The sequence below is a fragment of the Haloarcula terrestris genome (genome assembly GCF_031624315.1).
GTDB classification, from domain to species: domain Archaea; phylum Halobacteriota; class Halobacteria; order Halobacteriales; family Haloarculaceae; genus Haloarcula; species Haloarcula terrestris.
The window spans coordinates 220,093-276,451 of the sequence record NZ_JAMQOM010000002.1; the positions used below are offsets into that span (position 1 = coordinate 220,093).

Here is a 56,359-nt window from a genome sequence, read left to right on the forward strand (position 1 = left end):
CGGCTCCGACCGCAGTTCTTCGGACCTATCCGCCTCGCCGTCGGGGGATGCGTGGTGCGACATTGGCCGTCAAACTTGGGTATGGTACTCGATAGCATATACTTTCTGCCTGTGGCAATACCCCGCGGACCGTCGGTGTTTTTATGCGGCATCTCGAAGCATGGCCAAGAATGAGTGACGGGACCCAGGGCACGCTGGGGGACTTCGAGCAAGGCGCGGAGGAGGACCGCCCGGTCGCCGACGAAGCGGCAGCCATCGCGGGCAACGGCGGCAGCGACGGCGGGACGAGCGTTGTCGACCTCGACGAGCGCCAGTTCCCGCCGGTCGAGGAAACCGTCGAGTTCGTCGTCACGCAGGTCGACTACACCATCGAGGGGCAGGGCGACGACGAGTTCCCGGTGGTCCACGTCTTCGGCCGCACCGACGACAACAAACCGATGCACGCGCGGGTCTTCGATTTCAAACCCTACTTCTACGCGCCGACCGACAGCGTCACCGACGACGAACTCCGCCAGTACGACAGTATCACCGACTGGGAGGAGGCCGACGAGGACGGCGAGCCCTACGAGTCGATCCGGGGAGAGCGCCTGACGAAGATATTCGGCCAGACGCCCCGCGACGTGGGCCAGATCCGTGACGACTTCGACCACTACGAGGCGGACATCCTCTTCCCGAACCGCCTGCTCATCGACAAGGACATCACGAGCGGCATTCGCGTCCCCGCCCGCAAACTCGACGACGACAGCCTGAAAGTCCACCACGAGGAGATAGCGCCGGTCGAGGCCCACGCCGACCCGCGGGTCAACACCTTCGACATCGAGGTCGACGACCGCCACGGCTTCCCCGAGGACGGCGAGGAGCCGATCATCTGTCTCACCTCCCACGACTCATACCGCGACGAGTACGTCGTCTGGCTGTACGAGTCCCCCGACGGCATTGACGGCCCCGAGGCGCTGGCCGGCTACGACCCAATCCGGGAGGACTTCGAGGCCGACGTGCGCGTCTTCGACAAGGAGGAGGCCATGCTGGAGGCCTTTGTCGACTACATCGTCGACACCGACCCGGACGTACTGACGGGCTGGAACTTCGACGACTTCGACGCGCCGTACTTCCTCGACCGCCTGGAGAAACTCCAGAGCTACACCCACGACTACGACCTTCAAATCGACCGCCTCTCGCGGGTCGACGAAGTCTGGCGCTCGGGCTGGGGCGGCCCGGACATCAAGGGCCGGGTCGTCTTCGACCTCCTCTATGCCTACAAGCGCACGCAGTTCACCGAACTCGAATCCTATCGACTCGACGCCGTCGGCGAACAGGAACTCGGCGTCGGCAAGGAACGGTACACCGGCGACATCGGCGACCTCTGGGAACAGGACCCCGAACAGTTACTGGAGTACAATCTCCGGGACGTGGAGTTGTGTGTCGAACTCGACCGCGAACAGGACATCATCGACTTCTGGGACGAGGTCCGCACCTTCGTCGGCTGCAAACTCGAAGACGCGACGACCCCCGGCGACGCCGTCGACATGTACGTCCTCCACAAACTTCACGGCGAGTTCGCGCTCCCCTCGAAGGGCCAACAGGAGAGCGAGGACTACGAGGGCGGCGCGGTGTTCGACCCCATCACGGGCGTCCGCGAGAACGTCACCGTACTGGACCTGAAATCGCTCTATCCGATGTGCATGGTGACGACCAACGCCAGCCCGGAGACGAAAGTCGACCCGGATACCTACGACGGCGACACCTACCGCGCGCCCAACGGCACCCACTTCCGGAAGGAACCGGACGGCGTCATCCGGGAGATGGTCGACGAACTCCTGTCAGAACGCGAAGAAAAGAAGGCCCAGCGAAACAGTTTCGACCCCGATAACCCGGAGTACGAGCGCTTTGACCGGCAGCAGGCAGCTGTCAAAGTAATTATGAACTGCTTTACGCCGGATACGGACGTGCTGACGCCGTCCGGTGTTCAGAACATCCGTGATCTCGACATCGGCGACGAGGTGTACTCGCTGGACCCCGAGACGATGGAGATGGAGATCAAGCCCGTTATCGAGACGCAGTCATATCCGGACTATCGCGGCGAACTCGTCGACATCGAGACGAGCAAGACGGACTTCCGGGTGACGCCGAACCACCGGATGCTCGTCCGGAAAAACGAGACGAACGGCATCACCGAAAACGAGTATCGCTTCGTCGAAGCCGGCGACCTCGACGACGCCACGAACTACGAACTCCCCCATGACTGGGACGGGCCGGACGGTGATCCGCTGGAGACGGTGGACCTGACCGAGTTCGTCGACGATTACGAGCTGTGGGTCCGGCCGTCGGTCCACGGCCACACGTTCGCCGCCGAAATCGGGCATTACCCGGATACGGTTCTGAAAAACGACATCGGCGAGGAAGGGTACGTCTTTGATCCCGAGGAATTCGAAGCCAACCGCGAGTATATCGAGTCGGTCGCCGAACGGACGTATATCCACGCCGAATCGGGTCGGAAGTGGATCCCGCGAACCTTCGACGGCGACGACTTCCTCGAACTGCTCGCGTGGTACATCACAGAAGGGAACGTCTACACGTCCGAGACGAAACAGTTCGGAGAGAAGACCCGGGGAGCATCGACCACGGTCAAAATCGCTCAGGAGGCCATCGCCGATGGCGGCGAGTCCGACCACGCAGCCATCGGTGACCTGCTCGACCGTCTGGGATTCGATTACTACGTCGACGACCGGAGTTACCAGTTCACGTCGGCGCTGCTGGGCGACCTGCTCCGGGACATCTGTGGCGGGGACAGTTTTGAGAAGCGAATTCCCGAGTTTGTCTTCGACCTGAGCCAGCAACAGAAGCGGCGGTTCCTCGACACACTCATTGCCGGTGATGGTGACCGACAAAAGAACTCCTGGCGGTACACCACCTCCAGTGCCCAACTCCGCGACGACGTGCTCCGACTCTGTGCGCACCTCGGACTGACTGCGAACTACAACCGTGACAGCGGTTCCTGGCGAATCTACGTCACGGAAGACAGCAAGAACACGCTTCGCATGCACCGCAGCGGGGCACGGAGCATGGCCGACGACGGCGTCTACTGTGTCACCGTCGCGGATAATCACACGCTCATGGCCGGCCGAAACGGAAAATTCCAGTTCGTCGGCCAGTCGTTATACGGCGTCCTTGGGTGGGACCGCTTCCGCCTCTACGACAAGGAGATGGGAGCCGCCGTTACCGCCACCGGCCGCGAGGTCATCGACTACACGGACGAGGTCGTCGCCGACGAGGGGTACGAGGTCGTTTACGGAGATACAGACTCTGTTATGCTGCAGTTGGGCGATATAACAGCTGCGGATGTCGAAACCGATGTCGAAGTCACGGACGAAATCCGGGAGAAGCACCCCACGATGGACGAGGCGGAACTCGAAACCCTCGCAGCGACCATTCAGAAAGGGTTCGAACTGGAGGAAACCATCAACGCGTCCTACGACGAATTCGCGATGGAGCGGCTCAACGCCCAGTTCCACCGGTTCGAAATCGAGTTCGAGAAGCTCTACCGGCGGTTCTTCCAGGCGGGCAAGAAGAAACGCTACGCGGGCAACATCGTCTGGAAAGAGGGCAAGCACGTCGACGACATCGACATCACGGGCTTCGAGTACCAGCGCTCGGACATCGCGCCCATCACCAAGCGGGTCCAGAAGGAAGTCATCGACCGCATCGTTCGCGGAGAGGACGCCGAATCGATCAAGCAGTACGTCAGCGACGTTATCGAGGACTATCAGGACGGCAACGTTGACTACGACGACGTGGGTATCCCCGGCGGCATCGGGAAGAAACTCGACAACTACGACACCGATACCGCGCAGGTGCGGGGCGCGAAGTACGCCAACCTCTTGCTGGGGACGAACTTCCAGAGCGGCTCGAAACCCAAGCGCCTGTATCTCGACCGGGTCCACTCCGATTTCTTCCAGCGCATTGAGGACGAGGAGGGACTGGACCCACAGCGGGACCCACTGTACGGGGAATTCCGTCGGGACCCCGACGTGATCTGCTTCGAGTACGCCGACCAGATCCCCGAGGAGTTCGAGATCGACTGGGACAAGATGCTGGATAAGACGCTGAAAGGCCCGATTGCCCGCATTCTGGAGGCGATGGACATCTCCTGGGAGGAGGTCAAATCCGGCCAGGAGCAGACCGGTCTGGGCAACTTCATGTAACCCACAGACGGCAGTTGTTTTTCGCTGAAAGAAATATTATTTCTATATACAGAATTAGAGTTCGCTTCGATGCGAAAGGTTCATGGGTGAAACGGACCTTCTTTCGGTTGACCTAAGAGATACCTATGGCGAAACTCGAAATCAACAATCTCCACGCAGCAGTCGCAGAAGAGGACGGTGAGACGATTCTCCGCGGTGTCGACCTCGAAGTCGAGTCCGGTGAGATCCACGCGCTGATGGGTCCCAACGGCTCGGGGAAGTCGACGACGGCGAAGATCATCGCCGGCCACCCCGCCTACGAAGTAACCGACGGGGAAGTACTCATCCACCTTGAAGAAGATGAGTTCGGCGACGAGCCGATCCCTGAAGACCTCCGCACCTGGGATCTGCTCGACCTCGAACCGAACGAGCGCGCCGCGCTCGGCATCTTCCTCGGCTTCCAGTACCCGGCCGAGATCGAGGGCGTCACGATGGTGAACTTCCTTCGAACCGCGCTCAACGCCAAGCTCGAAGAGCGCGAAGAGCTATTCGAGGACGACGACGAGGAAGAAGTCGAAGCCGAGGGCGGCGACACCAACGAGGACGCCGCCGGCTACGACACCTCCCCGATGGAGGGCAACGTCGAAGAGGGCGAGATCGGCGTCGCCGAGTTCCAGGAGATCCTCCAGGAGAAGATGGAGCAACTGGACATGGACGAGAAGTTCGCCTCCCGGTATCTCAACGCTGGCTTCTCGGGCGGCGAGAAGAAGCAAAACGAAGTCCTTCAGGCCGCGATCCTCGAGCCCTCGATCGCCGTGCTCGACGAGATCGACTCCGGGCTGGACATCGACCGCCTGCAGGACGTTTCTAACGGTATCAACGCGCTCCGTGACGAGCAGGGCGCGGGCATCCTCCAGATCACGCACTACCAGCGCATCCTCGACTACGTCGAACCCGACCACGTCCACGTGATGCTCGACGGCCAGATCGCCACCTCCGGTGGCGCTGAACTCGCCGAAAAGCTCGAAGACGAGGGCTACGACTGGGTCCGAGAGGAAGCCTACGAGGCCGCGTAACGCCCTTCCGTACACAGCGATAACATTACATACACTATGAGTTCAGATCAAGACCACCTCAAAGAGACCGACACGGAGAAGCGCTTCGAGTTCAAGAAGGAGGAGAAGTCCGCCTTCGAAGCCGAGAAGGGCCTGACGGAGGAGACCATTCGGGTCATCTCCGAAGACAAGGACGAGCCCGAATGGATGCTCGAACGGCGTCTTCGCGCCCTCGAACAGTACCAGGAAATGCCGATGCCGACCGGTTGGCCAGGCGCACCCGACCTCTCGGAGGTCGACGTTGACGAGATCGTTCCGTACATCCGCCCCGACATCGAGACGCGTGGCGGTGTCGACGACTGGAACGACCTCCCCGAGGAGATTCAGGACACCTTCGACAAACTGGGCATCCCGGAAGCCGAGAAGAACGCCCTCTCGGGCGTCGGTGCGCAGTACGAGTCCGAGATCGTCTACCAGAACATGCAGGAGCGCTGGGAGGATAAGGGTGTCATCTTCTGTGACATGGACAAGGCCGTCCAGGAACACGAAGACATCCTCAAAGAGTACTTCATGACCAAGGCCGTGCCGCCGAGCGACAACAAGTTCGCGGCGCTACACGGTGCCATCTGGTCCGGCGGGTCGTTCGTCTACGTCCCCGAGGACACCACGGTCGACATGCCGGTGCAGGCGTACTTCCGCATGAACTCCGACGGCATGGGCCAGTTCGAGCACACGCTCATCATCGCCGAGGAGAACTCCGAGGTCCACTACATCGAGGGCTGTTCCGCCCCGAAGTACTCCGAGTTCAACCTCCATTCGGGCGGCGTCGAAGTGTTCGTCAAGGAGAACGCCCACGTTCAGTACTCGACCGTCCAGAACTGGTCGAAGAACACGTACAACCTCAACACCAAGCGCGCCATCTGCGAGGCCGACGGCACGATGGAGTGGGTTTCCGGTAGCATGGGCTCGAAGGCCACGATGCTGTACCCCTCCACCGTTCTCAAAGGCCCTGGCGCGACGGACAACCACATCACCATCGCCTTCGCCGGCGAGGGTCAGGACATCGATACGGGCGCGAAGGTGTACCACAACGCCCCTGAGACGAAGTCCACTATCGAATCCAAGTCCATCAGCAAGGACGGCGGCCGCACGAACTACCGCGGTCTCGTCCACATCGCTGACGGTGCCGAGGACTCCTCGACCTCCGTCGAGTGTGACGCCTTGATGTTCGACAACGAGTCCACGTCGGACACGATGCCGTACATGGAGATCAAGGAGTCGAAAGTCGACGTGGCCCACGAGGCGACCGTCGGCAAGATCGGCGACGAGGATGTCTTCTACCTCCAGTCCCGCGGACTGGACGACGACGACGCAAAGCAGATGATCGTCGCCGGCTTCATCGAGCCGATCACGGAGGAACTGCCGATTGAGTACGCCGTTGAGCTGAACCGCCTCATTGAGCTGGAGATGGAGGGGTCGCTCGGATAACCATGAGCACGCAGGTACACGCCACACTGTCAGAGAGTCAGGTGGAACAGATTTCAGAGGACCTCGGCGAGCCCGAGTGGCTGCTGGAGACACGCAAGGACGCCCTTGCCGCACTCGACGAGCTCGACATGCCGGATGTCATCCGGACGCCGGGTCGCACCTGGACGAACCTCGACGCGCTCGAATACGAGTCGCTGGTCGACCCGCTCGACTACGCACAGGACAAGGACCGCGTCGACGCCGAGGGCGTCGAGGTGCTGTCCTGGAGCGAGGCCCTCGACGAGCACGCGGACCTCGTCAAGGAGCACTTCGGCAGCGTCGTCGACCCGCAGCGGGACTACCTCACCGCGCTGTCGACAGCTCTGTTCTCGGCCGGCACGGTCGTCTACGTCCCCGAGGGCGTCGACGCCGAGGACGTGAAGATCCGGACGACGATGAACAGCCAGTCGCTGTTCAACTACACGCTCGTCCTCGCCGAGGAGTCCTCCTCGGTCACGATTCTGGAGCGCCAGCAGACGGGCGAGACGGTCGATGACGACCAGTACTACTCCGGTATCGTGGAGGTCGTCGCCGAGGAGAACGCCTACGTCCAGTACGGCGCGCTCCAGAACCTCTCGGAGGAGACCTACAACTTCCAGACCAAGCGCGGCCACGCCGACACCTACGCCACGGTCAACTGGATCGACGGCAACATCGGCTCCCGGCTGACCAAGTCCAACGTCGAGACCCGACTGCTGGGTGACTCCTCGGAATCCCAGATCCTGGGTGCGTTCTTCGGCCACGAGGACCAGCACTTCGACATCGCGTCGCGTGTCTGGCACGAGGCCGAACACACCATCGCCGACCTCGTCACCCGCGGCGTCCTCGATGACCAGGCCCGTTCGGTGTACGAGGGCGTTCAGGATGTCGGTCGCGAGGCCTGGGACACGTCGTCGTATCAGCGTGAGAACACGCTCATGCTCTCGGACGACTCCGAGGCCGACGCGTCGCCGAAGCTCATCATCAACAACCACGACACCGAGGCCTCCCACTCCGCGACGGTCGGGCAGGTCGATGCGGAAGACATGTTCTACATGACCTCCCGCGGTGTCGACCCGGAGAGCGCGAAGAACATGCTCGTCGAAGGGTTCTACGTCCCCGTGCTCGAAGAGGTCGAAGTGGACGAGCTCCGCGAGGACCTCGACCAGCTGATCTACGAGCGATTGCGTGAATAGCCCGTAGGGCAATGAACGACGGCTCGCGGGAGCCGTTTCGATAGTAGTTTTCTGCGGACGCAGCTATTCACGGAGATCGACGGGCTGTGTTCAGCCCGTCGCCACTGGGAGGCCAGTACTCACTGGCAGCGCTGGGTCCGTCTGATACGACCAGGCAGCAGGCCGAGAGTGGAACGGGGTGCCCTCCGACGAACGGATACGCCGGTCCGACAACAGGGAACCGCTTAAGTCCGGCCCTCCCCGAGCTACGTGTATGACTGCAGCACAGCGCCGAATGGGGGTGTTGCCGTGAGTCTCACGCAGCCGGTCGTCTCCGACCATCAGCTTGCCCGGTTGCTACAGATCGGTATCGTCCTCGAAGAAGTCGTCGAGGCGCGGTCCGCAAAGCACGCGGAGGAAACGAGTGGTGAACACGATCAGGCGATACTCGATCTGCTTGAACACGCTGAACTGGAGTCGGCCGAGCATCGCCGGCAACTGGAGGAGCTCATCGACGACCTCGAAGCCGACACCGTCCCGTTCGAGGAGATCGAGATGCTGGTCGAGGCCCAGTACGAGGCCGACAAGGACTTCGATGGCGTACTGTACGACCAGCTCTGTAACGAGGAGACGGCGTACAAGTTCTACGACGACCTGATCGAAGCCATCGAGGCGTCCGACGTGACGTTCACTATCGACCGCGAGCGGCTGCTTGACGTGCTCTCGGAGATCCGCGAAGACGAGGCGGAGGGAGTCGAAGACGTGACCGATCTGATGGAGGACCACCAATGAACACGCAGGCCCAGTATCTAAAAGCGATCTATCTCACGCAACAGCAAGAAGACGGACCGGCATCGACTGGCGACGTGGCCGACATGCTGGATGTCAGCCCGGCCAGCGCCAACGAAATGATCGGGAAGCTCGAAGACCGTGGACTGCTGAACCACGAGAAGTACAAGGGCGTCGATCTCACCGACGACGGCATCACACAGGCACGGGATGCGCTCCAGAACTACTGTATCATCGAGCGGTTCCTCATCGAGGTGCTGGAGGTCGAGGAGTTCCGTACAGAGGCCAAACAACTGGAGGGCGTCATCGACGAAACGGTCGCCGATCGCCTGGACACGATTATCGACCGCGAACCACAGTGTCCGGACTGTTTCGACCCCGAGGGCGATGTCTGTGGCCTGCTCGAAGTCGAAGCCGAAGTCACCAGCGACTGACCGCCCGCTCTCGAAGCGTTCAAGTGCGTTCCGTCGATTATTCCGAATACGGTTGGCTTGCTCACAGTGAGCGATGTCCCGTCGTGGTGCGCAAATCCGGTGGATTTGCGAGGTACACGGGCGAACGGACACAGTGAGTGCAGTCCCGTGGTGTAGTGGCCAATCATAAGGGCCTTTGGAGCCCTTGACGGCGGTTCGAATCCGCCCGGGACTATTGTGCGCCGAACAAACTCGTGAGGCGCAAATATCTCCAGCGGTTCGGACCCAGAAGACGAGAGGATTCGAGTCTTCGCGGTTCGAATCCGCCCGCCATGTGGCCGCCTTCGTAAGCAGGGAACAACCGTACCAGCGAATGGACAGTAGTCAGATACAAACTGAGGGATACCACAAATCGTGGTGTCCAGACCTGCATAGCCTAGCGCCTGTCTCAAATCCTGACATCGAACTGTAGATTTATGATGTTTCGTGCCAACTAACACTATATGGAACTCCGAGAGGCGAAGCCGCCGGACAGGCCAGCTATCCGTGACGTGGCACGACGATCACTGGAGGCGTCGTATTCGCTGGGGCCGAAAGCGATTACGAGCGCAATCGAGGAGTGGTACGACGAGGAGCGCATCACAGAGGCACTCGACGAGGAGGATCGGTTGATTCTCGTCGCCGACCAGGACGGACAGGTGGTCGGGTTGTCCGAGAGTGTGCTGTCGAGTGATAGCATCGGGACGATTCTCTGGCTCCACGTCGATCCGGCGTACCGCGGTGAGGGCATTGGGTCGGCGCTGTTCGACGAGACCCACCGGATGCTCCACGAGCGCGGCGCCGAAACGCTTCAAGGGCGCGTGTTGGCTGACAACGTTGAGGGCAACAGTTTCTACGAGGACCGCGGCTTCGAACGCGCCGGAACGGGCGAGGTCGACATCGCCGGGCGGACCTACGTCGAGAACCTCTACACCGACGCCGCGGAACTCGGCCGCGAACCGGTAGCGGACGACGGCCAGACGGTCTACGTTGACCACAACAACCACGAATCCGGATCGATGGCACCGTTCCACGTCGTCCACGTCACAGAGGACGGAAGCGACCGCTACGGCTACTACTGCAGTAACTGTGAGACGTTAGCGAACGCGATGGACTCGATGGGCCGTATCGAATGTGACAACTGCGGGAACGTCCGCAAGCCGATGCGGTGGGACGCCGCCTACCTCTAGGTTTCAGGGCGGCGACTGTTCCTGTGTACGCTGTGACGACTCCCGCTCGTTGGCCGGGAGGAGTATCAGCCTGTAGTACAGTCCGAACAGACACAGAGCGATGCCGACGCCGACGAGTACGTCAGTCACCGCGTGTTCGTTCATCGCGTGGGCGACGATCGATACGTCGCCGAGTGGGATGTGGAGTGGCTGGAGAGGCATATGCTCTGCTTTATTCACTAGCGCTAAAAAGCCGGATTAAGGTTCCCAGCCGCTGGGAACTAGCATCGAGTGTCCCTGATAAAGGATTTGTCCGATGCTACGCCGCCGGTGGTGGTCATTTCTATCTACTATTCTGAATAACGCAGTGTCGGATGCGGTTTTTCGACGCTGTTTGCACCCACAAATGAGGGGTGTGCCAGCCGTTTTCCCTGTCGTAACGCTAAAGAGTCGAACGTACCTCTATATGTGTAAGATGAATATCGGAAACCGTCGCCGGAGGTGGTGCTGTGGGCGTCGAGATTAGGGAGTCACCTGTCTCAGCCGACGCGTTCGAGGACATGAAGGAGTTCGTCCACGACTACCTCGCGGCGAGCGTCGAGAACGAAGAAGAGGGCGGCCGTATGCGCTGGTACCCGTGGCACTCCGCGGAGTACCGCTTCAATCACATCCTCAACGTCGTCGACATCGCAACGAAGATCGCCCGCAAGGAGGGGGCGAACGTGGACGTGACCCGCGTGGCGGCGCTGTTTCACGACATCGCGAAACTGGAAGCCGAGCAGGACCTTCACGCGGAAGCCGGCGCTCGGATCGCACGCGAGTATCTGACGGCACACGGTGACTACCCAGAATCGTTTATCGAACAGGTCTGCTCCGCCATCGAGGTCCACTCCTACCAGGGGCCACTAGACGATCTGCCCCTGGAGGTCCAGTGTCTCATCGAGGCGGACATCCTGGATAAGGTCGGCGCGAACGGGACCGCCCTGATGCTGTTGCGTATGGGCTACGAATCTCGGACGCATATGGATTCGGCCGAGATGGTCGACCGAGTCATCGAGCGCGGCGAGGACGCACGCGAGCGCGTCGAGAGCGATACGGCCGAGTCCATCGTCCACCAGCGACTCAAGCGGACCCGCTGGTTCCAGGAGTGGCTGACGATGGAGGTCGCCGAAATGTCCGTTGAGGACGACCTCGACGACGTAGCGACCGGAATGGGCGATTCATAGCGCTCGCAGGAGGAACAGAACGCCGGTTCCGGCGAGCACGGCGGCGCTGATCCACGCGATCAGCGGTGCGAGCCGCTCGATACGCGTTCTCGCAGCGACGATTGCTGCCGGAAACCCCGTAATCCAGAGGCCGATACCGCCGAAAAACCCCGCCAGCAACACCGGATGACCGGTCTGGACCACTACGGCGTCGGCTCCGACTGCGGGCACGTACGACGCTACGTCAATCACGCCCGGTTCGAGCAGGCCAACGCCGACGGTGAGCCAGAAGGCGACCTGATAGGGGTTTGTCAGCGCCAACACGAACGCCTTGCGGAAGCCCCGGCTCTCTCCGGGCGTGGTCGACAGGTCCGCCCCGGCGACCGTATGCGCGTCCTGAACCGCCCCGTAGGCGAACCAGAGCATCAGGAGCCCGCCAGCACCGACCATCACCCGCTCTACCCCCGGCGTCTCGGTGATGATCGTGGCGACGCCAAGCAGTGCGAGCACGAAGAAACAGGCGTCGGCAGTCATCGCGCCGAGGCCGGCGAAGAAGCCGGCCCGCCAGCCCCGCAGTGCACTTTCCTCGGCGATGACGGCGTTCATCGGCCCCGGCGGTGCGGCTAGTGCGAGCCCGAACAGCACGCCACCGAGGGCTGTCGGGGCGAGCGAGAGCGCGCCGAGCTGGAGCAAGCCGAGTGAGTGAAGCATCTACAGTCGGGAAAAACAGAGAGAAAGTTCCGCAGAGTTACAGCTTGCCGGCCTTCTGGAGCTTCATCAGGTCCTCGGTGTCGAGGGTCTCGCCTTCCTTGAACTTCTGATAGATCTCCTCGGCTTCTTCGCGTGCGGCCTCCTGCTTCTCCTCGCGCTGGGAGCGCTCCTGCTCTTCTTCCTTCTTGTCGAGCTCGCGGAGGCGCTTCTGGACGCGGACGAAGTCCTCGTGGTGCTGGTCGGCCGCTTCCTGAGCTTCGACGAACTCCTCGTGCTTCTCGTCGGCCTCGTCACGGATCTCGTCGGCCTCGCGGTAGGCCTCGATCATCTCGTTGTGGTGCTTCTGGGCCTCGTCGGCCAGTTCCGTGACCTTCTGGTGGTGCTTCGAGGCTTCCGAGCGGACCTCTTCCGCTTCCTCTTTGAGCTCTTCGAGGTCGCCGCCCTGGTCGAGCTTCTCCTGTTTCTCCTGGAGCTTCTCGCGCTTGGTCTCGATCTTCTCGATGAGCTCCTTCTCGTCTTCCGAGGAGAGCACTTCGGTCTGTTGCTTGAACTCGAGGTCTTCGATTTCCTCTTTGAGTTGTTCGACTGACGTACCCTCGTCGAGTTCGAGATCGTTTTTCAGGTTGTCGACCTTGTCGAACAGCTCGTTTGCCTCCGCGTTGAGCTCGTTGCGCTTGTCCTTGTGTTCCTGGACCTGCTCGTTGAGCTCGTCGCGCTTCTCGCGGTGTTCCTGGGCTTCGTCGACCTTCTCGCGGGTCTTCGCGTTCAGGTCGTCACGGGCGGAGGCCCGCTCGGAGGCCATCTGGTTCAGCTCGTTGCGCCGGTCGCGGAGCTGGCCGGCGAGTTTGATAAGCTCGCCTTTCGATTTGTTTTCGAGATCCTCTTCTGTTACTGTAACGTTCTTTGATTCGTCTATCGAGTCTGCCATTGTTGAATCCTCTATGCCATCACCGCTTCAGCACAGACAGTCGGCCCACTACTGAGGGGCTGACACCAATAACAAGGGTTCCCTCTCATGTTGGGCTGAAAGCGATACTGCCTGAACGCGGAAGCGTTCTGGTGTCTACAAGTAGCGGTGGATATTGTTTAAACATTCCGGTGCAACGAATACCGCGTTAACTCCTCACACGCCCTATTTCGAGGGATGACCGGTCGATACGATGCCTATTTTCCCTTGTATATCACGGACATATATTACTCATTAATACGGTATTCGTTTTTGACGACCGTTTCCCCGTCAGTGACGGCGAGTGTCACGTCGTCACCGGCGGAAAGCGAAAGGGTGCCGACGGTGACGCGGCCGAACGGGCCGACAGTGTGTTCGGCCTGTTCGCGGTCGCCGTTGCGGTCCCACTCCACGGTGAGGTCCGCCCTCTCCGGCTGGTCGTGGAGGACAATGACATCCTGCTCGCCGGGCGATGCGTCCGCGAGCACTACCTGTGTGGGCTCATAGCTGTCGCCGAGGGCGCTAAACGCCGTCTTTTCCGCCCCGTCTGCAGCGAGCAGCCCCATCCCTGCGTCCCCAACGTCTCGGAGGCTGTCCACGACGATGAGCGGCGCGTTCCGTTGCCGGAGCGTCTCGGCGACCTCGCGGATGACGCCGGCCTGATACGCCTGTGACGCGTCGAGGCCGCCGTCGACATGGCGGTCGTGGCAGGCGCTATCGAATCCGGGGCTGTTGTTGGGCTCAGCCGTTCCCAGCGCACCGGCCCCGAAGCCCGCCACGACATCGCCGACACCGAACTGCGAACAGAGCCACGGGAGGTCGGCCGTGTCGCCGTACCGCCACCCCGGGTACAGTGTGGCTCCGTCGGGGGCAATTCCCGGTGGGCCGACGACCGGGAACGTCGGCACGGAGTCGACAGCCGACGCCACTGACTCGGCGTCCGTGTCGTCGTAGCTGGTTCGCCAGGCTCGCCAGCGAAAGCGCAACCGGTCCAGAAAACCGGACCCCAGGCCATCGGCGTACGACGCCACTGGCTCGTCGTGAACACCGACCGCCGCGAAGCTGGGATGGGCTGCGTAGGTCCCGTCGAGGCGGGCTGCGAGGTCGCTTCCCCGGTCGCCGTCGAACGAGCCGGGGCCGGACAGCGGCAGGTCCTGCCAGAGCAGGACGCCATGGTCGTCACAGGCGCGGGCCACCTCGGGCGGCGTCCCCTGGGCACGCACCCGGATCAGGTTCGCGTTGGCGTCGACGGCCCGGGCCACGTCCTCGACGGTCGGATCGAGCAGTGTCACGCCGCGAACGGGCACGTCCTCGCCGTTGACCCGCAGGCCGTCGTCGTAGGAGACGGTCCGCAGGCCCGTCGTCACGGAGTGTTCGTCGTCGCCGAGCTTCGCTCGCAGGACGTATCGGGACTGCTCACCACGGTCGTGGGGCCACCACAGCGACGGATCGCGCACGTCCATCGTGTAGGCCACCGATGCCGTCTCCTCGTCGGTCGAGACGCGGGCTCGGTCCATCATCCCCCCGCCGCGCACGTCGCCCTCCGGTCGGAGCGAGAGCGTGATCCGGTCGTCGAGTGGCTCCTCGGTCAGGACCGTTGCGGAGACTTCGACAGCGGTCTCGTCCGCGTCGTCGAGCGACACCTGTGGCTGGACCGACAGCTCGCTGACGCAGGGGTCAGGCCGTGTTTCGAGATGTGCGTCCCACCAGACGCCCGGGACGCAGCGCTCCGGCGGGAGCTGGTCAGTCGCGTGCAGGCCGCCGAAGCGGTCCTCGGGCGAGCGACACTCCACGACGATCCGGTACTCCTCGCTTTCGGGGAGGCGAACCCGGAGCGGTTCGAAGTAGGCGTCGTGCTCGGTGAGCAGGTCGCCGTTGCACCACACGCGTGTGTGCGCATACGTCCCGTTCAGGACAAGGAGCGCGTGTGCGTCGCTCTCGTCCCGCGGGTCCGAGAACGTCGTTTCGTAGGCCACGGCCTCGGCCCCGGCAAACTGCTCGGGCCGGCCGGGCACCGACACCGGCTCCCACGACTCCGGGGACGGCATCTCGTCGTCCGGCGCAACCGCCGCGCCGCGCCACTCCAGCGACATACCTTGTGGCCCGTTCCGCGTGGGCATATCCTTTGCCCCACGGCTTCACTTTCACTTTCACTCCGGGGATGGCTCGCTTTGACATAGGTAGCCACCTACTATCCAGATATGCTCACCGAACTGCACGAGGCGGCGACACCGACCTGTGAGGCCCAGCACTGCGAGCGCCCGCTCGGCGAGCCAGCGCTGGTGTTCGAGACCGAGGCCGGCCGCCGCGAGGCCCACGAGTGTACCTGCGGTGCGGTGACGGTTACCGTCGTCAAGTCGGAGTCGTCCCGCTAAAGTACGCCCGGCAGTGACCGGGAGGTATGACACTGGAGGAAGTGGTCCACGCAGAAGGCCACGAGAACGTTTCCGGCGAGCACGCGAGCACGCTGGAAGTGACGAGCGATGACTTTCTGACCCCCGCAGGCGACTGCATCCTAGCTATCGAAGCCGACCGCGTCCCCGCCGACTTCGACGACGAGTTCGTCGCGGCCTGCCAGGACGCCGACGCGACGATCACGGCGACTATCGAGGCCGGCGATCACGCCGTCACGGTGACCGGGACCGGCCACCCAGACCTGTCCTTCGAGAACGACCGGAGCCACGTCCTGCGGACGAGCGACTACGTCGACGACCGGACCGTGATGGTGAACGCCGACGCGGCGGCCGGGGACGTGGATCGGGACCTCGTCGACGCGCTCGCTGACGGCCACGATGCGACGCTGACGCTGTCCGTCGAACCACGTAGCGACTGATAACGTCTTCTCTGTCGGCGGTCGCGGGGCTATTCGGCAGCGTCAAAAGAAAAGGGGCTTTGAAACTGTAGACCGCTTCGCTCGCGTCTCTAACTCGACGAGATAACGTCGTCGATGCGGACGATCATCGTCGCCGCCTCGGTGGCGGAGTCGACCGCTTCGCGCTTGACAGCGGCGGGGTCGAGGATGCCGTAGTCGACGGGGTCCCCGACGACGCCGGTCTGGCCTTCGCTGATGATGCCGGCGATGCCCTCGCTCTCGTGTTCGGCGCGGAGGTCGACGAGCGCGTCGATTGCGTCGAGGCCCGTGTTCTCCGCGAGCGTGCGGGGGAGTACGTCGACGGCGTCGGCGAACGCTTCGACGGCGAGCTGCTTGCGGCCCTCGATGGACGCCGCTTCCGAGCGGATGTGGTCGGCGATGGCGATCTCGGTCGCGCCTGCGCCGGGGACCACACCGCCGGCGTCGAGCGCGGCGATGACGGTGTCGAGCGCATCGTTGAGCGCGCGTTCGAGCTCGTCAACGACGTGTTCGGTGGAGCCGCGGGCGATGATCGTGACGGACTCGGCAGTCGCGCCGCCGGTGATGAACGTCACGTCGTCGTCGCCCTGCTTCTCGACATCGACGCTGTCGGCGTGGCCGAGTGCGTCCTCGTCAAGGGCTTCGAGCGAGCCGACGCGCTTTGCGCCGGTGGCCTCGACGATGTCCTTCGCGGTCGAGGAGCCGATGCTGTCGGCGACGAAGACGCCTTCCTTGGCGAGCTGGGAGGCGACGCGGTCGGCGACATCCTCGGTCACGAAGGCAACGTCAGCGCCGCTTTCGACGACTTCCTTGGCGTAGCCCTGCAGCTCGCTCTCTTCGGCGTCGAGGGCGGCGTTGAGCTGGTCGACGCTGGAGACGTTGTACTCGGCGTCGATGTTGCTCTCGCGGACATCGAGTTCCGTGTCGATGACCGCGATGGACGCGTCCTCGACCGAGGTCGGCATGTTGTCGTGGACGGCCGTCTCGTCGACGATGACGCCCTCGACGAGCTTGGTTGCGGAGGAGGCCGCACCCGTCTGGGTGTGGACCTCGATGTTGTCCCGGCGGACGCCGTTAGCGCTCTTGGCGTGGCGGACGGCGTCGACGACGACTTCGGCGAGTTTCTCGGCCTCGACATCACCGGTGCCCTTGCCGGTCATCGAGGATTCCGCGACTTCGACGAGCGTCTCGTCGTCGAGATCGACATCAAGGACGATCTCGTCGATGGCCTCGCGAGCCAGTTCGGCGGCGGCGGAGTACCCCTCGACGATTGTTGTCGGGTGGACATCGTCGTCGAGCAGGTCCTCGCCTTTCGTCAGCAGTTCCCCGGCCAGCACGGACGCTGTCGTCGTGCCGTCGCCCACTTCGTCCTCCTGTGTCTGGGCGACTTCGACGATCATCTGGGCCGCGGGGTGTTCGATATCCATCTCGGAGAGGATGGTCGCCCCGTCGTTGGTGATGACCACATCACCGTCGTCGGAGACGAGCATCTTGTCCATGCCGCGGGGACCGAGCGTGGTCCGTACGGACTCGCTTACGGCCTTTCCGGCGGAGATGTTCGATGACTGTGCGTCCTTCCCGTGTGTGCGCTGGGCGTCCTCATCAAGGATGAAAAGAGGCTGGCCGCCCATGCGTCGCTGGCCAGATGACATATGTGTTGAACCTCACTTAAGACAAGGCAAGCGGTTCTATATAAAACTTTCTAACACCGTAGGCCGCTCGTCGGTCGCCAGCGCCGTGCTGTCCTTGAATCCGGGCCGGACCTGCACATGTTTTAATAGAGGGGTATCCACACCGTATAGTAGATGCTGGAGTTGGAGCACGGGTTTCGCGTCGTCGACGTACACGCACGCTTAGAACCCGACGCGCAGCGCCGCCCCCGAGACGGGATGGGTGACCCGGAGCAACTCGAACGGGAGATGCACCAGGCCGGCGTCGTCCGCTCCGTCGTCTTTCCCGATGAGCGAGACGGGTCGTATCTGAAAGCGAACAACGCCGTCGCCCGGATGACCGTCGAGCGGCCGATGGTCGCCTTCGCCAGGGTCAACGGCGCTCGGGATCCGGGGAGCGGTCCCGGATCGACCCTTCGCAACCTCGCAAGCAGTCGCACGGAGGAGCACACCTCGCCGGCGGACATCGAGCAGTACGCCTACGACGACCGGTTCTACGGTTTCAAGCTGAATCCGCCAACCGATGGACTGCCCGACGAGGAGGTCCTCGCGGAACTGGAGTCAGTGTCACTGCCTGTCATCGTCCACGGCGGCGAGGGGTTCCCGCCCGAAGCCGTCGCCGAGTCGCTGTTGGCGTACGAGTTCCCGGTTATCCTCTCGCATTTCGGCGCGTACCCGCTCCGGCGGGACCTGATGGATCGGGCTATCGACCTGCTGGAGACCAACGACAACCTGTATCTTGACACCAGCGCGGTCCGCTATCGGCGGCCGATGGAGCGAGCGATTCTGGAGCATCCCGACCGCGTTCTCTTCGGGAGCGGCGTCCCCAGCGTCCACCCGAACGTGGCCGTGATGGAGATACTGACACTGGATGTCCCAGAAGACTCGATGCGCAAAGTGTTCTCGAACAACCCCAATCGCGTGATCGAGGCGCTGGCTCCCTGACTGCCACAGCGGGGTCGCGTGACTACCGCCAATCGTACACGGTTACCGCGCGGTCGGCGCGCGCGGACCGACCGTTCGGGTTCCGACGGGGTGTCCGGTCGGTCACGCGTGCCCGGAGGCCGTCGACGAGTCCGGACCCCACACCGCCGAACACGTCCTGTCCGTTGCCGAGCCACTGCGAGGGCGTCGTCTCCCCGCGCGCGACATCCAGCATCGCGTCCTTCGCGTCGCCGCCGGCGTGGCTGAGGATGCGCCACAACACGGTCGGCCTGATGTTGTAGTTCTTGACCAGCCGATAGGCGAGCGAGCGGTACTTCCAGTTCCAGTCGGTGGCTGTGGTCCCGCCGTCGGCCTCGAACTCACGGCTGACGCACATCTCCGTGCTCCAGGCGACACCGTAGTCACCGGCGGCCATCCGGTGGGCGAAGTCCCGGGCGCTGCCGACGTTCAGGTACTCGTCGAACCCGTCGAGTGCTTCCAGCACCTCCGCGTCGAATGCGACGTTTCCGGGGTTGAAATACGTCACATCGCGGCCGGCTATCGTTCGCGTTTCCTCCGTTTCGGTCGTCATCCCGGCGCGCAGCTGCTGGTGCGTCGGGCCGGTGATCGCACGGGCCGCCTCTGAGAGCCCGCTTTTGATGGCCGCTGCCCAGCCCGACTCGACCGAGAGCGACTGGTGAACGAGCGCGACAACGTCGCCCGTCGCCCGGTCGATTCCGGCGTTGCGGGCGACCGTGACGGACCGGTCGGCGATTTCGACGAGGATGGACACGTCGTCTCGGTCCCGGACCATCCCCGTCGTGCCATCAGCCGAGGGACCGTTGACGACGATAACCTCGGCGTCGGGAACCTGCTCGGTGAGTGCGTCCAGACAGCCGGCAAGCTCCTCCCGGCCGTTCAACGTCGGGACCACTACCGAGATATCCATACCACAGGGTACGACGGCGAAGGCGCTTAAAAGTCGCGGGCGACGGTCGCCAACGCAATTTATCAGGGAAAACGGGCCGCTCGGGCGGCCGAGACGCTACACGTGGGTGTTCCAGTACGACACCGAGGCCAGTTTCTCGCCGAGGGGCGTCCCCCCCAGCGCCGTATCGATGGAGCGGAACGAGGCGGCCAGTTCGTTCGGGATCTTGCGGTAGAAGCCGTAGGGAAGCAGCCAGTCGTGGTTCGCGTCGGCCAGTTCCAGCCCGGCCCCGTCCAGCAGGCGGTCGATCTCCCAGCGCGAGTAAAGGCGCGACCCCATCGGGAGCGCCCAGTTGTATATCGACCGGGTGGAAAACCGGTTGAACGTGTCGAAAAAGACCTGTTCCTTCGAGACGCGGCGCATCTCCGCGAGAAACGCCGCCGGCGTGTCCGCCAGATGGAAAAAGCGCATCGCAAACACCGTATCGAAGTGGTCGTCCGGGAACGGGAGCCGGGCGGCATCGCCCCGCATGAACTCCACGTGGTCGTCGACGCCGGTCGCCTGTGCCTTCTCCCGGCCCTGCTGGAGCATCGGGCCGGAGATGTCCAGCCCGGTGATGTTCGCGCCGCGCTCGGCCAGCATCACGGTGAACCGTCCGGTCCCGCACGCTACCTCTAACACGTCCTTGTCGGCCACGGGACCGATGGCGTCGAGGACGGCCTGTTTCTCGCGTCGGTCGATCAGCCGACCGCCGCGGGAGAACCGCTTGGCCTCGTACTCTTCGGCCACGGTGTCGGTCTGATACCACTCCTGCCCTTTCACGGTGTATTGCTCACCCCGCGGGGGATAAAACGATACTGGAATCCCCGCTCACCGGTTCGGCTGTCTTTCGATCAAGTCGAATTCTCCCGCGGTGTCGAGCCTGACTGATACGGGCGCTATTTTCCGCTACTGGTCAGAACCACACGATGGCGGCCCTGTATAAGGATACATTAAACACTTCATAGAATCTGTATTGTTTGGTCATGCATATAGCCAAGTTTTACCAGTAAGTCTTGAATATCAGCCACTATGAGCGCATTAACTGAAAACGCCGCGCCAGCACCTTTCACTGACGAGGAGTTCCGCGACACGCTTCGGGAACTCCCGCCGAGCGCGAAACTCGTCGCGAAGGTGCTGGAAGACGATGCTCCGTTGTCACAGGGCGAACTGGCCGAGAACTCACTGCTCCCGGACCGAACTGTCAGATACGCCCTGAACCGACTCGAAGAATCGGACCTGGTCGACTCGCGGTACAGCTTCACTGACGCACGCAAACAGGTTTATTTCCTCACGGTCTGACCGGCCGGCATGGACTGGCAGCGGGCCGACGTGTCCGTGCCGACGCGGGCACCGACCGGCAGCACGGCAGCGTACGTTTGTGGCGACGAAGCGGCTCTTCTCGTGGACCCCGCAGATACCAGCGATGCGCTCGATACGCTTCTCACTGATCGCACGCTCGCCCACATCGCACTCACGCACCACCATCCGGACCACGCCGGTGCCGTCGCACACTACGCCAGGGAAACGAACGCGACCGTCTGGGCGCGCCGCGGACGGGCAGGCGCGTTCGAAGCCGCGACCGGAATCAGTCCCGACAGACTGTTCAGCGAAGGGACGACGATTCCGACCGACACCGGCCCGGTGATCGTCCTCGACACGCCAGGCCACGCGCCGGAGCACGTCGCCTTCGAAACCGGCGGGACCGTCGTTTCCGGCGACCTCGCTGTCGCCGAGGGCAGCGTCGTCATCGGTGCGCCTGAGGGCGATGTTCGGGCCTATCTCACGTCACTACGTCGCCTCCACGCCAGAAATCCCGACGTGCTGTTGCCGAGCCACGGCCCGCGTATCGAGAACGCCAGGGAGACCTGTGCGCGACTCATCGCCCACCGACTGGAGCGCGAGCGCCGCGTTCGGGGCGCTGTCGACGCCGGAGCCGCCACGCTGGACGATATCCTCGACGCCGCCTACGAGAAGGACCTCACCGGCGTGCGCGACCTGGCCCGTGCGACGGTGCTGGCCCACATCGAGAAACTCGTTGTCGAGGGGACGATATCGTGGGACGGCGAGCGGGCCGCACCGAACTCGGCGGGGTGACGCCTTTTTCCCCGTCGGCCCGCTACCACGGCTGTGGACTCCCTGGAAACGGAACTCGAACGGGCTCGTGCGCTTGACGAGTCGGAACTGGCTGACGCTATCGAGGCAATCGGGTTCGAATGCACCCGCTGTGGGGCCTGCTGCAAGGCCGAATCGGCGTGTGGCGAAGACGGTGAGAGCGCCGACGAGACCGCCGGAGTCGTCGATGGTGGCTCCGGGACCGACGAGTCAGCCCAGAGCGACCCCGAACCCCACACGGCGACGGTGTTCCCCGACGAGATCCGGCAGCTACAGGCGGCTGGGGAGTACGACTTCCGCGACGTGGCCCGACCGATGCCCTACGGGCTCGCGGACGGCCCGGACGGTCCCGAAGGCGAGACCTTCGAGTGGGCGCTCCAGACCGACGATTGTGGCGACTGTACCTTCTACGCCGAGGACGACGACGGAATGGGTGCCTGTACGGTCCACGGCGACCGCCCGCTCATCTGCCGCACATACCCTTTCAGCGTCGCGCTCGGCGGGACGAGCCAGCCGATGGGCGAGGCCGTCGACGAGGAAGGAATGGTCCGGGCCCACGAATGCGAGGGCCTCGGCCGGGACATCTCCAGCGCCGAGGCCGAGGAACTGGCTGCGGCGCTCAAGGAACGCGCCGTCAGAGAACTCGAAGAGGCCATCGGCGTCCGGGATACCTATCGGCCCGTCGACCCGTCCTCGGGACAGGTCGTTGTCCATGATTCCGAAGGGGCCAAGCGACCCGATGGGAGCCCCTACGAGTGAGTTCAAACGTCGTCGATGATCTCGCCGACCGCGAAGTTCGACTTGACCTCGGTGACTTCGATCTTGACTCGTTCGTCGATTTCGGCCCCCGGGACGATGATGACGTAGCCGCGTTCGACGCGGGCGATGCCATCGCCTTGCTTGCCGATGTCCTCGATCTCGACGTAGCGCGTCTCGCCCGGCTCGACCGGCGGCTGTGGCTGGTCCGGCGGCGTGTCCGACACCGTCTCCGACTCGACTTCCGACGCTTTGTCCGCTGAGATGAGTGCAACACGGTAGGTACTGCCCGGGTCGACTGCGCCCGTCTCGACTTCTCGACGCGGTACCTCCACGACGTACCGGTCCCCCTCGTCGCGGATATCAGCACTGAACAGACACAGTAGTTGCTCCGAGATTTCCAATGTGATAGACCTCCGTTCGGCCACAAAACGGGCCATTATTAAAGAACTGCCGGAGAGATCGGTCGCTGTGGTCCCGTCTGGCGGGTCACCACGCGTCCCTGCGGTGTTTCCCGCCTGTACCAACGCCCCGACGTGTGGTCCAACTCACGGCTGTATCCCCGCTTCGAGCAGGGCAAAACCGCAAGACTGCGGGCCGTTAACCGTCTGTACCAAATCCCATAAAGGTGTCTCGGCATTGCTACTAGGTGTACTAATGAGCGCCACCGCACAATCGGCCGACAGCCCCCTCTCAGACAAGCAGCGACGTATTCTGGAGTATCTCCGGTCGAACGCCGACGACCAGACGTATTTCAAGTCGCGGCTCATCGGTGACGAACTCGGTCTTTCGGCCAAGGAAGTCGGCACGAACATGACCGCTATCGCCGACGGCGACCACGACCTGGCCGTCGAGAAGTGGGGCTACTCCTCCTCGACGACGTGGATGGTCGAGGCCTGATACTGGACGCTGTAACTGCTCCCGGTGTTCGCCCACTTCGGTCGGCGACAGCCGGAAATGCCGTCTAGCAGTCCGTCTAGAGCGACCGCTCGTTTCGGGCACGTTCTGACGCGGACACGGTGGGTCTCCGGACCGGCGCTTCACATCACTTGGACTGCATTATTTTGCTGTCGGAACTTCTGTTCGCGCATCACTGCTTCTATCCCTGATATACACGGCTGCCTTAGATTTGGTGAATGTCCATCTTGATAACAGTTGAATCCATAGTTCGAGTCAGCAATGGGCGAGGCTCGTTCTCCGATTCGGCTCCTCCACGTCGACGATGACCTGCAGTACGCGGAGACGACGGCGGCGTTTCTCGACCGAGCGGAGCCGGAGTTCGACATCGAGATCGCGACGAGCGCATCGGACGGGCTGACTCGCCTCGAATCCGGGACGTTCGACTGTATCGTCTCGGACTACGAGATGCCCGGGCAGAGCGGTATCGGCTTTCTCGAATCAGTCCGAGACAGCTACCCCGACCTCCCGTTCATCCTGTATACCGGTCGCGGCAGCGAGGCGATCGCTGGCGATGCTATCTCCGCGGGTGTGACTGACTACCTGCAGAAGACATCCGACACCAGCCACTACGCCCTCCTCGCGAACCGAATCGTCAACGCCGTCGAACAGTACCGGTCTCGAAGCGCCCTCGAAGAGAGCAAAGAGCGGCTCTCGCTGTTCATCGACCAGTCACCGCTCGGGTTCGTTGAATACAATCAGGACTTCGAGATCATTCGCGTCAACGACACCCTCACGGATATGTTCGGCTACACCGAGGATGAACTACTCGGGGAGACGTGGGAGGTGTTCGTGAGCGACGCAAGCTACGCCGATGTCGACGAGGTTACGTCCGCCCTCAGCGAGGCCAGCGGCGGCTACCACAGCGTCGACGAGAACGTTCGGAAGGACGGCGAGCGTATCATCGTCGAGTGGCACAACCGCTTCGTGACGGACGACTCGGGCGATGTTGTGACTATCTTTTCGAAGTGCCAGGATGTCACGGAGCGCATCGAACACGAACGCGACCTCGCACAGCTCCGTGACTTCTTCGCCGAGGCGGAGGAACTAGGTGACCTCGGCGCGTGGGAGTTCGACGAGACCGGCGTCTCGACCTGGACGGCAGGGACTCGTCGCATCCACGAGGTCGACGACGACTTCGACCCGACGGTCGAGGACGGGCTGTCGTTTTACCATCCCGACGACAGGGAGCGGGTCAGAGCGGCCGTCGATGCGGCGCTCGAAGACGGCGACCCCTTCGACATCGAGGCCAGACTCATCACCGCGACGGGCGACCAGCGGTGGATTCGGACGCGCGGCAAACGGGTCGAGGACACGGACAGACGGATTATCCGGGGGTTCATCCAGGACATCACTGAGCAGAAGGAGCGCGAACGCAAACTCCGTGTTCAGAACGAGCGATTGGAGTCGTTCGCCAGCGTCGTCAGCCACGACCTCCAGGGGCCACTCACCGTTGCAAACGGTCACCTGGAGCTAGCCCGACAGGAAACTGACAGCGACCACCTCGACAGTATCAACAGGGCTCACAAGCGGATGCAGACGCTGATAGACGATATTCTGACTCTAGCACGGGATGGGCGCGAGGCGACGACCACTAAACCCGTCGACCTGCAGACCGTGGCGGCCGCGTGCTGGGAGACCGTCGACGCAGCGAACGCGACGCTGATAACCGATACCGACAGCGTCATTCTGGCCGACCCGAGTCGGCTACAGCGCCTGCTGTCGAATCTGTTCCGGAACAGTATCGAGCACGGTTCGACGGCCGCGCTTTCCCGGACCCATGCGGATAGCGAGTCACGCGGGGCGACAACCAGTCCGACCCAGTCCGAACGAGGCACCGACCTAACAGTAACTGTCGGCGACCTCGACGACGGCAGCGGCTTCTACGTCGCCGATGACGGTCCGGGCGTCCCCGAGGCGGAGCGGGACACGGTTTTCGAGCCGGGTTACTCGACCGCCTCCGACGGCACGGGCTTTGGCCTCGCCATCGTCGCAGATATCGCCGCCGTCCACGGGTGGGAGGTCAGCGTGACCGACAGCGAGTCGGGCGGGGCCAGGTTCGAAATCACCGGTGTTGACCGAGAGGCGTGATTTGACGGCCGCAATCAGCTCAGGGGTCGTACCGCAGCAGCGAGTCGGCCTCGCCCGCTAGCTCGGCGACATCGTCATCGAAGGAGTCGGCGTATCGGATAAGAAGCGTCAACACTGTTTCCGGTTCGGTCACCGCGTAGCCGTCCTCACGGGAGAGGAGTCCGGCCGACTCCAGGTCGCCGGCGTAGTTGCTCACCGTCGGCCGCGAAACGTCCAATTCAGTGGCCAGTTCAGAGGCCGTCACGTCCGGACGGCGAAGGAGCGTGACGAGCATCCCGCGGGCGGTCGACCGGCGCAGGTAGCCAAGCGCCACCTGCTCGAACTCGGAGAACTGGTCGGCCGGGAAGTAGCGCCGGTAGTCGCCGTCCTTCTGTGAGGCGACGATGTCCTCGTTTTCCAGCCGGTGGAGGTGATGCTGGGCCTCGCCGGTCCCGAGTTTGAGGTCGTCCCGGAGCTTCGAGAAGTGCGTGCCGGGGTGTGCCGAGACGTAGCCGGCGATGGCGTCGGGGGCGTCGCTTTCGCTCCCGCTGTCGCCAAAGCGGGCAAACGGGCTGGCCGCGCCGAGGGCGGCAAAGCGACGGAGCGTCGCCCGCTTGTCCTCGTCCACGTCGCCCTTACGTGTCATTGCTACCGAAAAGGTGGGTCGGTAATAAAACGTCTTCGCCTGATTATCAGGCTTAGTCGTCCTTGTCGACCTCGGACGGCTGGGCCGTGTCGTCGGGGCCGCCTGCTACGTCGGTCTGCTCGTCGCTCTCGAACTCGGCGTCCATCTCCTCGATAACGTCGTCAGCACTGTCGACGCCGGAGTCTTCGCCGTGTTTGATCTTCTGGGCTTCCTCTTCCATGGCCTCGACATCGACCTGTGCTTCCTCGTCGATCTGGCCGAGGATCTCTTCGATGTCGTCCAGACCGAGCATCTCGCGGGTCTCGTCGTCGAAGTCAAGCGCTTCCAGCGAGTGGCCGTTCTCCTTCACGTCCGAGCCCTGGAGGTGCTTGCCGTAGCGGCCCACCAGCGACGTGAGCTCCTGGGGGAGGATGAACTTCGTCGACTCGCCCTGGCCGATCTCGGCCAGCGTCTCCATCCCTTTGTCGATGACGGCACGTTCGCCCATCGACTCGGCGGATTTCGCGCGGAGGACGGTCGAGATGGCGTCACCCTGGGCTTCCAGGATCTGGCTCTGCTTCTCACCCTGGGCGCGGATGATGTTGGACTGCTTGTCACCTTCCGCCGTCTCGATGGCGGAGCGCCGTTCACCCTGGGCTTCCAGGATCATGGCACGGCGTTTCCGCTCGGCGGAGGTCTGTTGCTCCATGGCCTGCTGGACATCCTTGGAGGGGTTGACCTCGCGGACCTCGACGCTCTCGACGCGGACACCCCACTCATCGGTGGGTTCGTCGAGTTCCTTCCGGATGCGGGCGTTGATCTCGCCGCGTTTGTTCAGCGTGTCGTCCAGTTCCATGTCACCCAGCACAGCGCGGAGGGTCGTCTGGGCCAGGTTGGAGACGGCACGCTCGTAGTTGTCGACTTCGAGGAAGGCCTTCTTCGGGTCCATCACCTTGATGTAGACGACGGCGTCGGCGGTCACCGGCGAGTTGTCACGAGTGATCGCCTCCTGCCGGGGCACGTCGAGCGTCTGGGTACGCATATCGAACCGCGTCACGTCGGAGACGAAGGGATAGATGAAGTGAATCCCCTGGTCGAGGACGCCGCGATAGGTACCAAGCACCGTGTAGGCACCTTTCTGGTACGGGCGGATGATCACGACGCTGGAGTACACCAGCGCGATAGCCAATAGGAGGAAAATCACCGTAACGAAGCCGATGAGTCCTCCCAGACCTTGCAGCGGTGTCGCGGGGAACATGACAGTCAAACCTCCGGAGCGCTCAAGGAAAAGGCTTCGGTGTCCCTGTCACAAACTACCGAATCACACACCTACGCCCGCTCGGACTCTCGTTCCGGCTCGGCGTCGTCGCGCTCGTCGTTGCGGGTCCGGTCGCGTTCGAGCGCCCGGTCGATCTCGTCGCCCGCCGACTCCACCGCTTCGACTTTCAGGACGTTCCCGCCGCCGGGGTCGATGACGATGACCTCCGCCCCTTCCTCGATCGGGTCGCCGGTGCTCCGGGCCTGATAGTAGGGGTTGAAGCCGCCGTCTTCCAGTTTGACCTCGCCGTCGTTGCGGGTCACGCGCTCAGTCACGGTCCCGAACTGGCCCGTGAGCGAGTCGGAACTGAGCGTCTGACCGCGGCCCGGTGCGGCGAAATCGAGCTTCCGATACCCCCAGAGCGTGACCGCTGTCGTCGCCAGTACGACGACGGTGAGGATGAGCGGCGCGAGAAGGCCCAGGCTCGCCGGGATGAACAGGCCGACCAGCCCCGCTGTCAGCAGGGCCACGCCGAGGACGAAGAAGTGCGTCCCGGGGGCGAGGGCCTCGCCCACGATGAGGCCCGCGCCGGCCAGAAACAGCAGGATGGAGAGCGACATACCTAACAGTGGTTCGGCCTGCAGAGGAGCAACCGCCGCCAGCGGGTTCACCATACCTCGACTTAGTGTCGGAGCAGGATTAAGTGTCGGGGTCGGAAAGCGACGCGCGACAGCCACCGGTGCAGTCTCAGGCGTCGCTCGTCCGGACGAACAACCCGTACAGCGCCGCCGTTCCGACGGCAACCGCCAGAACCACGCCGCCGAGCATAGTCGGGGCGTACATGTCCGCCCCGAGGAACATCCGACCGAACGCGAGAATCGCGATGCAGACTCCCAGCGCGACGAACACCACGTTCTCTGGCTTCGGGACGCCGGGCGTTACGTCCAGGTCCGGAGCGAACGAGCCGGCGACCGCGCCTTCCTCCTCGTCGGCCGCGTCACCGTCGCCGCTGCCGTTTTCCCCGACCTGAATCACGTCGGCCTCGGTCGCCAGTTCGTACTCTTCGGTGAAGCTGTCACCCGCAGCGGCCGCGTCGTCTTGTGGGGCCCCGTCCTCATCCATGGGTCGCGATACGTGCCGTGACTACAAAAGCGCTGGCGACTGCGATTACTTGATTCGGGTTCCCAGCGGCGCGTCCTCGTGGGTCGTCAGCAGGTCGGCCTCGTCGCCGGCAGCCAGCACCATGCCGTTGGATTCGATGCCGAACAGTTCGGCTTTCTCCATGTTCGCCAGGAGGATGACACGTGTCCCGGGGAGGTCCTCGGCGTCGTGGAGCTGTCGCAGGCCGGCGACGACCTGCCGGACCTCGTGGCCGATGTCGACTTCTAATTTGAGAAGCTTGTCCGCGCCCTCGACCGGCTCGGCGCTGCGGATCTCGCCGACGCGCATGTCGACGCCCTCGAAGTCCTCGAAGCTGATGCGGTCCTCGACGAGGGGTTGGCGGTCGGCGGCGTCCGCATCGTCATCCGCTCCATCTCCGTCATCTCCGGCGTCGGCCGACGCCTCGCTCTCGACTCGCTCCTGTAGCTCTTCGTTCAGCGCCTCGATGTGGTCGTCCTCGACCTGCTCGAACAGCTCCGCGGGCTCGCCGAACTCGGCCGGCGGCGCTTCGAGCGCGCTGTCGAGTGTCACGTCGGCAGCGGACCCCTGTTCACCCAGTTGGCCCCACAGGCGCTCGGCCTTGCCCGGCAGAACCGGTTGCATGAGCACCGCGACGGCCTTCGTTAGCTGCACGCAGTCGCGGATGACCTGCTCGGCGCGCTCGGGGTCGTCGTCGACCAGGTTCCAGGGCTCGTTGCGCTGGATGTACTCGTTGCCGTAGTTCGAGAGTTCGATGGCGATTTCGGCCAGTTCGCGCACGTCGTACTCCCGAACGGCGGCCTCGAAGTCCTCGATAGCCGACTCGATGCGGTCGCGCACGTCGTCGCTGACCGCGGCGTCGGGCGTGCCGTCGTAGTTGCGCTCGGCGAACAGCAGCGAGCGGTAGATGAAGTTGCCGACGTTGCCGACGAGTTCGCCGTTGACCCGCTCCTGGAAGCGGTCCCAGGAGAAGTCCACGTCAGTGTCGATCTGTGCACCGGTGGCGATGTAGTACCGGAACAGGTCGGGGTGGAAGCCAGCGTCAAGATATTCGTCGGCCCAGACCGCGCGGTTGCGCGAGGTTGAGAGGGCCTTGCCGTCGATGCCGACGAACCCGGTCGCCAGAATCGACCGGGGCTCGTTGTAGCCCGCGCCGCGCAACATTGCGGGCCAGAACACCGCGTGGTGCTGGATGATGTCCCGGCCGATGACGTGGATGATTTCGCCGTTCTCGTCGGTCCAGTCGTCGTCCCACGCGGTGCCGTGGCGCTCCTCGCCGCCGACCTTCCAGACCTGCTCCCAGTCGTACTCGTCCGCGCCGACGCGCTCCGAGTACTGCTTGGTCGAGGCGACGTACTCGATGGGCGCATCGACCCAGACGTACAGCACCAGTTCGTCGCCGCCGTCGACATCCTCCGGATAATCGACGCCCCAGTCCATGTCCCGCGTGATACAGAGGTCCTGCAGTTCGCCCTCAATCCATTCGCGGGGCTGGTTCTGGGCGTTGTCGGTCCCCTCTAGGCGGTCGAGGAAGCCCTGGAGATACTCCTGAAAGTCCGAGAGGCGGAGGAACTTGTGTTCGCGGGTGCGGTACTCGGCGGGGTTGCCGGTCAGCGTCGAGACGGGGTCCTCAATCTCGCCGGGTTCGAGGTGGCGCTGACACCCCTCGTCGCACTCGTCTCCGCGGGCCTGCTCGCCGCAGTACGGACAGGTGCCCTCGACGTAGCGGTCGGGAAGGGGCTGGTCCTCCTCGGTGTCCCAGGCGACCTCGATCTCCTTCTCGTGGACGTGGTCGTTTTCGACCCACGAGCGGACGAACTCCTGGGTGAGTTCGACGTTGGTCTTGTCGTCGGTGTGACCGTAGTTGTCGAACTCGATATTGAACTGCGGGAACGTCTCGGCGTAGGTTTCGTGGAAGTCCAGTGCGAACTCCCGCGGCGCAACACCGTTTTCGGCGGCGTTGACCGCCACCGGCGTGCCGTGCATGTCCGACCCCGAGACGAATGCCGTCTGCTGGCCGATGCGTCGTAGCGCGCGCGACAGCGCGTCCCCGTCGACGTACGTCCGGAGGTGGCCGACGTGGAGGTCGCCGTTCGCGTATGGCAACCCACAGGTCACGACCGCCGGCTGGTCCGTCGGAAACTCGTCGTGGCTCATACCTGTTCGTGTGCCACCGACGGGTCAAAAGGGGGTTGGTTTCGGCGTGCCAGCAGCGATCCGAGTCCGCCCGTTACAGCAGCGCAAGCGTGCCGCCGGCGAGACCCAGCGTCACAACCAGCCGGCCGGCACTGCCGAAGAACGTCGCCGCCCCGAATCGGAGGTAGTCCTCTTCGAGGACGGTGAACGCATAGATGGACAGCGTGTCGGGGAAGAAGGGGACACAGAGCGCGAGCGCCAGCCCGACGTAGCCGTACTTCTTGGCAATCTGTATCGTTTTCTTTTCGGACCATTCGATGAGGTCGAACCGGGACCGCTTGATGCGGCGAACGAGCGGACCGTACTCCTTTGCCTCCTGTCCGATGTGGAACGCAAAGAGGCTCCCGACCGCCTTTCCGAGGCCGCTGACGATGATAATCGCCACCAGGTTCCCGTTCGTAGAGAGGCCGAGCCGGAGCGTTTCGGCCGGAACCAGTACGACTTCGCTGGGGAGCGGCAGGATGAACGCGATCAGAAACGAGTACACCGCGATAATGCCCAGTCCGGTCGGACCGGTGGCCGTACAGACAGCCTCTTCCAGCGGGGACAAGGGAGTACCGGCGGTCGTACAGTCGCCGATGAAGGAAATGAGCACTGGGGTCGTTACTACCAGATCCACACCCCCCTGTAGCAAACCGGCACTTCTAAACCTTCGTATGTGTTCTCGGGAGAGTTCTATATCCGGTGGCCGTAATGTGGCCACAGCCGCGGCCCTGCCTCAGTACCAGTCGAGGTCCGCGACGAACGACCGCAGCATCGACCGCGTGACCTGCGGCACCACCTTTTTCTACGGGGGCATCGCGCTCGCCGGTGGCGAGCGCTCAACCCCCGCCGAAAAACGTGGGCGAAAAAGGCGACTGCTCGGACACAGTCCTCGCAGTCGTGAACGCTGCTCGCTGTGCTCGCACCGATACGGTCCCATCAGCAATCTGTTTCCGTGCTTTTGAGACGCTAATCGTTTGCTCTCAGTACCAGTCGAGGTCCGCGACGAACGACCGCAGCATCGACCGCGTGACGTGGGGCATACACACGACGCGCATTTCCCCGGCCCCGGTCTTGGAGACGCGCCAGCCCCGCTCCCGAAGCTCATCGGTCATCGGCACCGAGAGATCCGCGGCGACGAGCGGGAGTTCGGGACCGACTACGTCGTGGCCCCGCGCCGACAGCTGGTCGGCCAGCCAGTTGGCGTTGGCCATCGACGTTTCGTACTGCTGCCTGTAGCCAGTCGGCCACAGCGACTCCATCGCCGCGACGGCGGAGGCCACGCCAGCGCCCGACCGCGTACCCGTCAGCGTGAGCTGGTCCGTCGACTCCAGATACGGCGTCTCGACGGCAAGTGCATCAAGGAGCGAGCGGTCGCGGGCGAGCAGCCCGCCAGCGGGGACCGCCGCCTGCCCGACCTTGTGCGGGTCAATCGTCATCGTGTCCACGTCGGCGTGGCCGAAATGCCAGTCGTGCTCGGTAAAGGGGAGGTAGAAACCGCCCCACGCCGCGTCGACGTGACAGAGCGCGTCGACCGTCTCGGCGAGGTCGGCGATGGCCGGGATGGGGTCGACGTAGCCGTACTCAGTCGATCCGGCGACGCCGACGACACACACCGTGTCCTCGTCGACGAGTTCGGCCATCGCCTCCATGTTGGCGCGGTAGTCCGTCGCCGGCGCGGTCCGCAGTTCGACGCCGAGCACGTCGGCGGCTTTCGTGAATGAAAAGTGCGCGTGGACCGGCGCGACCACGTTCGGGTCGTCCGTGTCGGCGCGGTTGCGGGCGATGCGGATTGCCTGGATGTTGGCCTCCGTCCCGCCGGAGGACACGTAGCCCGCCGGGTCCGAGAGCCCAGTGACCTCGCCGAGATAGTCGACCGCCTCGCGTTCCAGGTCGGCGACGGTCTCGTACGTGCCCGGGTCCCCGGGGTTCGTCGCGAGGAACCGCTCGGCAGCCTCACGGGCCGCTGGATGGGGAACGGTACACATCGACGAGAGGACACGCTCGAACTCCTGTGGCTCTGCCCGCTGGAGCATCTACCCCGACTATAGCGGGGGAGTGGTTTAGCCGTTGTGCTCGGGCTACCAGTTCGACGGCCCGATTTTCTTCGTCGCCTTCGCACGGAACCCTGTGGGGCCGATCAGCGACTCGAAGACGGTCTGGCGCTCGGTATCGAGCGCGCCGCCGAAGGAGCCGACACGCATCGTCCGATACGTCTCAAAGCCCTTGTCGTTGGAGTAGAAGTAGACGCTGCCGTGCAGCAGGCCGTGGATGAGTTCGTCCGACCGCACGTCGCCCGCGGGTCGGTCGAGCTTCACGAAGGCCACGTTTCCCCAGTTGACGACCGCTTCCCGGAGCCCCATCAGGAACGCGACTTCGTGGTTCCTCGGGAGGCCGAACTCCGTCGCCCGTTCGAGGTCGGTCAGCGAGTCGAGGACGACGAGCGTGTCCGCGGCGTCGGTCACTCGCTCGCTAAGGTCTTCGAGGAATTTCTCGAAGGTCTCGTCCGACGGTTCGGTCACAGACGGGTCCGGTTCCGCGTCTGGCTGTTCGATGTCGTCGTCGCTCCGTCTGGCATCGAACAGCGTGTCGGGGACCGGGAGCAGTTCCATGTACCGCTGGGAGAAGTCCACGACCGTCATGTGCTCCGTGAGCGTCTCGAACTGGTAGCCGTCGAGGACGGCGTCGAGTTCGCTGTAGACGTGCTCGCGGTCGTGCGAGAGCGTGATATAGGTCACCGAGTCGGGGATCGCCTCGCTGCGCCGGGCGATGCCGTTCGGGACCATCTCGGGGCGGTGCTTTGCGAGCATTAGCGTTGCGAGACTCGTGTAGGTGAACGCATCGCCGCCCGCGTCCGACGCCCCGGCCAACAGGACCGTGCTCCCGGTCGGAATCCCTCGGACCTGTCCGTCCAGTCCAGGGATGCCGAAGGGGATGTAGGAAACACCGGAGCTGATACTCTTGGCTTCCGGTGTCGATTCGGATGCCATACCGAAACGTAGCGAACGGAGCGGAAAAGTGTGCTGGCTACTCCGGTACCGGGGCGTTACCGGACCGATTCCAGCAGGAGGCGCTGCTCGACGCGCTTGACCTCGTGTTGCACGTCGCGGACAGCGTCGATGTTCGGCGAGATGGAGGTGACTCCCTCGTCGACGAGGAAGTCGACCATCTGTGGCTTCGAGGCGGCTTGGCCGCAGATGCTCGTGGACACGTCGTGCTCGCGGCAGGTGCCGATGACCTGACTCATGAGCTCAAGCACGGCCGGGTGGAGTTCGTCGAAGCGGTCGGCGACGTTGCCGTTGTTGCGGTCGACGGCCAGCGTGTACTGCGTGAGGTCGTTCGTCCCGAACGAGACGAAGTCGATGCCGGCATCACAGATCTCCTCGATGGAGAGGGCACTGGCCGGTGTCTCGACCATGACACCCCAGTCGCGCTTCTCGGGGTCGATGCCGACCTCCTGCATCAGCGCCTTCGCCCGCAGGATGTCCTCGGCGTCGGTCACCAGCGGCAGCATCAGTTCGACGTTGTCATAGCCCAGGTCGTACAGGCGCTCGAACGCGCGGAGTTCGAGCTTGAACTCACCGGGGCGATCAAGCGAGCGCCGGATACCCCGATAGCCTAGCATCGGGTTGTGTTCGCTGGGTTCGTCCTCGCCGCCCTGGAGCTGGCGGAACTCGTCGGAGGGCGCATCGAGCGTTCGGACGCGGATCGGCCGCGGGTAGAACGCTTCGGCCACCGAGCGGACACCCTCGACGATTTCGTCCACGTACGCCCGTTCGCCGTGGTCCTCGACGTAGCGGGCGGGCGTCTTGTCCGTCGAGAGGATCATGTGCTCGATGCGTAACAGGCCGACGCCGTCGGCTCCGGTCGCGGCGGCCCGTTCGGCGGCCTCCGGAATGGAGACGTTGACCTTCACTTCCGTTCCAGTCATCGGCTTGACGGCCGAATGTGTCTCGACCGGCTGGTCGGCCCCTTCTGGCTCGTCAGCCATGTCTTCCGGGACCTTTGCCCCTTTCTCCACGGTCCCCTTGTCGCCGTCGAGCGTGATCGTTTCGCCGTCCCGGAGCTTCTGGGTGGCGTCCTCAGCGCCGACGACGGCTGGGACGCCGAGTTCCCGGGAGACGATGGCGGCGTGGCTGGTCATCCCGCCCTCGTCCGTGATGATGCCGTTCGCGCGTTTCATCGCCGGTACCATGTCTGGCGTCGTCATCTCGGCGACGATGATGTCGCCGTCCTCGACCTTGTCGAGGTTGTCGAGCTTGTCGACGATGCGGACGACGCCGGTGACTCGGCCCGGCGCGGAGCCGATTCCGGAGAGCCGAACCGGCTCGGACTGGCTCTCCATCGCCCCGCCGTCGGCAACACCCGATTTGCTACCCGGGGGCTGACTCTCTGCTTCCGTGGCCGACCCGCCACTCTCCTCAGTGTCGTCAATAGTGGTAATCGGGCGGGACTGCAGCAGATACACCTCGCCCTCGTAGACCGCCCACTCCACGTCCTGTGGGGTATCGTAGTGGTCTTCGACGCGCTCGCCGATTTCGATGAGCCGGTGGATCTCCTCGTCAGAGAGGACGCGCTCATTGCGCTTTTCCTCGGGGACGGACCGTTCGATGGTCTCCCCGTCGTCGCCCCGAACACACATTACCTTCTTGTCGGCGACGGTCACCTCGTCGATGGAGCCGGTCTCCCGGTCGATGATGTAATTGTCAGGCGAAACCGCACCGGAAACGACCGCTTCGCCAAGTCCCCACGCGGCCTCGATGATGGCCGTCGGGCCGCCGGTCGAGGGGTGGCTGGTGAACATGACGCCGGATTTCTCCGCGTCGACCATCTGCTGGACGACGACGGCGATGTCCACGGCGTCGTGGGCGAAGTCGTTCTCGTTGCGGTAGTAGATGGCACGCTGGGTGAACAGCGACGCCCAGCACTCCTTGACTCGCTGCAGGAGGTCGGCACGCGAGACGTTCAGATACGTGTCTTGCTGGCCGGCGAAGGAGGCGTCCGGGAGGTCCTCGGCGGTCGCCGAGGACCGCACCGCCACGTCCTCGTCGCCCATCTCGTCGTAGGCAGCCAGCAGGTCCTCGCGGACCGACGGTGGGGTGTCGGTTTCTAAGATCAACTCTTGGGCGCGTTCGGCCGCCTCGGCCAGCGCCTGCGAGTCGTCGCTGTCGACATCGACGGCCTCGAATAACGGCTCGTCGATTCCAGTTGCTTCGATGAACGACCGATACGTGTCGGCGGTAACGACAAACGCCGACGGAACGGGCAGTCCTGCTCCGGTCAGTTCTCCGAGAGACGCCGCCTTGCCGCCGACCCGCGACAGATCGTCGGCACCGATTTCGTCGAGCCACAGTGTTGGCATGGACTCATTTGTATGATCTTCAACGACAATTAAGGATGTTCCGGTTATAGCTGGTGTGAAATTCCTCTTCACTCGATTTCGAGTGAATCAGGCACCCATACCGACGATGTGTGACTTAATATCACGCTTCGATAATGTCGTCCTCGTCGACAGACGGGACTGTTACCGTGCCATCAAGTGTGGTCACGCCGCGGCCGCCGACCCACACCTCGGTCCCATCCGTATCGACTGATACGATTCCGGGCCGGTCCCGGAAGTGACCGCCCTCGACGGTGATCTGCTCGACGGTGTCATCGAGTGCGCCGTACTGGCGGACAAAGGCCGCGCAGGCCCCCGATGCTGTGGCGGTCACCGGTTCCTCCGTTCGGCTCCCGGCCCGGAAGGCTCGCCCGTGCAGCGTCGACCGGCGGGTCGCATCGGCACCGACGGTGTCGAACGTGAACGGGTACGCGCCAACCGCGTCCGTGCGGTCACAGAGCGAGGCGACGGCGGCCACGTCCACCGACAGGCTACTTAGATGCTCGAAGTAGTTGACCGGGACCATGAGCCACGACTCGCCCGTGCCAGCCGTCACGAGGGGGAGGTCCGCTCCCACATCCTTGAGCGTAGCCGCGTCGAGTCCGAGCGCGTCCGCGACATCGCTGTAGGGGATGTCGACCTCATTGATGTCGGCCCGGCCCTGTTCGACCCAGACCATCCCGTTCTGTTTCGTCTCGCCGGCGACTTCACCGCCATCGGTGGAGACCGTCCACTCGTCGTCGTCGATCTCACCGCGCTCGTAGAGCACCGCGTGGGCAGCGACTGTCGCGGTCTCCGCCTGCTTCAGTTCCCCGTCCGGCGAGAAACAGCGAAGCCGGCGGTCGGCGTCCGCCGCCGGTAGAACGAACGCCGTCTCGGTGGCTCCCAGTTCGTTGGCGATGGCCCGCATCTGGTCGTCGGCCAGTCCGTCGGCCTCGGGCACGACGCCGGCCGCTGTACCGGCTGTCGGCTCCGCGGCGAACGCGTCGACAAGCAACGCCTGTCGGGTATCCATGGCTCGGAGTTGTGTTGACCCGCAGATAACCTTTTCCGGAGCTAGTCGAAGTCGTCCGGCGGTCGATCCCGTCCAAGACGCCACGGCGACGGCAACGCGCTACTGACGGACGACTTTAGTACAGGGGGCTATCACTGGAACGTATGAGCGAGGACGTTGACCTCCCTGAAAGCCACCCCCGCTACGAGTCGCTTTTGACCCGCCACCGGATCGAGGCGGGCGTCGACCGCGGCATCACCTCCCGACAGGGTCTCATCGCCCAGGGCCGCGGCGAGGCCTTCGACTACCTGCTCGGCGAGCGCACCATCGACAGCGCCGACGACGCCGAGCGCGCCGCCGCGGCACACCTCCTCTCCGCCGAGCACCCTGTCGTCTCGGTCAACGGCAACGCCGCCGCACTCGTGCCCGGTGAACTCGTCGAACTGGCCGAGGTGACCGGCGCTGACCTCGAAGTGAACCTGTTCAACCGGACCGAGGAACGCATCGAAGCTATCGCCGAATACCTCCGTGAGCACGGTGCGACAGACGTGAAAGGGCTGACCGCCGACGGTCGCATCCCCGGGCTCGACCACGAGCGCGCGAAGGTCGACGCCGACGGCATCGGCGCGGCGGACGTGGTCCTTGTTCCGCTGGAAGACGGCGACCGCGCCGAGGCCCTGGGTGAGATGGGCAAGACCGAACTGGTCATCGACCTCAACCCACAGAGCCGCTCGGCTGAGGTGGCGACGGTCCCCATCATCGACAACATCATCCGCGCGATACCGAACATCACCGCACACGCCCGTGACCTCCGGGGCGATCCCGACGCCCAGCGGGACGCCATCGACACGTTCGACGCCGACAGCGCCCTGACCGACGCCGAGCGGACGATTCGTGCGGGTGACCTCGAATGAGCCTGCCGCCCTACATCTACGTCGACCGACGGGTGCCTGACGAAGAGACAGTCAGGGAGGTCCTCGACCAGCGGACGATGACGGCCTTCGGCGACGCCGAGCAACTGGAACGCCTCCACCGCGTGTTCTACCCGGTATTCAAGGTCGACTACGAGTACGAGACCGGCGAGGGGAAGCTGTTCGGCACGACGAGGAAATCCGAGACGGCGTTTCTCGACGGCCTCTGGGCGGACAACGACCGGGCCGTCGCGCAGTACGCTGATGACACCGACGCGGTGGTCCGCCGGGCGACGGGCGACTACGACTTCGGCCGCAGCGACCCGGCACTGGGCCGCTCTGTCTTGATGCAGTTCCAGGTCACCGACGACGACGCCCGGTCGCTGCTACCACAGCGCGTCGCGGAGTACCGCGAGCAGCGCCACGACAGTGCCGCGGGCGCGGCCAACGTCTTCCTCCGGAAGCTCCGTGATTCGTACGGTCTTCCCGGGGATTTCGATCCCGACGGCTTCGACAGCGTGACCGGCGTCGAGCGCCTGTATCTCCCCTTCTGGCTCGCTGAGTACCACTCGCCCGACAGCTCCGATGTCAAGCTCGTCACGTTCCGGGACCCGGACGCCCCGACAGAGGACCTGAAGCGCCACGGCTGGCTCGCGGAGTTCCTCAGCGCCGAACCGCGCCGGCTGGCCGACTACGGCTACGAGGTCAACCCCGACCGGCTCGAACGGAACATCCGGGAGCGGATCGACCAGTCCGACGATTCCGGGTCGGCCGATACGGGTCGGGACACCCCTTCCGGTCGTGGCAGTTCCGCTGACGACGATGACGGCGCACCCTCGATAAACCGCGAGCGACCGTCCGATGACGGAACAGTGGTCCAGCCCGACGGCGTCGACATGCAGGCCGACGGGCTGGTCGACCCGAACCCGTCCCGGAGCTTCGCGGACGTGGGCGGAATGTCCGAACTGCTGGAGACGCTCAACCACAAGGTCGTCCGGCCGCTGCAGGACCCGAGCGCCTTCGAGGAGTACGGCATCGGCGTCGTCAACGGCGTCCTGCTGCACGGGCCGCCCGGTTGTGGCAAAACCCATGTCGCGGGCGCGCTCGCGGGAGAAGTCGACCACACCTTCATCGAGGTGACGCCCGCCGATGTGACCAGCAAGTACATGGGCGAACCCGCACAGAAGGTCGAAGAGCTGTTTCAGATCGCCCGTGCGAACGCCCCTTGCATCCTTTTCATCGACGAGATCGACGGCATCGCCGGCGCGCGCGACGGCGACAGCAACATGAACAGCAGCGAGCAGCAACTGGTCAACCAACTGCTCACTGAACTGGAAGGCATCGCCGACGAGGACGTGGTCGTGCTGGGCGCGACGAACCTCGTCGAGGACGTGGACGACGCGATCCGCCGTTCGGGCCGGTTCGACGAGCGCGTGGAGGTCCCCCCGCCGGACGCCGAAGCCCGAAAGCAGATTCTGGAGATCCATCTGGCCGGCCGACCGACCGCGGCCGACATCGACCTCGACCCCGTCGTCGAGGAGACGGCCGGCTTCGCGGCCAGCGACATCGAACTCCTCGCCGAGGACGCTGCCCGCAAGGCGCTACGAGCGGATGCCCCAATTGGGACAGCCCAGCTGATGCAGGCCGCCACGGAGACTGCCACAAGCATCGAAGACTGGGTCGATCCCGAGATGGTGGCCGAGAACGGCGTCGTCCAGCCCGACGGCGTCGACCTGCAGGCCAGTTCGCTGGTCGAGACTGACGCCGGCCGCGACTTCGCCGACGTGGGCGGGATGGGCGAACTGAAAGAGCGGCTTGAGGAGACGGTCCTCGACCCGCTTGAGAACGCCGACACCTACGCCGAGTACGGCATCGACGTGCTGTCGGGTCTGCTGCTGTACGGCCCGCCCGGCTGTGGGAAGACCCATCTCGCCGGTGCGCTCGCGGGCGAACTCGGCCACAGCTTCGTCGAAATCAGCCCCGCAGACGTGACCAGCAAGTGGATGGGCGAGCCGGCCCGCAACGTCGCAGAGGTGTTCGAGGTGGCCCGCGCGAACGCCCCCTGCGTGCTGTTCATCGACGAGATCGACGGTATCGCCGGTTCACGGCGCGGGTCGATGAACACGAGCGAGCAACAGCTAGTCAATCAACTGCTCACCGAACTCGAAGGCGCGGCGGCCGAGGACATCGTCGTAGTCGCCGCGACGAACTTCGTCGAGGACATCGACGCGGCGCTGCGGCGCTCCGGGCGCTTCGACGAGCGCGTTGAGGTCCCCCCGCCGGACGCCGAAGCCCGCAAACAGATTCTGGAGATCCACCTGCGGAACCGCCCGGTTGCCGGGGGTATCGACTGGGACGCCATCGTCGAACCGACCGAAGGCTACGCCGCCAGCGACCTCGAACTCGTCGCCGAGGACGCGGCGCGCCACGCCCTGCGGGACGGGTCAGAAATAACGCAGGGTCATCTCGAAACCGCCGTCTGGGAGACCCATTCGAGCATCGCCGACTGGGACGACCGGGACCGGTATCAGGGGGCCGACGGGACCGCTGATCTGGGACTGGGGTCGTAACTGGCGATACCCTGGCTTTCTCGTCCCCTCTCCGACTGTGAGGGTTCAAGCGTAGAGAGCCCCTACTGCGGATGAATGCTTCTCTACCCCTCGGTCCGGGACCACGGCGTCGCGCTGTGTGAGCGGGCCGGCTACGACGTGACAGTGCGCGACGACAGCCGTGGGCCACCGGCCCTCGCGACGCCCACCGGCGACGCCACCGGTCTCGTCGACAGGGCAGACCCACAGCCAATCGCCATCGAGCCGTTGACCGAGGCCGACGTTGGCCCGTCCGGACTCGTGCCCCGGTTCGTTGACGCAGTGCGGGAGGCCCGCGACTGCCTGTTCGTCGTCCCGTCCACGGCGGAAATGGGCACGACGCTGACCCAGGTTGTCGCGACGGTACTCGGGGACCCCGCCTGTCTCGCCGCGAACAGCCCTGACGGGCGACAGTTCTACAACGGCCCCGACCGCGTGCCGCTCTCGGACGGGACCTACGCCTGCGCGCGAGCCCCGGAAGATGACTTGCAGTGGCGCGAGGTGCAGGTCGATCAGGACCGGCCCCGGCTCGAACTGGGCGTCGGAACCGAGGTGGTCGCCGTCCTCGAACACGTCGATTCGCTGGCTGACGCTGGCCGCCACGCCTTCCAGCACGCCTACCGCCGAGCCGACAACGGCCAGTTCGAAGTGACCGACGGCGACGGGGTGGTCACGCGGTTTCCCGGGCCGACGGCGATGCGGCGGGGCGGCTACCCGCCCGTGCCGATGCCGCTGGTCCCCGAACACCTGTTTCCCGCAGATGGCGACCGCTCCCGATGGGCAGTTTGCCAGCCGGACGGCGGCGCTGACGTACTGACCAACGCGGGTCTCCAGGCCCGGAACTGACCGCTATTGCTCGTTCGAGCCCTTCTTCCCACAAGTCACAGTACCAGAACGACTTTGTACCACCAAAGAATATCACTAGGTGGTATGAGCGATTCCGATTCATTCGAACAGTTCAGCGATGTCGGCGAAGCAGAGGTCACACGCGCAATCGGTCAGGAGTGGACCGAGGAGTTCATGGACTTCTCGGACTCGGATGTCATCATCGTCGGCGGCGGCCCGTCGGGGCTGATGGCCGCGAAGGAACTCGCCGAGCGCGGCGTGCAGGTGATGGTCGTCGAGAAGAACAACTACCTCGGCGGGGGCTTCTGGCTCGGCGGCTTCCTGATGAACAAGGTCACGGTGCGGGACCCGGCCCAGCAGGTGCTTGACGAACTTGAAGTCGATCACAAGCAGTCCAAGGACAGCGAGGGGCTCTACGTCGCCAACGGGCCGGAGGCCTGCTCCGGCCTCATCAAGGCCGCCTGTGACGCCGGCGCGAAGATGCAGAACATGACGGAGTTCACGGACATCGTCATCCGTGAGGACCACCGCGTCGGCGGCATCGTTATGAACTGGACGCCGGTCCACGCACTCCCGCGAGAAATCACCTGCGTCGACCCCATCGCCGTCGAAGCCGACCTCGTCATCGACGCGACGGGCCACGACGCGATGGCCGTCAAGAAACTCGACGAGCGCGGCGTCCTGAACGCGCCCGGTCTCGTAGACGAGGCCAGCGGGATGGACCAGACTGACGCCGATACCTACGGCGCGCCCGGGCACGACTCGCCCGGTCACGACTCGATGTGGGTCGGCGAGAGCGAGGACGCAGTCGTCGAACACACTGGTCTCGCCCACGACGGCCTCATCGTCACCGGCATGGCCACCGCAACGACCTACGGCCTCCCGCGCATGGGACCGACCTTCGGTGCCATGCTCGTCTCCGGCAAGCGCGCCGCCCAGGTCGCCCTGGACGAACTGGAAGTCGACGCCGACCCAGTCGACGTGACGAGCCGTGACGCGGCCTCCCCTGCTGACGACTGAGCACCCTCTGCTCACTTCCGATCTCTAATTGTTCACATTTTCAGCGGATAGGTGACAAATAAGGCCGGAATATCGCGCTGAAACAAACAATTAAACAATAGAAGAGCGCATATGATAGTGATTGACAACCAATGTCAGAGGAGATGCAGCGCGGCGACGAACACACGCCCGGCGAGTCAGTCGGCGGTGAGATCGCGGTCCAACTCTGGAGCAGACGGCCGGTCTGTGGGCCTCGAACGACGGCTATCGACCGGTTCACGGAACTAGCTACAACAGGAGCTATCGCTGACTTCGATGTCCAGACGTGGCCCGAGGAGATCCCGGTGTCCCAGCGGAGCGAGCACGGTGAGGTGTTGGCGACTGTTGATCGGTACGAACAGTGGGCAAACGACGAGGGGCTGAGTCTCAGACCCCCATTCGAGACGCGAACGTCGTCGCTACTGGTCGGCGGAAGCACGGAAGTGCTGCGGCTCCCGATGCTGGCCGCCGCCGTGTACGCGGACGACGATCTGGTCGGAGTGTATCCGTGTACCGACGGCGACACCACGTGGTCGGTCACCGATTGCATCGATGCGCTCGCTGCGGAACCGGCTGCGCTTCCGCACGAATCCGGGGCGTGACGCGCTCGGCTGTACTGCTCAGTCTGTTGCTGGCGGTGCTGTCTCGGATGTATCCGGCGTGACGGTCTCGAAGTTGAACCGCGCACCGCCGTCCTCCCCGTCGGTGATTGATAGTGACCACCCGTGTGCGTCAGCGATGGATGCAACGATTGTGAGTCCGAAACCGGTACTGTCTCCGCCGGAGTAGCCGTATTCGAGAACGGATTCGCGGTCCGCCTCGGGAATGCCGGACCCGTTGTCTTCGACAAAGAACACGTCGTCGTCGGTTCCGACGGTGACTGTGTCGCCGCCGTGTTCGACGGCGTTCCGGAACAAGTTCTCAAGCAATCGCTGGAGTCGTGAGCGGTCCGCCTGGATACTGACGCTTTCGTTTACTTCATTCCGGAGCGTATTCGGCCCCGTCTCGCTGGTTTCCCAGGCGTCGTCGGCGACGGCACGTAGCGAAACAGGTTCGGTTTCGGCCACCGCGACCTCGTCTTTCGCTAGCGTGAGCATGTCGCTAATGGTTTCGTCGATGCGTTCCAGTGCATTGAGCGCGGTTTCGAGGTGCTCTGAGTTACGCTGGTCTTGCGCTATCGTGACGCTACCGTGGGCCACCGACACCGGGTTCCGGAGATCGTGTGAGAGGACGCTTGCGAACTGTTCGAGCTGTTCGGTCTTCTGTTCGAGTTCCGACGCGTAGGCCTCCAGAGCGGTGACATCACGCAGTACGAGCACGTAGCCACGCGGCTCACCACCGCTCGTGATATCCGACACCCGGACCCGTATCGTCCGCGGGCCCGTGGCCGTCGACAGCTCTATGACCGACGCGAACGGACCGGACTGCTCGTCGTCGGCTTGCATCGGCAGCAGTCTCTGCGGTTCGCCGGGGCCTGCCGTCGCCCGGGTACTGTCAGCGAGTAACTCAGGATAGGTCTCGCTCAGTTGTTCGCCGACGGCGTCGTCGAGCCCTGGGAACAACGCCGCCATCGCATCGTTGAAATCGACGACTCGGTGGTCGGCATCGACGATACACACGCCGTCATCGAGCGACGCGAATATCGTATCCCGAGCGAGCGGGACGACGCCGAACATTCGCTGCTTGAACAGCCCATAAGAGATAACCACGCCGAAGATACCCGTTCCGAACACACCGTATGGGAACCCCTGTATCGGGACATAGGGCGTCGTTGACAGGGAACTGGGGACGAAAATCGCCAGCATCCCGAACAGCAGGGCCCCGCTTTGCCTCCAGGTCGCGCGACGGGAAAACAGGTGCATATGAAACAGAAGGCCAAAGCCCAGCGCCACCGGGATGTTGGAGACCAGTATCAATGCGGTTGTGGCACTCGTCCACGTGGGTGCGTAGTGTCGAAACGGCTCCGCAACGATAGTGTGTTCGACGAACAGTAGGCCGTGTATTGGTTCCGTCCATAGTATCCCGGCAAGGCCGACGGCGAACGCGATCAGTACCGCCCAGACCGGGTTCGTTAACCAAAACTCCCGGCCGGTGAAATACACCGCAAACGCGACCCATACTATCGGGGTTACGAGTACCAGCGTGAACCACAGTCGCGCGATGAGAACTTTCAGTTCGAGCGACGGCACGAGTAACTGTCCCGCCGCCAGCAGTGCCATCACCGTGTGGATAGCTAGCAGGACAATCATAATCGTCCCGGCTCTATCAGCGGTCCGTCTATTGACCCAGACCGCTGTCAGGGCTGAGACGGCGGCAGTGACCAGCAAGCCTAGCAAGTAGACGTAGAGTATGCCCAAGGTATGTCGTAAATGGGTCCTGCTGATTATGAGTGCTAGCACTCGATTATCGCTAATGATCTTAGACGAGGTATGTGAGGAACTAACACATATTACAAACGTAGGCTATTGAGACCAATAAGCCACTAAAACAAACAATCAGGCGGTCGAAGGGACACTCCCTATTGCCGATATCTATTCCGATAATTTATCGAAAGGTGCTACGGTTATGTTCATTGAACTGTCGAGACACAAACGGTATTACCTGGCGGTACCACTGGAAAATATCATGGAGGCTGTCACGCTGTACCGTGCCCCGACGACGGTCGCCGACGCCGAGGCCATCGCCGACTGGCTCGATTCGCGGGTGGACGCCGAGGTTGCCGTCCGGAACCGGTTTCTCTCGCTGCACGGGGACTCGGCCCTGGCGGAGTCCTTCGCCGAGTCGCGCGTGCTCTCGCCGTACGACCGCGAGACCGGGAACACGATGCTGGGTATCGTTCGCTACGAGGAACGCGCGCTGGAGTCGCCCGAGCGGGCCGGCGGCGTCATCTACGACGGGCTGGCTGTCCAGCGGGCACTCCACGAACGAATCCCCGAGTCCGAGCGGTCGCTAGACCACCTTCACGTTCCGCTGCTGGACCGCGTCCTCGGGACCTGGGGTGACCACGACGGCCGCTGGCACAAGCGCGTGAACGTGCTTGGCCAGCCCGCGGTCGTCTCCGTGCCGGGGCTGTACGAGGCCCCGGCCAAGCCCGAGCAGTACTACAAGGAACAGCAGAAACACGCCTTGGTATCCGGCGGGGCACCGCCCCGGGAAGTGCTGGAAAACGAGGTCGAGGGCGATTTCCTAGTCGAGGACGACCCGCGAACAACCGACGCCCTCAAGGGGTACGTCCTGCAGGCATACCACTATCTCGACACGGGCGAGGCGTTCTGTGATGAGGAGGCCTGCCGGCTCCACAATCCCCACCGCCAGCCCGGCGTCGTCGCCGCACAGCTTCAGAGCCCCGCGTTCTGTCCCGCCCACGCCGAGCGGTACCGGGTGGAGTGACTGCGTAGCGGACGGGTTCGGGTATCCGCTGCTCGTCACGGACCAGTACGGTGAAGTGACCGGTCGCGCCAGTGGTAGGTACCGACCCCCGTATCCGCCCTGCATACATGTCCGAGTCAGCGCCACCGCGTCGGCGCGATGTCCGTCTCGTCCTCGGGTCCGCCCTCCTGTTGGGCGTCGCGCTCGGCGTACACTACGCCCTCGTCCGTCCGGAACGCATCGGCCTGAACTACCGCGTCTACGACGCCGCGGCCCGCGCGGTCCTGGCCGGCGGCGACTTCTACGCCGCGACGCCGGACAGCGGCCTCCGCTACCTCTACCCGCCGGTGACCGTGCTCGCGTTCGTCCCGCTGGCGGCGCTCGGTCCCTGGCCCGTTGGATTCGCCGTCGTGACGCTCGCCTCGGTTGCGACGAGCGCTGTCACGGCGAGGCTGCTGGTCCGGTACGTCGAGTCGCTGGGCCACACCGTCCCACTGAGCGAGCGAGTCCTGCTGGGCGCGTACGTCCTCGCGTCGGTCCACGCCGTGCCGTCGCTCGCGTACGGCCAGGTGAACCACCTGCTCGTGGCGGCCTTCGTCGCCGGACTGGTCTGGCTGACACAGGATCGGAGATGGCGGGCCGGAACCGCTCTCGCTGTCCCGGCGTTCATCAAGGTGTTTCCGGCGGCGGTCGGCCTCTGGCTGCTCCGCCGGCGGGCCTGGCGGGCTATTGGAGCCGCGGTCGGCACCGCCATCGCGCTCACGCTGGCGGGACTGGCCGCGTTCGGCCCCGCAACCTACCGGACGTACGTCCTTGACGTACTCCTGCCTCGGCGGGACGGCGCGGCCTTCGCTGGCGGGCTCGACCCGGCGGTGAGTTACGTGACCCTCCGCCGGCCGCTGTCGGTCCTCTTTCCGACCGCGGACCCGACGTGGTTCGCCGTCGGTGCGGCGGCTCTGCTTGCGCCGGTGCTCGCGGCGCTGTACTGGCGGCCGACCGGCCTCACCGACCGCCTCGTGGCGCTGTACGGGACGTTGACCGCGATGTTGCTTTTCTTCCCGTCGCTGCTGCTGTACTACGTCTACCTGACGTTCCCGCTCGTCCCACTCCTATATCATCTGCCTCGGGGCTGGGGACGGCGGCTGTTCGTCGGCGGGACGCTGGTCGCGACTCTCTCGCTGTCGTTCCGGTCTGTTCGGCCACTTCTGGGACTGTTCCTCGACGCCGCACACGCTGATGCCGTTGCGGCGGCTCTCAGGCCAGTCTTCACTTTCGGGACGCCCGTGCTGTACGGCTGTTTGCTGACGCTCGTTGGCTGTCTGGTCTACCGGGTCGAAACCGGCGACCTCTCGCTACCGACCGTTACTGGCGACGACCCGGCGGAGGCCTGACGCACGCGCCGTGCCGTGCCGCTTACACGACTGTGCCCGACAGTAGGCCGAGGTACCCGCCGGCAAGCGTCTCGTAGCGTCGGTCGACCGTCCGCTCGGTGAGCCGTTCGCGGGCCACCCGGACTCGGCGCTCGAACGCGCTGGCGTGTGATCGCCTCGATAGTCGCGTCCCCGGTGCGGAAAGGCGGACGAACCCCTCGAACGCCAGGTTCAGCGGCGCGGCGAGCGCGCTGGGACTCCGCTGGAAGTTCAACAGTGCGACCCGGCCGCCGGGAGCGACGCTGTCACACCACGCGTCGACGGCCGCCGCGGGGTCCTCGAAGATGCCGGCGACGAACGTCGCCAGCACGGCGTCGACCTCTCGAACGGGCGGTCTGGCAGCATCGGCCTGTACGTAGTGGATGGTCTCGCCCGTCCGCGCGGGCCTTTCGCGGGCGCGGTCGAGCATCTCCCGCGTCACGTCGACACCGACGACCCGGCCCGACGGGCCTACTCGCTCGCGGAGGAGGGAGACGTTCGCACCCGTGCCACAGCCCATCTCGACGACGGTGTCGCCGGGTCTGAGCGCCAGCGCGTCCGCCGCCCGGTCGCGCCAGGACGCCACACCGGGGGCACTCGCCAGCCAGTCGTACACCCGCGCCCATCGGCCGTAGAACGAGCGGGCGTCGGTCACAGGATTTCGCGCGCCGTTTCGGCGACCGCGACGGCGTCGTCCCCGAGCAGGTACACCACCGGTTCGATACCCATCGCGCCGGTGTGATAGAGCGCGTCGGCCCCCGGTTCGTCTGCCAGTGCGGCCGCGACGGCGGGCTCGACGCTCTCTTCGGCGTCGAACTCGACCACGGTCCGACCTGAGTCTCGCAGTGAAGCTACGACAGCGTCGTCGTACCGGACGTTCAACACCGCGCGGGCGTCGCTGCCGGCGGCCCGCACCGCCAGCAACAGCGACGCGACGTGCTCGCTGACGCCGAACTCAGGGTCCGCCGGGATGGTCGCTCGTCCCTTCACGTCCAGAATCCGCCCCGGAACGGCGGCCACGTCTTCGATGCTGTCGGCCTCGGGGAGACACTGGACGAGGTTCGACCCGACCGCCGGGATGAGCGTGGCGAACCCGCTCGTGTTTTCCAGCACGCTGAGTCCGCGCCGCACCGACGCGAGCGTCCGCTCGGCCGACCGGAGCTGCGAGTCGGGGTCGTGGACGGCGAACTCGTCGTCGTAATCGCCCAGTTCCGGAACCGCGTCCTCGTGTAACTGCGCGAGCACGCCGCCCTGTTCGAGTTCGCGGATGAACACTTCGGCTTCGACCAGTGCTTGAACGGAACTCATATCGCCGTCGGCCAGCCCGTCGGCCAGCCGCTCGACCAGTTCGGCCAGTCCGCGGTGGGCCAGCAGGTCGTCGTGGCGCGCCACGTCGCCGTGGACGTACTTCGAGACCGCGCTCTGGCTGATTCCCAGCAGGTCGGCGACCTCCGACTGTGTCAGCCCGCGCTCCCTGAGGGCGTCAGCCAGCAGCGAACGAAACGTCGGCAGAAAGTCGTCGACGACGATCTCCTCGATGAATCGCATCTATTGGTCGCCTCCGAACGCAACTTCGTTTCTCACCGAGACCATGATGCCACGCGTCGCGGGCATCACTGATCGCCTCCGAACTCGCGATCTCCCTGTATCTTGCTCGCCTGCGGCCCGGACTGGCCCTGGTACTTCGAGCCGCGTTCGGCCCCGTACGGGCGGTCGGCGGGCGTCTTGAGTTCCGTGAAGGTGAGCTGGGAGATTCGCATGCCAGGCGTGAGCGCGACCGGTGCGGTGCCGAGGTTCGACAGTTCGAGCGTGATCTGGCCCTCATATCCCGGGTCGCACAGGCCCGCCGTCGCGTGTACCACAATCGCCAGCCGGCCCAGCGACGACCGCCCCTCGACGTGGGCGATGAGGTCGTCGGGAATGGCGACGCGCTCGTGGGTCGTCCCCAGCACGAAATCGCCGGGGTGGAGGATGAACTCGTCGTCCTCAGCGACGACCGTTTCGTCGACGTAGTCGGCGACCTCGTCCTCGGAGTTCGGGTGGATACAGGGGATGTTGGCGTGCTGGAACTCCAGGAACTCCCGACCGAGACGGAGATCGATGCTGGCCGGCTGGATCTGGATGTCCGGGTCGTCGAGCGGTTCGACGACGAGGTCACCCTGTTCCAGCCGTCGGAGGATGTCCGCATCAGAGAGTATCATGAGAGTGGCGTTTGCGGCCGCGGGCCTAAACTTCCCGGTTCTCAGGGCACAGCAAAACACGTCGTCGGATTCGGACCCGTGTGCTCGGGGATGGGCCAGCAGACCGGTCGCGGTTTCTCTCGTCGTGTTCGGGACTGTGCGGTGCGTTTGCCGCTGCTGGAGGGACGAATCTCCCCCGTACACGACTGGTGTTATCGAGGGGACTGGGTGGCAATCGTTGGACTAGTGCACAGTCAGAACCCCCTCCGACGACCCATGAACGTCACTCCAAACAGTAATCCACTAAACCCGAACAGTGAGAACGCAGCCGGTTCGGACAGAGCGGCGGCGGCCCCGCTAGCGGGTTGTGGGATACTGATGGTCAGCGTTCCCTGCTCGCCCGGTGCATAGGTTTCGCTCGTGACTGTCTGGAGTTCCTGTTGGTCGACCTCGGAATAGTTGAACGGTCCGGGGAGCGTGAACGCCGCGAGGTGGAGCGTTCGGTTCTGGCCGTCCTCCGGCAGTTCGAACTTGACGGTGACCTGCGTCGGCGCGTTCCGGTCGTCGAAGGTGAACGACTGGCCGGTGATTGTGACGTTCTTCAGTTGGCCTTCTCTGTTCTGGTGGAGAACGGAGGGGTTCTCTGTTACCCCATCATCTGAGTTCCCCAGCGCAGCCATCAGATCGCGGTCGTTTTCGCCGTAGTACGGCGGGGCAGGCGGTTCTGCACCGGGACCGAAGTCCACTTGCCAGTAGACCGTGTCCGGTTCAGGCGTTTCCGTTTGGGTCCTCGTTGGCTCTTCAGTTGGTTGCTCAGGCGTTTCGGTTTCAGTCGGTTCTTCGGTTGGCTCCGGAGTTGGCTCTGGAGTTGGTTCCGGCGTCGGTTCAGGAGTCGGCTCCTCGGTCGGCTGCTCAGTGGGATCCTCGGTCGGCTGTTCAGTGGGTTGTTCAGTAGGATCCTCGGTTGGTTCAGGCGTTGGTTCTGGCGTAGGCTCCGGCGTCGGCGTTGGTTCCTCGGTCGGCGTCGGTGTCGATGGAATCGTACAGAACGCGAGGAAGCTGATTCCCTGGTTCGTCGTGACCATCCCCGACGTTTGTGGCGGGTCAAGCTCGTTGGCTTGTTCAATCTGACTCCCGCCGCCCGCTTGCACTACCACGACATCAACGGGCTCCTGTGAGGACCAGTTGACGGATATCGGCCCTTCAGATGGCCCCTCGTCGAAAGCGTTTGGCGTGAACGTCACCACGTCTTCGCCCTGGCCAAGAACGAACCCGAACCCGTTGTCGGTCGATTCCCAGTTGTACTTCGCCAGTAGCACCTCATCGCCTACGCACGGATTTGACGGACTCCGTGCGTCCGATTGCAGGGAGTACGACTGTGCGGACTGAGTTACCTGTGGGAGGCCGAGCCCAGCGACGGCCACCGTCGTTCCGGCAACAATGAGGATTATGAAGGCGGTGACAGCTACAAGTGGGACCTCGCCACGTCTTGCATCGTCACTCATACTCGCTCTCACTGATCGGGCCTGGGACGGCCGCATCCAGACACAGACTGGTGGTTCTCTGTACTACTTTTGACACTATCGAGAACATCAAGCATTACTGAGAAGGGTATTTATTTCGTTAGTATCCAACTTATCCCAGTAAGATACCACTTCCAGCCGGTTTTTCGGCCGTTATTTTGAATGAAGCTTTGGGAAGAAATAGGTCCGGTAGTGATTGTTCTGTTGCACCAGGAGATGCCAGTGCAGTGTGTGCATCTACGAGTTACCGACCAGCATGGTCGCAGAAACGACGACAAGGTCGACACCGTGATAGCTGGTTAGGCGGACGCTGGAGGATATCTCCGGGGTGTGCTCGGCCAGGGCGTATGTACTCTGTGGTATGTGCAACCGTGGAGGGAGTCCGACGGGAGTTTAAGTACGGGTGGCCATGTAATCGTATGAAGCAGGCTATCGTCGCGCGGGCCGACATCGGCATGGGGGAGGGCAAGCTTGCCGCCCAGGTTGCCCACGCCTCGCTGTCGGCCTACGAGGACGCCGGCCCGAAGCCCCGCAAAGCCTGGAAGGGCGCGGGGCAGAAGAAAGTCGTCCTGAAAGCCACCAGCGAGTCCGAGCTGTTCGAACTCGCGGACGTGGCAGAGCGCGAAGGCCTGCCGCATGCGGTCGTCCGGGACGCCGGCCACACACAGCTCGACCCGGGGACAGTGACGGCACTCGCCGTTGGCCCCGCCGAGGACGAGCTGGTGGACCGCGTTACCGGCGACCTGCCGCTGTTCTGAGGGCAGCGGTGCACGATACGGTTATATAGGAGTAACCCTAACCTCAGGTGAACAACAACACCACACATCATGCAAGGAAACGAACAACAGGCCTACGACCGCGGGATCACCATCTTCTCCCCGGACGGACGCCTCTATCAGGTCGAGTACGCACGAGAAGCCGTCAAGCGCGGAACCGCGAGCGTCGGGGTCCGCACCGCGGACGGCGTGGTCATCGCCGCAGACCGCCACGCCCGGTCGCCGCTCATCGAGCGCGACAGCATCGAGAAGATCCACGAGATCGACTCCCACGTCGGCGTCGCCAGCGCGGGCCACGTGGCCGACGCGCGCCAGCTCATCGACGTGGCGCGCCGCCAGGCTCAGGTCAACCGCCTGCGCTACGACGAGCCGGCCTCCGTCGAGTCGCTGACGAAGGAGATTACGGACTACATCCAGCAGTACACCCAGACGGGCGGTGCGCGCCCGTTCGGTGTCGCGCTGCTCGTGGCCGGTATCGAGGACGGCCAGCCGCGCCTCTTCGAGACGGACCCCTCGGGGACGCCCTACGAGTGGCAGGCCGTCGCCATCGGCGGCTCCCGCGAGGACATCCAGTCGTTCCTCGAGGACGAGTACGACGACGAGATGGACCTCGAAGGTGGCATCGAACTCGCGCTCCGGGCGCTGGCCTCGGTCAACGAGGACGGCCTCGACGCGACCGGTGTCGACATCGCCACTATCGACGTGGAGACCGAGCAGTTCCGGAAGCTCTCGGAGGAGGACATCGCAGAGCGCCTTGACGAGTTCGAACTCGGAGGTGAGAACTAATGTACGACCCTGAGAACCGACTGACCGATGCCTACGAGCCCGAAGTCGGCAACCTACCGAATGAGGACGGCGGCCGCGACGAGGAGAACGTCGTCAAGACCGGGACGACGACCGTCGGCATCGCGACGGAGAACGGCGTCATCATCGCGACGGACCGGCGCGCCTCGCTGGGTGGCCGCTTCGTCTCGAACAAGCAGGTCCAGAAGGTCGAGCAGATCCACCCGACGGCCGCGATGACGCTGGTCGGCAGCGTCGGCGGGGCCCAGTCGTTCATCCGCTCGCTGCGCGCGGAGGCCGATCTCTACGAGGTCCGCCGCAACGAACCGCTCTCGATTCACGCGCTGGCGACGCTGGCGGGCAACTTCGCCCGCGGCGGCCCGTACTTCGCGATCAACCCCATCGTCGGCGGCGTTGACGAAGAGGGGAGCCACGTCTACAGCGTCGACCCCGCTGGCGGCGTACTCGAAGACGACTACACCGTCACCGGCTCCGGGACGATGGTCGCGACGGGGACCATCGAGGGACAGTACGACCCCGAGATGAGCCTCGGCGAGGCCCGTGACCTGGCGATCCGCGCCGTCAACGCTGCGGCAGAGCGTGACACCGGGTCCGGCAACGGCGTCGTGCTCGCGGAAATCACCGGCGAGGGCGTCGAAATCGACGCCTTCGACGACTACGAGTCGGCCGAATAACCCGGCTGCCCTGGTTTTCGGCTTTTTTGCGGTTAGTTGTCAGCGACTAGTTTCTACTCACTCCCGCGGAACGACCCGCATCGGATAGTCCGAGTGTCGCATGATGTCCTGTGCGACGCTGCCGAAGATGAGCCGGTCGGTCTGGCTCCGCTTGCGGACGCCGATGACGAGTTCGTCGGCGTCGACCTCCTCGGCGATATCGAAGATGTCCGTCGCCGGACTGTTACCACGGATTATCTGGTAGGTTTCGACGGACACCAGGTCGCCCAGCCGGTCCGAAACGACTTCGAGCGCGGCCTTTCCGTCGGCGACCGCCGCCGACCGTGTGCTGTCACCGCCGCGCTGTGAGTTGACCGCGTAGACGCTGTCGTCCGGGTCGAGGACCGTCTCCAGATACGAACACAGCGTTTCGCTGACTGTCTCGGAGTTCGTCGCGAGCACGAAGGTCTGCATGTGCAGTGGTCTGTCCGCTGTCATTATAAGTGTGTGTCAGGTTACCAAAAACACAATCCAGAACAGTCTGCTAACCGTGGCTGTTACTCTGTCACGATCAGCCAGCCGACGGCCAGGAAGACGGCGAGCACGAGTAGAATCGATCCCCAGGTCAGCGCCGCGAACGCCGTCGATCCGAGCGCGGCGAGGGGGAGGACGGCTGGTGGAGTCATTGCTCGGACCCCCCGTCAGCCACCGGGTCATCGAGCGCGCGGACCTCCCGTCCGAGGCTGTCGAGGTCGGCGTCGGCCCCGCCCAGCAGCGTCGCAACTGCGGTGAGGCCGGCTGAGACAAGTGTCGCGCCGGCGAAGGCGATCAGGAACGACGGCGCTGGCAGCAGATTCCCGATGCCCGGCACGGCGGCGACGAGGCCACGCAGCGACGGGAAGTAGGTGAATCCGACGAGGAGGCCCGCGATGCCAGAGACCATCGCGCCCGGACCGGTGAGCCGCTCTGTATAGAGGCCGGCGAGGAACGGCACGAACACGCCGGCAGCCAACAGGTCTGCTGTCAGGAACAGCTGGAGGACGCTGTACCCCTGTGCGCCGATAAATATCGCGGCGAGCGCGACGGCGACGGTCAGCCCGCGCCCGCCCAGCCAGAGGGTCCGCTGGTCGGGGTCATCAAGCAGTCGAGCGAGGTCCGCGGTGACGACGCTTGCGATGGCGTTGAACATCGTGTCGGCCGAACTCATCACCAGCAGGACGGCGAGGACGACGACGGCGAGGGTCACCCACGTCGGGAACGCCTCCGCCACCACGAGGAAGAAGGCGATGCTCGCAGAGCCGGATTCAGTGAGTCCCAGCCCCGTGGCGGCGATGCCGAACAGTCCCGAGAGCAGGAGCATCGGCACGACGACGACAGCGGCGATGCCCAGCCCGCGCCGCAAGGTGCGTTCGCCGTCGGCGGCGTACACGCGTTGCCAGACGCCCTGGTTCAGCATGTTCGCGCCCAGCAACGCAAAGGCCACGTACAGCCCGAACTCCAGGCCGGGGCCGAAGGTCGGGTCCAGCAACGTCGGGTCGGCTGATACCACCGTCGCGTGGAATTCACTTGTCCCGCCCAGCGAGAGCAGTGCGCCGCCGAACCCGACAGCCAGCAGCGGCAGGATGACCAGCGTCTGGACGGTGTCGGTGACGATGCTGGCGAGCAGGCCGCCGTAGGTCGTGTAGACGAGGACGAAGCCACCGATGAGCAGCGAGGTCTGCCAGAGGGGCACGTCTGCCACGAGGGCGAGCGCGCTGGCGATACCGGTCATCTCCGCGGCGAGGAAGATGAACATGTAAAACACGGAGACGAGCAGGACGAGCAGGTACATCCCGGACCCGAAGCGGGCGTAGGCGAACTCCGTCAGCGAGTGGCCCGCGGGCATCACCTCGCGGATGCGAGCGCCGACCGGGATGAACAACAGGAGTGGAATCGCGCTGCCGATGGCGTAGCCCAGCACGGCCGGCAGCCCGCCGAAAGCGGCCCCGGCCTCGGCCGGACTCAGCAGGATCCAGACGCCCATCATCGACGCGATGACCGTTGCGGCGAGGGTCCCGCTGCCGGCCGAGTCCCGGGCCGAAATGTACGTCTCCACCGAATCGATGCGGCCGCGTGCGGCGAGGAGGCCGACCCCCGTGAACACGAGCACGGTCGCCGCGGTCAGGCCGAGAACGACAGCCGAGGAGACCATCTACGGGCGTACCTCGCTGTCGACTGTCGCTGGATGGGTCTCGTAGGCCGTCTCGAAGAACCGCTGTTCGAGCGTGACCGTACGGTCGAACAGCGACACCACGCGGGCCTCCCGCCGGGGCGAGAGCGTCGGACCGACGGCGTCGAGTTCGCACCGCAGCCAGTCGACGAACGCGACGAACGAGTCGACGGCGTGGAGGTCCACCCACTCGGCGAAGTAGAAGGGCAGTCCCATGCCGGCGCTGGGCGGTCCGTCGGCATTGGGGTCGCCATGCGTTTCCGCGGCCGCCGTCGCCCACGACTCGTATATCCACTCGGCGGGGACGAGCACAGCCAGCGTCTCGGCGTAGCCGCCCTCCCGGGCGGCACGACCGAGCAGGTCGACGAACCCAGCGGTCGCCGCCGTCGTCTCCGGGTCCTGCCACCGTGACTCCGAGACGCCGAGCGCGGTAAAGGAGCGCTCGAAGTAGTCGTCTTCCTCGTCGGTCACGGTATCGAGAAACTCGACGAGGCGTCGCTTGGCGGCCATGTCCGGGGCCTGCCCGACCGCGTGACCGAACGTCCCGACGAGTTCGTCGACGAAGGCGTAGTCCTGCACTAGATACCTGGCGAACGCGTCTTCGTCAAGCGTGCCGGCCCCGAGTTCCTTGACAAAGCGGTGCTCGACGGCGGCGTCCCAGTCCGACTGACGCCGCTCGCGGAGCCAGTCGGTGAATCGGGGGTCGGTGACGCGGTCGGCGTAGGCGTCGTACGTTTCGGCCGTCATATCTCCCACCCCTCCTGCGTGTAGGCCATTTCCCAGAACCGGTGTTCAAGCTTCGCGCTCGTCAGGAACGCGTCCTCCATCGCGTCGTGTTGCCCGGGATAGCGCTCGCCACAGCGGTCGACGTACGCCCGACACCAGCCCGTCGCCTCGCGGAAGTCCTCGCCCGTGTACATCTCGATAAAGGGCGTATACCGATGCTCCTCGTCGGCCAGGTCAGCCATGTGTTCGGCGA

General features: G+C 64.3%; 55 protein-coding genes and 1 tRNA gene (2 of these 56 running past the window's edge). 27 read left to right on the top strand and 29 right to left on the bottom strand.

Translation table 11 applies throughout. The annotated features are described in order from the left end of the window. Positions 1-63: the beginning of a DUF7331 family protein gene (locus NDI54_RS04945; RefSeq protein WP_310895365.1), read on the bottom strand. It extends 129 nt beyond the left edge of the window; the window shows 63 of its 192 coding nt (coding positions 1-63); its start codon is at positions 61-63; its stop codon lies beyond the left edge, outside the window. Positions 64-170: 107 nt separating this feature from the next. On the opposite strand from NDI54_RS04945, the gene NDI54_RS04950 reads away from it, so the two are divergent. The 8 genes from NDI54_RS04950 to NDI54_RS04985 all read left to right on the top strand — a co-directional run bounded on the left by NDI54_RS04950 (position 171) and on the right by NDI54_RS04985 (position 10,348). Beyond that, complete coding sequence (locus NDI54_RS04950; RefSeq protein WP_310895366.1) at positions 171-4,202, top strand: DNA polymerase domain-containing protein; 4,032 nt, start codon at positions 171-173, stop codon at positions 4,200-4,202. Positions 4,203-4,327: 125 nt separating this feature from the next. Beyond that, complete coding sequence (locus tag NDI54_RS04955) at positions 4,328-5,257, top strand: ABC transporter ATP-binding protein (RefSeq protein ID WP_310895367.1); 930 nt, start codon at positions 4,328-4,330, stop codon at positions 5,255-5,257. A gap of 36 nt (positions 5,258-5,293) precedes the next feature. Beyond that, on the top strand, positions 5,294-6,724 hold the full coding sequence (gene sufB / locus NDI54_RS04960) for a Fe-S cluster assembly protein SufB (RefSeq protein ID WP_310895368.1): 1,431 nt from the start codon (positions 5,294-5,296) through the stop codon (positions 6,722-6,724). A gap of 2 nt (positions 6,725-6,726) precedes the next feature. After that, a complete protein-coding gene (gene sufD, locus NDI54_RS04965) occupies positions 6,727-7,938 on the top strand; it encodes a Fe-S cluster assembly protein SufD (protein WP_310895369.1) in 1,212 nt (403 codons plus the stop codon). A gap of 288 nt (positions 7,939-8,226) precedes the next feature. Continuing rightward, a complete protein-coding gene (locus NDI54_RS04970; protein ID WP_310895370.1) occupies positions 8,227-8,709 on the top strand; it encodes a ferritin-like domain-containing protein in 483 nt (160 codons plus the stop codon). Then, positions 8,706-9,140: a metal-dependent transcriptional regulator gene (locus tag NDI54_RS04975; protein ID WP_310895371.1), complete on the top strand. Its 435-nt coding sequence runs from the start codon at positions 8,706-8,708 to the stop codon at positions 9,138-9,140. Before NDI54_RS04970 ends, NDI54_RS04975 begins: the two co-directional genes overlap by 4 nt. A 141-nt stretch (positions 9,141-9,281) precedes the next feature. Further along, positions 9,282-9,354, top strand: a tRNA-Gln gene (locus tag NDI54_RS04980). 268 nt (positions 9,355-9,622) lie between these two features. Continuing rightward, positions 9,623-10,348 carry a GNAT family N-acetyltransferase gene (locus tag NDI54_RS04985; protein WP_310895372.1) on the top strand — a complete coding sequence of 242 codons (726 nt, stop codon included), beginning with the start codon at positions 9,623-9,625 and terminating at the stop codon, positions 10,346-10,348. 3 nt (positions 10,349-10,351) lie between these two features. Here the strand turns inward: NDI54_RS04985 and NDI54_RS04990 are convergent, their stop codons facing one another. Then, entirely contained in the window at positions 10,352-10,549 is a 198-nt protein-coding gene (locus NDI54_RS04990) for a hypothetical protein (RefSeq protein WP_310895373.1), read from the bottom strand. A gap of 287 nt (positions 10,550-10,836) precedes the next feature. On the opposite strand from NDI54_RS04990, the gene NDI54_RS04995 reads away from it, so the two are divergent. Continuing rightward, positions 10,837-11,553, top strand: coding sequence for an HD domain-containing protein (locus NDI54_RS04995; RefSeq protein ID WP_310895374.1), 717 nt, complete (start codon positions 10,837-10,839; stop codon positions 11,551-11,553). Here NDI54_RS04995 and NDI54_RS05000 read toward each other — a convergent pair. From NDI54_RS05000 to NDI54_RS05010, 3 genes are all read right to left on the bottom strand, one after another. Then, positions 11,548-12,243: a LysE family translocator gene (locus tag NDI54_RS05000; protein ID WP_310895375.1), complete on the bottom strand. Its 696-nt coding sequence runs from the start codon at positions 12,241-12,243 to the stop codon at positions 11,548-11,550. The two genes, NDI54_RS04995 and NDI54_RS05000, sit on opposite strands and share 6 nt — an antisense overlap. A gap of 37 nt (positions 12,244-12,280) precedes the next feature. Next, on the bottom strand, positions 12,281-13,171 hold the full coding sequence (locus NDI54_RS05005) for a coiled-coil protein (RefSeq protein ID WP_101350746.1): 891 nt from the start codon (positions 13,169-13,171) through the stop codon (positions 12,281-12,283). A gap of 266 nt (positions 13,172-13,437) precedes the next feature. After that, the gene (locus NDI54_RS05010) at positions 13,438-15,282 is read right to left on the bottom strand and encodes a glycoside hydrolase family 2 protein (RefSeq protein ID WP_310895376.1); all 1,845 of its coding nucleotides are present in this window, start codon (positions 15,280-15,282) and stop codon (positions 13,438-13,440) included. Between the two features lie 108 nt (positions 15,283-15,390). On the opposite strand from NDI54_RS05010, the gene NDI54_RS05015 reads away from it, so the two are divergent. After that, the gene (locus NDI54_RS05015; RefSeq protein ID WP_310895377.1) at positions 15,391-15,564 is read left to right on the top strand and encodes a hypothetical protein; all 174 of its coding nucleotides are present in this window, start codon (positions 15,391-15,393) and stop codon (positions 15,562-15,564) included. A gap of 26 nt (positions 15,565-15,590) precedes the next feature. After that, the gene (locus NDI54_RS05020) at positions 15,591-16,022 is read left to right on the top strand and encodes a DUF371 domain-containing protein (protein WP_310895378.1); all 432 of its coding nucleotides are present in this window, start codon (positions 15,591-15,593) and stop codon (positions 16,020-16,022) included. Between the two features lie 89 nt (positions 16,023-16,111). On the opposite strand, the gene thsA is transcribed toward NDI54_RS05020, so the two are convergent. Then, positions 16,112-17,671 carry a thermosome subunit alpha gene (gene thsA / locus NDI54_RS05025; RefSeq protein ID WP_310895755.1) on the bottom strand — a complete coding sequence of 520 codons (1,560 nt, stop codon included), beginning with the start codon at positions 17,669-17,671 and terminating at the stop codon, positions 16,112-16,114. A 174-nt stretch (positions 17,672-17,845) separates the two neighbouring features. On the opposite strand from thsA, the gene NDI54_RS05030 reads away from it, so the two are divergent. Then, positions 17,846-18,655 carry an amidohydrolase family protein gene (locus NDI54_RS05030; protein WP_310895379.1) on the top strand — a complete coding sequence of 270 codons (810 nt, stop codon included), beginning with the start codon at positions 17,846-17,848 and terminating at the stop codon, positions 18,653-18,655. Positions 18,656-18,677: 22 nt separating this feature from the next. On the opposite strand, the gene NDI54_RS05035 is transcribed toward NDI54_RS05030, so the two are convergent. Further along, complete coding sequence (locus NDI54_RS05035; RefSeq protein ID WP_310895380.1) at positions 18,678-19,583, bottom strand: glycosyltransferase family 2 protein; 906 nt, start codon at positions 19,581-19,583, stop codon at positions 18,678-18,680. Positions 19,584-19,679: 96 nt separating this feature from the next. Then, positions 19,680-20,384 carry a class I SAM-dependent methyltransferase gene (locus tag NDI54_RS05040; protein ID WP_310895381.1) on the bottom strand — a complete coding sequence of 235 codons (705 nt, stop codon included), beginning with the start codon at positions 20,382-20,384 and terminating at the stop codon, positions 19,680-19,682. A 249-nt stretch (positions 20,385-20,633) separates the two neighbouring features. Between NDI54_RS05040 and NDI54_RS05045 the strand changes: the two genes are divergently transcribed. Genes NDI54_RS05045 through NDI54_RS05055 form a run of 3 tightly spaced genes read left to right on the top strand, consistent with a single transcriptional unit; the run spans position 20,634 to position 22,475 of the window. After that, complete coding sequence (locus tag NDI54_RS05045; protein WP_137684521.1) at positions 20,634-20,903, top strand: MarR family transcriptional regulator; 270 nt, start codon at positions 20,634-20,636, stop codon at positions 20,901-20,903. 9 nt (positions 20,904-20,912) lie between these two features. After that, entirely contained in the window at positions 20,913-21,698 is a 786-nt protein-coding gene (locus tag NDI54_RS05050; RefSeq protein WP_310895382.1) for an MBL fold metallo-hydrolase, read from the top strand. Positions 21,699-21,731: 33 nt separating this feature from the next. Continuing rightward, on the top strand, positions 21,732-22,475 hold the full coding sequence (locus NDI54_RS05055; RefSeq protein WP_310895383.1) for a YkgJ family cysteine cluster protein: 744 nt from the start codon (positions 21,732-21,734) through the stop codon (positions 22,473-22,475). A 2-nt stretch (positions 22,476-22,477) separates the two neighbouring features. On the opposite strand, the gene NDI54_RS05060 is transcribed toward NDI54_RS05055, so the two are convergent. Beyond that, positions 22,478-22,876: a TRAM domain-containing protein gene (locus NDI54_RS05060; protein ID WP_310895384.1), complete on the bottom strand. Its 399-nt coding sequence runs from the start codon at positions 22,874-22,876 to the stop codon at positions 22,478-22,480. Positions 22,877-23,129: 253 nt separating this feature from the next. Between NDI54_RS05060 and NDI54_RS05065 the strand changes: the two genes are divergently transcribed. Next, positions 23,130-23,372 (top strand): DUF7123 family protein, encoded by a 243-nt coding sequence (locus NDI54_RS05065; protein ID WP_310895385.1) that lies wholly within the window; start codon positions 23,130-23,132, stop codon positions 23,370-23,372. Between the two features lie 279 nt (positions 23,373-23,651). After that, a complete protein-coding gene (locus NDI54_RS05070) occupies positions 23,652-25,520 on the top strand; it encodes a PAS domain S-box protein (RefSeq protein WP_310895386.1) in 1,869 nt (622 codons plus the stop codon). A gap of 19 nt (positions 25,521-25,539) precedes the next feature. On the opposite strand, the gene NDI54_RS05075 is transcribed toward NDI54_RS05070, so the two are convergent. The 10 genes from NDI54_RS05075 to NDI54_RS05120 all read right to left on the bottom strand — a co-directional run bounded on the left by NDI54_RS05075 (position 25,540) and on the right by NDI54_RS05120 (position 37,095). Continuing rightward, entirely contained in the window at positions 25,540-26,145 is a 606-nt protein-coding gene (locus NDI54_RS05075) for a winged helix-turn-helix transcriptional regulator (RefSeq protein ID WP_310895387.1), read from the bottom strand. Positions 26,146-26,197: 52 nt separating this feature from the next. Continuing rightward, positions 26,198-27,382, bottom strand: a complete 1,185-nt coding sequence (locus NDI54_RS05080) for an SPFH domain-containing protein (protein ID WP_310895388.1) — start codon at positions 27,380-27,382, stop codon at positions 26,198-26,200. A gap of 71 nt (positions 27,383-27,453) precedes the next feature. After that, a complete protein-coding gene (locus NDI54_RS05085) occupies positions 27,454-28,056 on the bottom strand; it encodes an NfeD family protein (RefSeq protein WP_310895389.1) in 603 nt (200 codons plus the stop codon). 73 nt (positions 28,057-28,129) lie between these two features. Then, a complete protein-coding gene (locus tag NDI54_RS05090) occupies positions 28,130-28,504 on the bottom strand; it encodes a DUF7312 domain-containing protein (RefSeq protein ID WP_310895390.1) in 375 nt (124 codons plus the stop codon). A gap of 45 nt (positions 28,505-28,549) precedes the next feature. After that, a complete protein-coding gene (gene metG / locus NDI54_RS05095; protein WP_310895391.1) occupies positions 28,550-30,679 on the bottom strand; it encodes a methionine--tRNA ligase in 2,130 nt (709 codons plus the stop codon). A gap of 73 nt (positions 30,680-30,752) precedes the next feature. Next, complete coding sequence (locus NDI54_RS05100) at positions 30,753-31,337, bottom strand: YqaA family protein (RefSeq protein WP_310895392.1); 585 nt, start codon at positions 31,335-31,337, stop codon at positions 30,753-30,755. Between the two features lie 346 nt (positions 31,338-31,683). Further along, positions 31,684-32,736 (bottom strand): tyrosine decarboxylase MfnA, encoded by a 1,053-nt coding sequence (gene mfnA, locus NDI54_RS05105; RefSeq protein WP_310895393.1) that lies wholly within the window; start codon positions 32,734-32,736, stop codon positions 31,684-31,686. Between the two features lie 45 nt (positions 32,737-32,781). Beyond that, positions 32,782-33,690 carry an RAD55 family ATPase gene (locus NDI54_RS05110; RefSeq protein WP_310895394.1) on the bottom strand — a complete coding sequence of 303 codons (909 nt, stop codon included), beginning with the start codon at positions 33,688-33,690 and terminating at the stop codon, positions 32,782-32,784. Positions 33,691-33,746: 56 nt separating this feature from the next. Continuing rightward, on the bottom strand, positions 33,747-36,062 hold the full coding sequence (gene ppsA / locus NDI54_RS05115; RefSeq protein WP_310895395.1) for a phosphoenolpyruvate synthase: 2,316 nt from the start codon (positions 36,060-36,062) through the stop codon (positions 33,747-33,749). A gap of 121 nt (positions 36,063-36,183) precedes the next feature. After that, entirely contained in the window at positions 36,184-37,095 is a 912-nt protein-coding gene (locus tag NDI54_RS05120) for a PhzF family phenazine biosynthesis protein (protein WP_310895396.1), read from the bottom strand. Between the two features lie 143 nt (positions 37,096-37,238). On the opposite strand from NDI54_RS05120, the gene NDI54_RS05125 reads away from it, so the two are divergent. The 5 genes from NDI54_RS05125 (at position 37,239) to NDI54_RS05145 (ending at position 43,059) form a co-directional block, all read left to right on the top strand. Then, complete coding sequence (locus NDI54_RS05125; RefSeq protein ID WP_310895397.1) at positions 37,239-37,988, top strand: 4-phosphopantoate--beta-alanine ligase; 750 nt, start codon at positions 37,239-37,241, stop codon at positions 37,986-37,988. After that, entirely contained in the window at positions 37,985-40,555 is a 2,571-nt protein-coding gene (locus tag NDI54_RS05130; protein WP_310895398.1) for an ATP-binding protein, read from the top strand. The genes NDI54_RS05125 and NDI54_RS05130 overlap by 4 nt, the downstream gene beginning before the upstream one ends. A 75-nt stretch (positions 40,556-40,630) precedes the next feature. Continuing rightward, on the top strand, positions 40,631-41,419 hold the full coding sequence (locus NDI54_RS05135; RefSeq protein ID WP_310895399.1) for a hypothetical protein: 789 nt from the start codon (positions 40,631-40,633) through the stop codon (positions 41,417-41,419). Positions 41,420-41,503: 84 nt separating this feature from the next. Next, positions 41,504-42,439: a sulfide-dependent adenosine diphosphate thiazole synthase gene (locus NDI54_RS05140; RefSeq protein WP_310895400.1), complete on the top strand. Its 936-nt coding sequence runs from the start codon at positions 41,504-41,506 to the stop codon at positions 42,437-42,439. A gap of 131 nt (positions 42,440-42,570) precedes the next feature. After that, positions 42,571-43,059, top strand: coding sequence for an HTH domain-containing protein (locus NDI54_RS05145; RefSeq protein WP_310895401.1), 489 nt, complete (start codon positions 42,571-42,573; stop codon positions 43,057-43,059). 18 nt (positions 43,060-43,077) lie between these two features. On the opposite strand, the gene NDI54_RS05150 is transcribed toward NDI54_RS05145, so the two are convergent. Beyond that, positions 43,078-44,856 carry a histidine kinase N-terminal 7TM domain-containing protein gene (locus NDI54_RS05150; protein ID WP_310895402.1) on the bottom strand — a complete coding sequence of 593 codons (1,779 nt, stop codon included), beginning with the start codon at positions 44,854-44,856 and terminating at the stop codon, positions 43,078-43,080. A 226-nt stretch (positions 44,857-45,082) separates the two neighbouring features. Between NDI54_RS05150 and NDI54_RS05155 the strand changes: the two genes are divergently transcribed. Then, entirely contained in the window at positions 45,083-45,847 is a 765-nt protein-coding gene (locus NDI54_RS05155) for a DUF7001 family protein (RefSeq protein ID WP_310895403.1), read from the top strand. A 107-nt stretch (positions 45,848-45,954) separates the two neighbouring features. Further along, positions 45,955-47,217 carry a glycosyltransferase family 87 protein gene (locus NDI54_RS05160; RefSeq protein ID WP_310895404.1) on the top strand — a complete coding sequence of 421 codons (1,263 nt, stop codon included), beginning with the start codon at positions 45,955-45,957 and terminating at the stop codon, positions 47,215-47,217. Between the two features lie 22 nt (positions 47,218-47,239). Here NDI54_RS05160 and NDI54_RS05165 read toward each other — a convergent pair whose 3' ends face one another. The 4 genes from NDI54_RS05165 to NDI54_RS05180 all read right to left on the bottom strand — a co-directional run bounded on the left by NDI54_RS05165 (position 47,240) and on the right by NDI54_RS05180 (position 50,920). Then, positions 47,240-47,890, bottom strand: a complete 651-nt coding sequence (locus NDI54_RS05165) for a class I SAM-dependent methyltransferase (protein ID WP_310895405.1) — start codon at positions 47,888-47,890, stop codon at positions 47,240-47,242. Then, the gene (locus NDI54_RS05170) at positions 47,887-48,783 is read right to left on the bottom strand and encodes a thiamine-phosphate synthase family protein (RefSeq protein ID WP_310895406.1); all 897 of its coding nucleotides are present in this window, start codon (positions 48,781-48,783) and stop codon (positions 47,887-47,889) included. Before NDI54_RS05170 ends, NDI54_RS05165 begins: the two co-directional genes overlap by 4 nt. A gap of 65 nt (positions 48,784-48,848) precedes the next feature. Next, positions 48,849-49,436, bottom strand: coding sequence for a dCTP deaminase (dcd, locus tag NDI54_RS05175; RefSeq protein ID WP_310895407.1), 588 nt, complete (start codon positions 49,434-49,436; stop codon positions 48,849-48,851). A 233-nt stretch (positions 49,437-49,669) separates the two neighbouring features. After that, positions 49,670-50,920, bottom strand: coding sequence for a hypothetical protein (locus tag NDI54_RS05180; RefSeq protein WP_310895408.1), 1,251 nt, complete (start codon positions 50,918-50,920; stop codon positions 49,670-49,672). 437 nt (positions 50,921-51,357) lie between these two features. On the opposite strand from NDI54_RS05180, the gene pth2 reads away from it, so the two are divergent. The 3 genes from pth2 (at position 51,358) to psmB (ending at position 53,192) form a co-directional block, all read left to right on the top strand. Beyond that, positions 51,358-51,696, top strand: coding sequence for a peptidyl-tRNA hydrolase Pth2 (pth2, locus tag NDI54_RS05185; RefSeq protein WP_004591375.1), 339 nt, complete (start codon positions 51,358-51,360; stop codon positions 51,694-51,696). A 69-nt stretch (positions 51,697-51,765) separates the two neighbouring features. Next, positions 51,766-52,500, top strand: a complete 735-nt coding sequence (gene psmA, locus NDI54_RS05190; RefSeq protein ID WP_310895409.1) for an archaeal proteasome endopeptidase complex subunit alpha — start codon at positions 51,766-51,768, stop codon at positions 52,498-52,500. Then, positions 52,500-53,192, top strand: coding sequence for an archaeal proteasome endopeptidase complex subunit beta (gene psmB / locus NDI54_RS05195; protein ID WP_310895410.1), 693 nt, complete (start codon positions 52,500-52,502; stop codon positions 53,190-53,192). Before psmA ends, psmB begins: the two co-directional genes overlap by 1 nt. A 57-nt stretch (positions 53,193-53,249) precedes the next feature. Here psmB and NDI54_RS05200 read toward each other — a convergent pair whose 3' ends face one another. From NDI54_RS05200 to tenA, 5 genes are all read right to left on the bottom strand, one after another. Next, entirely contained in the window at positions 53,250-53,645 is a 396-nt protein-coding gene (locus NDI54_RS05200; RefSeq protein WP_310895411.1) for a universal stress protein, read from the bottom strand. Between the two features lie 83 nt (positions 53,646-53,728). After that, the gene (locus NDI54_RS05205; RefSeq protein WP_310895412.1) at positions 53,729-53,857 is read right to left on the bottom strand and encodes a hypothetical protein; all 129 of its coding nucleotides are present in this window, start codon (positions 53,855-53,857) and stop codon (positions 53,729-53,731) included. Then, positions 53,854-55,362: a sodium:solute symporter family transporter gene (locus NDI54_RS05210; protein ID WP_310895413.1), complete on the bottom strand. Its 1,509-nt coding sequence runs from the start codon at positions 55,360-55,362 to the stop codon at positions 53,854-53,856. The genes NDI54_RS05205 and NDI54_RS05210 overlap by 4 nt, the downstream gene beginning before the upstream one ends. Next, positions 55,363-56,127: a TenA family protein gene (locus NDI54_RS05215; protein ID WP_310895414.1), complete on the bottom strand. Its 765-nt coding sequence runs from the start codon at positions 56,125-56,127 to the stop codon at positions 55,363-55,365. It lies immediately after the preceding gene. Then, positions 56,124-56,359, bottom strand: the end of a protein-coding gene (gene tenA, locus NDI54_RS05220) for a thiaminase II (protein ID WP_310895415.1). It continues 424 nt past the right edge of the window; the window shows 236 of its 660 coding nt (coding positions 425-660); its start codon lies beyond the right edge, outside the window — the gene reads right to left on this strand; the stop codon is at positions 56,124-56,126. The genes NDI54_RS05215 and tenA overlap by 4 nt, the downstream gene beginning before the upstream one ends.

Excerpts from the sequence above, each read along its gene's own strand:
- NDI54_RS05155 (WP_310895403.1), top strand. The coding sequence starts at position 45,083 with ATGGAGGCTGTCACGCTGTACCGTGCCCCGACGACGGTCGCCGACGCC.
- NDI54_RS05205 (WP_310895412.1), bottom strand. The coding sequence starts at position 53,857 with ATGACTCCACCAGCCGTCCTCCCCCTCGCCGCGCTCGGATCGACGGCG.
- dcd (WP_310895407.1), bottom strand. The coding sequence starts at position 49,436 with ATGATACTCTCTGATGCGGACATCCTCCGACGGCTGGAACAGGGTGAC.
- NDI54_RS05210 (WP_310895413.1), bottom strand. The coding sequence starts at position 55,362 with ATGGTCTCCTCGGCTGTCGTTCTCGGCCTGACCGCGGCGACCGTGCTC.
- NDI54_RS05065 (WP_310895385.1), top strand. The coding sequence starts at position 23,130 with ATGAGCGCCACCGCACAATCGGCCGACAGCCCCCTCTCAGACAAGCAG.
- sufD (WP_310895369.1), top strand. The coding sequence starts at position 6,727 with ATGAGCACGCAGGTACACGCCACACTGTCAGAGAGTCAGGTGGAACAG.
- NDI54_RS04990 (WP_310895373.1), bottom strand. The coding sequence starts at position 10,549 with ATGCCTCTCCAGCCACTCCACATCCCACTCGGCGACGTATCGATCGTC.
- NDI54_RS04950 (WP_310895366.1), top strand. The coding sequence starts at position 171 with ATGAGTGACGGGACCCAGGGCACGCTGGGGGACTTCGAGCAAGGCGCG.
- NDI54_RS05180 (WP_310895408.1), bottom strand. The coding sequence starts at position 50,920 with ATGAGTGACGATGCAAGACGTGGCGAGGTCCCACTTGTAGCTGTCACC.
- NDI54_RS05135 (WP_310895399.1), top strand. The coding sequence starts at position 40,631 with ATGCTTCTCTACCCCTCGGTCCGGGACCACGGCGTCGCGCTGTGTGAG.
- NDI54_RS05140 (WP_310895400.1), top strand. The coding sequence starts at position 41,504 with ATGAGCGATTCCGATTCATTCGAACAGTTCAGCGATGTCGGCGAAGCA.
- NDI54_RS05125 (WP_310895397.1), top strand. The coding sequence starts at position 37,239 with ATGAGCGAGGACGTTGACCTCCCTGAAAGCCACCCCCGCTACGAGTCG.
- mfnA (WP_310895393.1), bottom strand. The coding sequence starts at position 32,736 with ATGCTCCAGCGGGCAGAGCCACAGGAGTTCGAGCGTGTCCTCTCGTCG.
- metG (WP_310895391.1), bottom strand. The coding sequence starts at position 30,679 with ATGAGCCACGACGAGTTTCCGACGGACCAGCCGGCGGTCGTGACCTGT.
- NDI54_RS05070 (WP_310895386.1), top strand. The coding sequence starts at position 23,652 with ATGGGCGAGGCTCGTTCTCCGATTCGGCTCCTCCACGTCGACGATGAC.
- NDI54_RS05050 (WP_310895382.1), top strand. The coding sequence starts at position 20,913 with ATGGACTGGCAGCGGGCCGACGTGTCCGTGCCGACGCGGGCACCGACC.
- sufB (WP_310895368.1), top strand. The coding sequence starts at position 5,294 with ATGAGTTCAGATCAAGACCACCTCAAAGAGACCGACACGGAGAAGCGC.
- NDI54_RS04975 (WP_310895371.1), top strand. The coding sequence starts at position 8,706 with ATGAACACGCAGGCCCAGTATCTAAAAGCGATCTATCTCACGCAACAG.
- NDI54_RS05110 (WP_310895394.1), bottom strand. The coding sequence starts at position 33,690 with ATGGCATCCGAATCGACACCGGAAGCCAAGAGTATCAGCTCCGGTGTT.
- thsA (WP_310895755.1), bottom strand. The coding sequence starts at position 17,671 with ATGGGCGGCCAGCCTCTTTTCATCCTTGATGAGGACGCCCAGCGCACA.
- NDI54_RS05020 (WP_310895378.1), top strand. The coding sequence starts at position 15,591 with ATGACACTGGAGGAAGTGGTCCACGCAGAAGGCCACGAGAACGTTTCC.
- NDI54_RS05035 (WP_310895380.1), bottom strand. The coding sequence starts at position 19,583 with ATGGATATCTCGGTAGTGGTCCCGACGTTGAACGGCCGGGAGGAGCTT.
- NDI54_RS05045 (WP_137684521.1), top strand. The coding sequence starts at position 20,634 with ATGAGCGCATTAACTGAAAACGCCGCGCCAGCACCTTTCACTGACGAG.
- NDI54_RS05090 (WP_310895390.1), bottom strand. The coding sequence starts at position 28,504 with ATGGATGAGGACGGGGCCCCACAAGACGACGCGGCCGCTGCGGGTGAC.
- NDI54_RS05130 (WP_310895398.1), top strand. The coding sequence starts at position 37,985 with ATGAGCCTGCCGCCCTACATCTACGTCGACCGACGGGTGCCTGACGAA.
- NDI54_RS04985 (WP_310895372.1), top strand. The coding sequence starts at position 9,623 with ATGGAACTCCGAGAGGCGAAGCCGCCGGACAGGCCAGCTATCCGTGAC.
- NDI54_RS05085 (WP_310895389.1), bottom strand. The coding sequence starts at position 28,056 with ATGGTGAACCCGCTGGCGGCGGTTGCTCCTCTGCAGGCCGAACCACTG.
- NDI54_RS05145 (WP_310895401.1), top strand. The coding sequence starts at position 42,571 with ATGTCAGAGGAGATGCAGCGCGGCGACGAACACACGCCCGGCGAGTCA.
- NDI54_RS05030 (WP_310895379.1), top strand. The coding sequence starts at position 17,846 with ATGCTGGAGTTGGAGCACGGGTTTCGCGTCGTCGACGTACACGCACGC.
- NDI54_RS05000 (WP_310895375.1), bottom strand. The coding sequence starts at position 12,243 with ATGCTTCACTCACTCGGCTTGCTCCAGCTCGGCGCGCTCTCGCTCGCC.
- psmA (WP_310895409.1), top strand. The coding sequence starts at position 51,766 with ATGCAAGGAAACGAACAACAGGCCTACGACCGCGGGATCACCATCTTC.
- NDI54_RS05160 (WP_310895404.1), top strand. The coding sequence starts at position 45,955 with ATGTCCGAGTCAGCGCCACCGCGTCGGCGCGATGTCCGTCTCGTCCTC.
- NDI54_RS05215 (WP_310895414.1), bottom strand. The coding sequence starts at position 56,127 with ATGACGGCCGAAACGTACGACGCCTACGCCGACCGCGTCACCGACCCC.
- NDI54_RS05005 (WP_101350746.1), bottom strand. The coding sequence starts at position 13,171 with ATGGCAGACTCGATAGACGAATCAAAGAACGTTACAGTAACAGAAGAG.
- NDI54_RS05170 (WP_310895406.1), bottom strand. The coding sequence starts at position 48,783 with ATGCGATTCATCGAGGAGATCGTCGTCGACGACTTTCTGCCGACGTTT.
- psmB (WP_310895410.1), top strand. The coding sequence starts at position 52,500 with ATGTACGACCCTGAGAACCGACTGACCGATGCCTACGAGCCCGAAGTC.
- pth2 (WP_004591375.1), top strand. The coding sequence starts at position 51,358 with ATGAAGCAGGCTATCGTCGCGCGGGCCGACATCGGCATGGGGGAGGGC.
- ppsA (WP_310895395.1), bottom strand. The coding sequence starts at position 36,062 with ATGCCAACACTGTGGCTCGACGAAATCGGTGCCGACGATCTGTCGCGG.
- NDI54_RS04955 (WP_310895367.1), top strand. The coding sequence starts at position 4,328 with ATGGCGAAACTCGAAATCAACAATCTCCACGCAGCAGTCGCAGAAGAG.
- NDI54_RS05120 (WP_310895396.1), bottom strand. The coding sequence starts at position 37,095 with ATGGATACCCGACAGGCGTTGCTTGTCGACGCGTTCGCCGCGGAGCCG.
- NDI54_RS05080 (WP_310895388.1), bottom strand. The coding sequence starts at position 27,382 with ATGTTCCCCGCGACACCGCTGCAAGGTCTGGGAGGACTCATCGGCTTC.
- NDI54_RS05010 (WP_310895376.1), bottom strand. The coding sequence starts at position 15,282 with ATGTCGCTGGAGTGGCGCGGCGCGGCGGTTGCGCCGGACGACGAGATG.
- NDI54_RS05015 (WP_310895377.1), top strand. The coding sequence starts at position 15,391 with ATGCTCACCGAACTGCACGAGGCGGCGACACCGACCTGTGAGGCCCAG.
- NDI54_RS05200 (WP_310895411.1), bottom strand. The coding sequence starts at position 53,645 with ATGCAGACCTTCGTGCTCGCGACGAACTCCGAGACAGTCAGCGAAACG.
- NDI54_RS05075 (WP_310895387.1), bottom strand. The coding sequence starts at position 26,145 with ATGACACGTAAGGGCGACGTGGACGAGGACAAGCGGGCGACGCTCCGT.